Source organism: Paractinoplanes lichenicola (genome assembly GCF_016785085.1).
Lineage (GTDB): Bacteria > Actinomycetota > Actinomycetes > Mycobacteriales > Micromonosporaceae > Actinoplanes > Actinoplanes lichenicola.
Window position 1 is genome coordinate 226,031 of the sequence record NZ_JAENHO010000009.1, and the last position, 53,529, is coordinate 279,559.

At 71.7% G+C, this 53,529-nt stretch carries 63 protein-coding genes (2 of these 63 only partly in view); 38 read left to right on the forward strand and 25 right to left on the reverse strand.

What is annotated here, in order from left to right; genetic code table 11:
- From JKJ07_RS30750 to JKJ07_RS30765, 4 genes are all read left to right on the forward strand, one after another.
- A protein-coding gene (locus tag JKJ07_RS30750; RefSeq protein WP_202995363.1) for a M48 family metallopeptidase crosses the window boundary here: on the forward strand, positions 1-495 show its 3' portion. It extends 729 nt beyond the left edge of the window; only the last 495 of its 1,224 coding nucleotides appear in the window; its start codon lies beyond the left edge, outside the window; it ends in the stop codon at positions 493-495.
- A gap of 84 nt (positions 496-579) precedes the next feature.
- Positions 580-2,070 carry a DHA2 family efflux MFS transporter permease subunit gene (locus JKJ07_RS30755; RefSeq protein ID WP_202995364.1) on the forward strand — a complete coding sequence of 497 codons (1,491 nt, stop codon included), beginning with the start codon at positions 580-582 and terminating at the stop codon, positions 2,068-2,070.
- A 140-nt stretch (positions 2,071-2,210) separates the two neighbouring features.
- Complete coding sequence (locus JKJ07_RS30760) at positions 2,211-2,822, forward strand: HEAT repeat domain-containing protein (protein ID WP_202995365.1); 612 nt, start codon at positions 2,211-2,213, stop codon at positions 2,820-2,822.
- A gap of 346 nt (positions 2,823-3,168) precedes the next feature.
- A complete protein-coding gene (locus tag JKJ07_RS30765; protein ID WP_202995366.1) occupies positions 3,169-4,581 on the forward strand; it encodes an amino acid permease in 1,413 nt (470 codons plus the stop codon).
- On the opposite strand, the gene JKJ07_RS30770 is transcribed toward JKJ07_RS30765, so the two are convergent.
- From JKJ07_RS30770 to JKJ07_RS30780, 3 genes are all read right to left on the reverse strand, one after another.
- Positions 4,578-4,745 carry a hypothetical protein gene (locus tag JKJ07_RS30770; RefSeq protein WP_202995367.1) on the reverse strand — a complete coding sequence of 56 codons (168 nt, stop codon included), beginning with the start codon at positions 4,743-4,745 and terminating at the stop codon, positions 4,578-4,580. The two genes, JKJ07_RS30765 and JKJ07_RS30770, sit on opposite strands and share 4 nt — an antisense overlap.
- 33 nt (positions 4,746-4,778) lie before the next feature.
- The gene (locus tag JKJ07_RS51285; RefSeq protein WP_202995368.1) at positions 4,779-4,979 is read right to left on the reverse strand and encodes an aminoglycoside phosphotransferase family protein; all 201 of its coding nucleotides are present in this window, start codon (positions 4,977-4,979) and stop codon (positions 4,779-4,781) included.
- A gap of 590 nt (positions 4,980-5,569) precedes the next feature.
- The gene (locus tag JKJ07_RS30780) at positions 5,570-6,265 is read right to left on the reverse strand and encodes a hypothetical protein (RefSeq protein WP_202995369.1); all 696 of its coding nucleotides are present in this window, start codon (positions 6,263-6,265) and stop codon (positions 5,570-5,572) included.
- Between the two features lie 125 nt (positions 6,266-6,390).
- On the opposite strand from JKJ07_RS30780, the gene JKJ07_RS30785 reads away from it, so the two are divergent.
- From JKJ07_RS30785 to JKJ07_RS51905, 5 genes are read left to right on the forward strand one after another with little or no spacing between them, the layout of a single operon-like run.
- The gene (locus JKJ07_RS30785; protein WP_202995370.1) at positions 6,391-7,716 is read left to right on the forward strand and encodes a ferredoxin reductase family protein; all 1,326 of its coding nucleotides are present in this window, start codon (positions 6,391-6,393) and stop codon (positions 7,714-7,716) included.
- 14 nt (positions 7,717-7,730) lie between these two features.
- Positions 7,731-8,162 (forward strand): FMN-binding protein, encoded by a 432-nt coding sequence (locus JKJ07_RS30790; RefSeq protein ID WP_202995371.1) that lies wholly within the window; start codon positions 7,731-7,733, stop codon positions 8,160-8,162.
- A gap of 14 nt (positions 8,163-8,176) precedes the next feature.
- Positions 8,177-8,851 carry a response regulator transcription factor gene (locus tag JKJ07_RS30795; RefSeq protein ID WP_202995372.1) on the forward strand — a complete coding sequence of 225 codons (675 nt, stop codon included), beginning with the start codon at positions 8,177-8,179 and terminating at the stop codon, positions 8,849-8,851.
- Positions 8,848-10,203, forward strand: coding sequence for a HAMP domain-containing sensor histidine kinase (locus tag JKJ07_RS30800; RefSeq protein ID WP_307834486.1), 1,356 nt, complete (start codon positions 8,848-8,850; stop codon positions 10,201-10,203). The genes JKJ07_RS30795 and JKJ07_RS30800 overlap by 4 nt, the downstream gene beginning before the upstream one ends.
- A gap of 21 nt (positions 10,204-10,224) precedes the next feature.
- Entirely contained in the window at positions 10,225-11,751 is a 1,527-nt protein-coding gene (locus tag JKJ07_RS51905; protein ID WP_202995373.1) for a GGDEF domain-containing protein, read from the forward strand.
- On the opposite strand, the gene JKJ07_RS30810 is transcribed toward JKJ07_RS51905, so the two are convergent.
- Positions 11,736-12,383 carry an alpha/beta fold hydrolase gene (locus JKJ07_RS30810; RefSeq protein ID WP_202995374.1) on the reverse strand — a complete coding sequence of 216 codons (648 nt, stop codon included), beginning with the start codon at positions 12,381-12,383 and terminating at the stop codon, positions 11,736-11,738. The two genes, JKJ07_RS51905 and JKJ07_RS30810, sit on opposite strands and share 16 nt — an antisense overlap.
- A gap of 35 nt (positions 12,384-12,418) precedes the next feature.
- On the opposite strand from JKJ07_RS30810, the gene JKJ07_RS30815 reads away from it, so the two are divergent.
- Positions 12,419-12,766, forward strand: a complete 348-nt coding sequence (locus tag JKJ07_RS30815) for a hypothetical protein (protein ID WP_202995375.1) — start codon at positions 12,419-12,421, stop codon at positions 12,764-12,766.
- Here JKJ07_RS30815 and JKJ07_RS30820 read toward each other — a convergent pair.
- Positions 12,763-13,479 (reverse strand): GAF and ANTAR domain-containing protein, encoded by a 717-nt coding sequence (locus tag JKJ07_RS30820; RefSeq protein ID WP_202995376.1) that lies wholly within the window; start codon positions 13,477-13,479, stop codon positions 12,763-12,765. The genes JKJ07_RS30815 and JKJ07_RS30820 overlap by 4 nt on opposite strands.
- Positions 13,476-15,440, reverse strand: coding sequence for a SpoIIE family protein phosphatase (locus JKJ07_RS30825; RefSeq protein WP_202995377.1), 1,965 nt, complete (start codon positions 15,438-15,440; stop codon positions 13,476-13,478). Before JKJ07_RS30825 ends, JKJ07_RS30820 begins: the two co-directional genes overlap by 4 nt.
- Positions 15,441-15,586: 146 nt before the next feature.
- Between JKJ07_RS30825 and JKJ07_RS30830 the strand changes: the two genes are divergently transcribed.
- Positions 15,587-15,739, forward strand: a complete 153-nt coding sequence (locus JKJ07_RS30830) for a hypothetical protein (RefSeq protein WP_202995378.1) — start codon at positions 15,587-15,589, stop codon at positions 15,737-15,739.
- A gap of 20 nt (positions 15,740-15,759) precedes the next feature.
- A complete protein-coding gene (locus JKJ07_RS30835; protein ID WP_369077007.1) occupies positions 15,760-16,230 on the forward strand; it encodes an STAS domain-containing protein in 471 nt (156 codons plus the stop codon).
- 1 nt (position 16,231) lies between these two features.
- Here the strand turns inward: JKJ07_RS30835 and JKJ07_RS30840 are convergent, their stop codons facing one another.
- The 4 genes from JKJ07_RS30840 to JKJ07_RS30855 all read right to left on the reverse strand — a co-directional run bounded on the left by JKJ07_RS30840 (position 16,232) and on the right by JKJ07_RS30855 (position 19,595).
- Positions 16,232-16,819, reverse strand: coding sequence for a GNAT family N-acetyltransferase (locus JKJ07_RS30840; RefSeq protein WP_202995379.1), 588 nt, complete (start codon positions 16,817-16,819; stop codon positions 16,232-16,234).
- Positions 16,820-16,952: 133 nt separating this feature from the next.
- On the reverse strand, positions 16,953-18,056 hold the full coding sequence (locus JKJ07_RS30845) for an epoxide hydrolase family protein (RefSeq protein WP_202995380.1): 1,104 nt from the start codon (positions 18,054-18,056) through the stop codon (positions 16,953-16,955).
- Positions 18,057-18,099: 43 nt separating this feature from the next.
- Entirely contained in the window at positions 18,100-18,969 is an 870-nt protein-coding gene (locus JKJ07_RS51910) for a DUF1932 domain-containing protein (protein WP_202995381.1), read from the reverse strand.
- On the reverse strand, positions 18,966-19,595 hold the full coding sequence (locus JKJ07_RS30855) for a GntR family transcriptional regulator (RefSeq protein ID WP_202995382.1): 630 nt from the start codon (positions 19,593-19,595) through the stop codon (positions 18,966-18,968). Before JKJ07_RS30855 ends, JKJ07_RS51910 begins: the two co-directional genes overlap by 4 nt.
- Positions 19,596-19,708: 113 nt before the next feature.
- Here JKJ07_RS30855 and JKJ07_RS30860 point away from each other — a divergent pair, with 113 nt between their 5' ends.
- The 5 genes from JKJ07_RS30860 (at position 19,709) to JKJ07_RS30880 (ending at position 24,296) form a co-directional block, all read left to right on the forward strand.
- Positions 19,709-20,428, forward strand: a complete 720-nt coding sequence (locus JKJ07_RS30860; protein WP_202995383.1) for a PIG-L deacetylase family protein — start codon at positions 19,709-19,711, stop codon at positions 20,426-20,428.
- Between the two features lie 289 nt (positions 20,429-20,717).
- Positions 20,718-21,395, forward strand: coding sequence for a 4-carboxy-4-hydroxy-2-oxoadipate aldolase/oxaloacetate decarboxylase (locus tag JKJ07_RS30865; protein WP_202995384.1), 678 nt, complete (start codon positions 20,718-20,720; stop codon positions 21,393-21,395).
- Positions 21,396-21,403: 8 nt separating this feature from the next.
- The gene (locus JKJ07_RS30870) at positions 21,404-22,624 is read left to right on the forward strand and encodes a PrpF domain-containing protein (RefSeq protein ID WP_202995385.1); all 1,221 of its coding nucleotides are present in this window, start codon (positions 21,404-21,406) and stop codon (positions 22,622-22,624) included.
- Positions 22,621-23,541: a VOC family protein gene (locus tag JKJ07_RS30875; protein WP_202995386.1), complete on the forward strand. Its 921-nt coding sequence runs from the start codon at positions 22,621-22,623 to the stop codon at positions 23,539-23,541. The genes JKJ07_RS30870 and JKJ07_RS30875 overlap by 4 nt, the downstream gene beginning before the upstream one ends.
- Positions 23,538-24,296, forward strand: a complete 759-nt coding sequence (locus tag JKJ07_RS30880) for an alpha/beta hydrolase (protein WP_202995387.1) — start codon at positions 23,538-23,540, stop codon at positions 24,294-24,296. Before JKJ07_RS30875 ends, JKJ07_RS30880 begins: the two co-directional genes overlap by 4 nt.
- A 10-nt stretch (positions 24,297-24,306) precedes the next feature.
- Here the strand turns inward: JKJ07_RS30880 and JKJ07_RS30885 are convergent, their stop codons facing one another.
- Entirely contained in the window at positions 24,307-25,074 is a 768-nt protein-coding gene (locus JKJ07_RS30885) for a hypothetical protein (RefSeq protein ID WP_202995388.1), read from the reverse strand.
- 489 nt (positions 25,075-25,563) lie between these two features.
- Here JKJ07_RS30885 and JKJ07_RS30890 point away from each other — a divergent pair, with 489 nt between their 5' ends.
- Complete coding sequence (locus JKJ07_RS30890; protein ID WP_202995389.1) at positions 25,564-26,010, forward strand: MarR family winged helix-turn-helix transcriptional regulator; 447 nt, start codon at positions 25,564-25,566, stop codon at positions 26,008-26,010.
- Between the two features lie 26 nt (positions 26,011-26,036).
- On the opposite strand, the gene JKJ07_RS30895 is transcribed toward JKJ07_RS30890, so the two are convergent.
- Complete coding sequence (locus JKJ07_RS30895) at positions 26,037-27,182, reverse strand: cellulose binding domain-containing protein (RefSeq protein ID WP_307834500.1); 1,146 nt, start codon at positions 27,180-27,182, stop codon at positions 26,037-26,039.
- Between JKJ07_RS30895 and JKJ07_RS51915 the strand changes: the two genes are divergently transcribed.
- Together JKJ07_RS51915 and JKJ07_RS30900 are read left to right on the forward strand one after the other, a co-directional pair.
- Positions 27,178-27,462: a hypothetical protein gene (locus tag JKJ07_RS51915; protein ID WP_307834502.1), complete on the forward strand. Its 285-nt coding sequence runs from the start codon at positions 27,178-27,180 to the stop codon at positions 27,460-27,462. The genes JKJ07_RS30895 and JKJ07_RS51915 overlap by 5 nt on opposite strands.
- 229 nt (positions 27,463-27,691) lie before the next feature.
- Positions 27,692-28,612 (forward strand): S66 peptidase family protein, encoded by a 921-nt coding sequence (locus JKJ07_RS30900; protein ID WP_202995390.1) that lies wholly within the window; start codon positions 27,692-27,694, stop codon positions 28,610-28,612.
- Between the two features lie 4 nt (positions 28,613-28,616).
- On the opposite strand, the gene JKJ07_RS30905 is transcribed toward JKJ07_RS30900, so the two are convergent.
- Genes JKJ07_RS30905 through JKJ07_RS30920 form a run of 4 tightly spaced genes read right to left on the reverse strand, consistent with a single transcriptional unit; the run spans position 28,617 to position 31,834 of the window.
- Positions 28,617-28,979, reverse strand: coding sequence for a VOC family protein (locus JKJ07_RS30905; RefSeq protein ID WP_202995391.1), 363 nt, complete (start codon positions 28,977-28,979; stop codon positions 28,617-28,619).
- A complete protein-coding gene (locus JKJ07_RS30910; RefSeq protein ID WP_202995392.1) occupies positions 28,972-29,796 on the reverse strand; it encodes an ABC transporter ATP-binding protein in 825 nt (274 codons plus the stop codon). The genes JKJ07_RS30905 and JKJ07_RS30910 overlap by 8 nt, the downstream gene beginning before the upstream one ends.
- A complete protein-coding gene (locus JKJ07_RS30915; RefSeq protein WP_202995393.1) occupies positions 29,793-30,848 on the reverse strand; it encodes a FecCD family ABC transporter permease in 1,056 nt (351 codons plus the stop codon). The genes JKJ07_RS30910 and JKJ07_RS30915 overlap by 4 nt, the downstream gene beginning before the upstream one ends.
- Positions 30,845-31,834: a FecCD family ABC transporter permease gene (locus JKJ07_RS30920; protein ID WP_202995394.1), complete on the reverse strand. Its 990-nt coding sequence runs from the start codon at positions 31,832-31,834 to the stop codon at positions 30,845-30,847. The genes JKJ07_RS30915 and JKJ07_RS30920 overlap by 4 nt, the downstream gene beginning before the upstream one ends.
- Positions 31,835-31,904: 70 nt before the next feature.
- Here JKJ07_RS30920 and JKJ07_RS50290 point away from each other — a divergent pair, with 70 nt between their 5' ends.
- Genes JKJ07_RS50290 through JKJ07_RS30935 form a run of 4 tightly spaced genes read left to right on the forward strand, consistent with a single transcriptional unit; the run spans position 31,905 to position 35,298 of the window.
- Entirely contained in the window at positions 31,905-32,210 is a 306-nt protein-coding gene (locus JKJ07_RS50290) for an ABC transporter substrate-binding protein (RefSeq protein ID WP_236030168.1), read from the forward strand.
- Positions 32,171-32,890: an ABC transporter substrate-binding protein gene (locus tag JKJ07_RS50295; protein WP_307834488.1), complete on the forward strand. Its 720-nt coding sequence runs from the start codon at positions 32,171-32,173 to the stop codon at positions 32,888-32,890. The genes JKJ07_RS50290 and JKJ07_RS50295 overlap by 40 nt, the downstream gene beginning before the upstream one ends.
- Positions 32,891-32,910: 20 nt before the next feature.
- Positions 32,911-34,833, forward strand: coding sequence for a hybrid sensor histidine kinase/response regulator (locus tag JKJ07_RS30930; protein WP_202995395.1), 1,923 nt, complete (start codon positions 32,911-32,913; stop codon positions 34,831-34,833).
- A 9-nt stretch (positions 34,834-34,842) separates the two neighbouring features.
- A complete protein-coding gene (locus JKJ07_RS30935; protein WP_202995396.1) occupies positions 34,843-35,298 on the forward strand; it encodes an NUDIX hydrolase in 456 nt (151 codons plus the stop codon).
- On the opposite strand, the gene JKJ07_RS30940 is transcribed toward JKJ07_RS30935, so the two are convergent.
- From JKJ07_RS30940 to JKJ07_RS30950, 3 genes are read right to left on the reverse strand one after another with little or no spacing between them, the layout of a single operon-like run.
- A complete protein-coding gene (locus JKJ07_RS30940) occupies positions 35,203-35,541 on the reverse strand; it encodes a hypothetical protein (RefSeq protein WP_202995397.1) in 339 nt (112 codons plus the stop codon). The genes JKJ07_RS30935 and JKJ07_RS30940 overlap by 96 nt on opposite strands.
- Positions 35,538-35,777 carry a hypothetical protein gene (locus tag JKJ07_RS30945; protein WP_202995398.1) on the reverse strand — a complete coding sequence of 80 codons (240 nt, stop codon included), beginning with the start codon at positions 35,775-35,777 and terminating at the stop codon, positions 35,538-35,540. The genes JKJ07_RS30940 and JKJ07_RS30945 overlap by 4 nt, the downstream gene beginning before the upstream one ends.
- Positions 35,770-36,027 carry a hypothetical protein gene (locus tag JKJ07_RS30950; protein WP_202995399.1) on the reverse strand — a complete coding sequence of 86 codons (258 nt, stop codon included), beginning with the start codon at positions 36,025-36,027 and terminating at the stop codon, positions 35,770-35,772. The genes JKJ07_RS30945 and JKJ07_RS30950 overlap by 8 nt, the downstream gene beginning before the upstream one ends.
- Positions 36,028-36,399: 372 nt before the next feature.
- Between JKJ07_RS30950 and lhgD the strand changes: the two genes are divergently transcribed.
- On the forward strand, positions 36,400-37,578 hold the full coding sequence (lhgD, locus tag JKJ07_RS30955) for an L-2-hydroxyglutarate dehydrogenase (RefSeq protein ID WP_202995400.1): 1,179 nt from the start codon (positions 36,400-36,402) through the stop codon (positions 37,576-37,578).
- Here lhgD and JKJ07_RS30960 read toward each other — a convergent pair.
- Positions 37,552-38,169 (reverse strand): hypothetical protein, encoded by a 618-nt coding sequence (locus JKJ07_RS30960; RefSeq protein WP_202995401.1) that lies wholly within the window; start codon positions 38,167-38,169, stop codon positions 37,552-37,554. The two genes, lhgD and JKJ07_RS30960, sit on opposite strands and share 27 nt — an antisense overlap.
- Positions 38,170-38,194: 25 nt before the next feature.
- Between JKJ07_RS30960 and JKJ07_RS30965 the strand changes: the two genes are divergently transcribed.
- Genes JKJ07_RS30965 through JKJ07_RS30980 form a run of 4 tightly spaced genes read left to right on the forward strand, consistent with a single transcriptional unit; the run spans position 38,195 to position 41,592 of the window.
- Positions 38,195-38,872: a HEAT repeat domain-containing protein gene (locus JKJ07_RS30965; RefSeq protein WP_202995402.1), complete on the forward strand. Its 678-nt coding sequence runs from the start codon at positions 38,195-38,197 to the stop codon at positions 38,870-38,872.
- A gap of 36 nt (positions 38,873-38,908) precedes the next feature.
- The gene (locus tag JKJ07_RS30970; protein ID WP_202995403.1) at positions 38,909-39,742 is read left to right on the forward strand and encodes an SAM-dependent methyltransferase; all 834 of its coding nucleotides are present in this window, start codon (positions 38,909-38,911) and stop codon (positions 39,740-39,742) included.
- Positions 39,739-41,337, forward strand: coding sequence for a putative bifunctional diguanylate cyclase/phosphodiesterase (locus tag JKJ07_RS30975; RefSeq protein WP_202995404.1), 1,599 nt, complete (start codon positions 39,739-39,741; stop codon positions 41,335-41,337). Before JKJ07_RS30970 ends, JKJ07_RS30975 begins: the two co-directional genes overlap by 4 nt.
- A gap of 15 nt (positions 41,338-41,352) precedes the next feature.
- Positions 41,353-41,592, forward strand: a complete 240-nt coding sequence (locus JKJ07_RS30980; RefSeq protein WP_202995405.1) for a CU044_2847 family protein — start codon at positions 41,353-41,355, stop codon at positions 41,590-41,592.
- Here JKJ07_RS30980 and JKJ07_RS30985 read toward each other — a convergent pair whose 3' ends face one another.
- A complete protein-coding gene (locus tag JKJ07_RS30985) occupies positions 41,593-42,501 on the reverse strand; it encodes an AbfB domain-containing protein (RefSeq protein ID WP_202995406.1) in 909 nt (302 codons plus the stop codon).
- Between the two features lie 205 nt (positions 42,502-42,706).
- Between JKJ07_RS30985 and JKJ07_RS30990 the strand changes: the two genes are divergently transcribed.
- The 7 genes from JKJ07_RS30990 (at position 42,707) to JKJ07_RS31020 (ending at position 47,704) form a co-directional block, all read left to right on the forward strand.
- Positions 42,707-43,762 (forward strand): hypothetical protein, encoded by a 1,056-nt coding sequence (locus tag JKJ07_RS30990; RefSeq protein WP_202995407.1) that lies wholly within the window; start codon positions 42,707-42,709, stop codon positions 43,760-43,762.
- Positions 43,763-43,842: 80 nt separating this feature from the next.
- The gene (locus JKJ07_RS30995) at positions 43,843-44,589 is read left to right on the forward strand and encodes a YbaB/EbfC family nucleoid-associated protein (RefSeq protein ID WP_202995408.1); all 747 of its coding nucleotides are present in this window, start codon (positions 43,843-43,845) and stop codon (positions 44,587-44,589) included.
- A gap of 32 nt (positions 44,590-44,621) precedes the next feature.
- On the forward strand, positions 44,622-44,939 hold the full coding sequence (locus JKJ07_RS31000; RefSeq protein WP_202995409.1) for a type VII secretion target: 318 nt from the start codon (positions 44,622-44,624) through the stop codon (positions 44,937-44,939).
- Positions 44,932-45,654: a WXG100 family type VII secretion target gene (locus JKJ07_RS31005; RefSeq protein WP_202995410.1), complete on the forward strand. Its 723-nt coding sequence runs from the start codon at positions 44,932-44,934 to the stop codon at positions 45,652-45,654. Before JKJ07_RS31000 ends, JKJ07_RS31005 begins: the two co-directional genes overlap by 8 nt.
- Before the next feature lie 8 nt (positions 45,655-45,662).
- Entirely contained in the window at positions 45,663-46,019 is a 357-nt protein-coding gene (locus tag JKJ07_RS31010; RefSeq protein WP_202995411.1) for a hypothetical protein, read from the forward strand.
- Positions 46,012-46,671, forward strand: a complete 660-nt coding sequence (locus JKJ07_RS31015; protein WP_202995412.1) for a hypothetical protein — start codon at positions 46,012-46,014, stop codon at positions 46,669-46,671. The genes JKJ07_RS31010 and JKJ07_RS31015 overlap by 8 nt, the downstream gene beginning before the upstream one ends.
- A gap of 34 nt (positions 46,672-46,705) precedes the next feature.
- Positions 46,706-47,704 carry an aldo/keto reductase gene (locus tag JKJ07_RS31020; RefSeq protein WP_202995413.1) on the forward strand — a complete coding sequence of 333 codons (999 nt, stop codon included), beginning with the start codon at positions 46,706-46,708 and terminating at the stop codon, positions 47,702-47,704.
- Positions 47,705-47,743: 39 nt separating this feature from the next.
- Here the strand turns inward: JKJ07_RS31020 and JKJ07_RS31025 are convergent, their stop codons facing one another.
- Positions 47,744-48,844, reverse strand: a complete 1,101-nt coding sequence (locus JKJ07_RS31025; RefSeq protein ID WP_307834489.1) for an alpha/beta fold hydrolase — start codon at positions 48,842-48,844, stop codon at positions 47,744-47,746.
- A 119-nt stretch (positions 48,845-48,963) separates the two neighbouring features.
- Here JKJ07_RS31025 and JKJ07_RS31030 point away from each other — a divergent pair, with 119 nt between their 5' ends.
- On the forward strand, positions 48,964-49,926 hold the full coding sequence (locus JKJ07_RS31030; protein ID WP_202995414.1) for a LysR family transcriptional regulator: 963 nt from the start codon (positions 48,964-48,966) through the stop codon (positions 49,924-49,926).
- A 113-nt stretch (positions 49,927-50,039) separates the two neighbouring features.
- Here JKJ07_RS31030 and JKJ07_RS31035 read toward each other — a convergent pair whose 3' ends face one another.
- Positions 50,040-50,915, reverse strand: coding sequence for an RpnC/YadD family protein (locus JKJ07_RS31035; protein WP_202995415.1), 876 nt, complete (start codon positions 50,913-50,915; stop codon positions 50,040-50,042).
- Between the two features lie 131 nt (positions 50,916-51,046).
- Between JKJ07_RS31035 and JKJ07_RS31040 the strand changes: the two genes are divergently transcribed.
- Complete coding sequence (locus tag JKJ07_RS31040) at positions 51,047-52,105, forward strand: NAD(P)-binding domain-containing protein (RefSeq protein ID WP_202995416.1); 1,059 nt, start codon at positions 51,047-51,049, stop codon at positions 52,103-52,105.
- Positions 52,106-52,117: 12 nt separating this feature from the next.
- On the opposite strand, the gene JKJ07_RS31045 is transcribed toward JKJ07_RS31040, so the two are convergent.
- On the reverse strand, positions 52,118-52,354 hold the full coding sequence (locus tag JKJ07_RS31045) for a hypothetical protein (protein ID WP_202995417.1): 237 nt from the start codon (positions 52,352-52,354) through the stop codon (positions 52,118-52,120).
- A 250-nt stretch (positions 52,355-52,604) separates the two neighbouring features.
- Positions 52,605-53,529: the 3' portion of a Kelch repeat-containing protein gene (locus tag JKJ07_RS31050; protein WP_202995418.1), read on the reverse strand. The gene runs 224 nt beyond the window's last position; 925 of the gene's 1,149 nt are visible here — the last part of the coding sequence; its start codon lies beyond the right edge, outside the window; its stop codon occupies positions 52,605-52,607.

A 53,529-nucleotide genomic window follows, 5' to 3' on the forward strand; every position in this document is an offset into this window, starting at 1 on the left:
GTGATCGGCATGCTGACCCGGGGTGTCGGGTGGATTCTCTCCCGTACGGCGATGGCGCTGCACCTGCTGCTCGTGTGGACCAGCCAGCGCGACTCGCAGCGCGCCGAATACCTCGCCGACGAGCTGGGCGCCCGTGCCGGTGGCACCCCGGCCGCCGTACGCCTGGCCGACCACCTGCTGATCGAGGCCGCGCTCGACACCGTCGTCCGCCGGGAGGCCCGCGCCGGGAACGGGCCGGCCGCGTGGCGGGCCGCCGCCGTGGTGGCGCGGGACAACCAGGCGGCGAACATCCCGGCGCTGCGCAAGCTGAGCAAGCACACCGAGGTGTCGCTGTTCGCCTCGCACCCGCCGTCGGGGCTGCGGGCCGAGATGCTCGAACGGCGGCCGCCGCAGAACGCCGCGGTGACGCTGACCGAGCCCGAGGCGGAGCGGATCGACGGCGAGCTCGCGGCGTACCAGGAGCGGGTCCGGCGTGACCTGGTTGCCGATCGGTAGCTTCCGTCGATAGGTGGCTTATGAACGCCCGGCCCTCTGCCGATGCGGGTAACGACTCGAAACCGCGCACGTGGAAGGTTACGGATGACCACCGACACCCAGGCCCGCCCGGAACAGCCGCCGGCCGCGCCACCAGTCTCGACCGGGCGCTGGTGGGCCCTGGTCGTGCTGGCGATGGCCCAGCTCATGGTCGTGCTCGACGCGACCATCGTGAACATCGCGCTGCCCACGGCCCAGGCCGACCTCGCGTTCTCCGACGCCTCCCGGCAGTGGGTCGTCACCGCGTACGCGCTCGCCTTCGGCTCCCTGCTGCTGCTCGGCGGGCGCCTGTCGGACTTCTTCGGCCGCAAGCGCATGTTCCTCATCGGCCTGGTCGGCTTCGCGCTGGCCTCGGCGCTGGGCGGCGCCGCCGACGGGCTCGAGATGCTGATCATCGCGCGTGCGCTGCAGGGCGCCTTCGGCGCGGCGCTGGCCCCGGCCGCCCTGTCGCTGCTGTCGACCACGTTCACCGAGCCCGCCGAGCGTGGCAAGGCGTTCGGCATCTTCGGCGCCATCTCGGGTGCGGGCGGCGCGGTCGGCCTGCTGCTGGGCGGCGTGCTCACCGAGTACGCCTCGTGGCGCTGGTGCCTGTTCGTCAACCTGGTCATCGCCGCGATCGCCGTCGCCGGCGCGCTGCTCAAGCTGACCGACGAGCCCGTCACGTCCCGGGCCCGGATCGACGTCCCCGGCGTGATCACCTCGGTGCTCGGCCTGGTCGGGCTGGTCTTCGGCCTCGGCAAGGTGGAGACCGACGGCTGGTCCTCGGCCACGGCACTGGTCCCGATGATCGGCGGCGTAGTGCTGCTGGTCGCCTTCGTGGTGATCGAGCTGCGCGTCACCAACCCGCTGCTGCCCCTGCGCGTGGTGCTCGACCGTAACCGCGGCGGCTCCTACGCGGCGATCAGCATCTCCGGCATGGGCATGTTCGGCATCTTCCTGTTCCTGACCTACTACCTGGTCGGCAACCTCGGCTTCACGCCCGTGCAGACCGGCCTGGCCTTCCTGCCGATGCTCGGCTCGATCATGCTCTCGGCCACCACGGCCGGCTCGATCCTCACGCCCAAGATCGGCCCGCGTCCGCTGGTGCCGCTGGGCGCCCTGATCGCGGCGGGCGGCATGGCCTTCCTGACGCGGCTCGACCTCGATTCCACGTACGCCTCCGGCGTGCTGCCCGGCCTGCTGGTGATCGGCCTCGGCCTCGGGCTCGTCTTCGCGCCCACGCAGAACGCCGCCACCAGCGGCGTCGAGCACCGCGACGCGGGTGTGGCCTCGGCAATGATCAACACCGTGCAGCAGATCGGTGGCTCGATCGGCACGGCCCTGCTGAGCTCGTTCGCCGCCACCGCGGCCACGAACTACGCCGCCTCGCACCCCAAGTCGGCCACCTTGCTGGCCGAGGCCTCGCTGGCCAGCTATCACACCGTGTTCTGGTGGTCGTGCGGATTGTTCCTGACCTGCGCGGTCGTCTCGGCGCTGCTGTTCCGCACCGGCCCGCTGGCCGTCGACCCGGACGCGCCGAAGGCCATGGCCCACTGAGCCCTCGTTCCGGGGCATTACCGGCCGAGGCCGCCGCGATCATGAAACCTGATCGCGGCGGCCTCACATTTGTTCCGGATGGGCATCGTTCGGGTGGCGATGTGACCACTCTCAGCTAGCCGTGGTAATAATGTCCGTCGATGGACGGGGATGCGGAGTGGCGGCAATGGCGGCGCGAGATGTTCGGCGACCCCTATGTGGTGTGGCACGAGGGCCCGCAGTTCGCGGCCCTGCTCGAGGCCGCCCGGCGCGAGCCGAGACGGGTCGAGCGCATGCTCCGGGCCGGCCTGGCCGCCGGTGACACCGTAGCGGCCCAGTCGTTCACCGGCCTGGCCGCCGCCGGGCTCGCCCCGGCCGACGCCGTGAGCATCCTGCGCACCGGGCTCATCCGGGCCACCGACGAGTTCCGCATCCGGGTGGCCGAGGCGCTGCACGCCCTGACCGGCGACCCGGGCTGGGCCACGCCGATCGCCGAGGTGCTGACCGAGGCCACATCCGAGCTCGTACGGCTTGACGCCGCCATCGCCCTGGCGAGCTTCCCGCCCAACTCGAGCCTGATACAAACGCTCGCGACGGCGGTAGTCGACCCGGAATACCTGGTCCGCTATCACGCGGCCAACACCCTGCTCCGCTGGTCGGGCGACCCCCGCCAGGTGGACGGCGTCCCCACCCTGCTCGAAAAGATCACCGACCGGGCCGAGGGCGCGTGGCGAGCCGCGGCCGACGAGCTGACCGCCCGCCTCTGCCGCTGACCACCACCCGCCGCTGGCCACCGCCCGCCTGTGCCGCCGGCCACCCCTGCCTCTGCCGCTGGCCACCGCCTGCCTCTGCCGCCGCCCGCTGCCCGCCTTTGGCGCCGGCCACCCCGTACGGGTGAATCGCCGTTGATTTTCGCCCGCTCGGTCGTTGGGCGGTCGTGGACGATGAGGAGCACTCGATCGGGCCGGGCACGACGATCGCGTTGATCGCGGGCTTCATCGTGTTCTACGGCCTGTTCATCGCGGTGGCGCTTGCCCGCGCCTGAAATACATCTACGTCTGTAGATGCGCGCAACGCCTTCCCGTGGTACTCCGAGAGGAGCCGATCGAGGAGGCCGCCATGTCTGTGTCACCGCAGCGGTTCGGGCGAGGGGCGGGGATCTTCCGCCGCAAGCCGATCGACGACGTGTCCGACGAGCGGGACACCGACCTGCATCGGTCGCTCGGGCTGTGGCAACTGACCGCGATCGGGGTCGGCGGCATCATCGGCGCCGGGATCTTCGCGCTGGCCGGGGCGGTGGCCAACGAGACGGCCGGGCCCGCGGTGCTGTTCTCGTTCCTGATCGCGGGCATCGCCAGCGCCGCGGCCGCGCTCAGCTACGCCGAGTTCGCCGGCATGATCCCCAAGGCCGGGTCGGCGTACACGTACGGCTATGTCGTGCTGGGCGAAGTGGTGGCGTGGTTCATCGGGTGGGACCTGCTGCTGGAATACACGGCGATCGTCTCCGTGGTGGCCATCGGCATCAGCGGCTACTTCTCGTTCCTCATGGCGGAGCTCGGGCTCGACCTGCCGGCCTGGATGCTCGGCGCTCCCGGCACCGGCGACGGGCACGTCGTCGACCTCTTCGCCGTGCTGTTGTGCCTGCTCATCGCGTACCTGCTCAACCGCGGGATCCGGGCCGCGGCCCGCGCCGAGACCGCCGTGGTGATCCTCAAGGTGCTGGTGGTCCTGCTCGTCGTCGGGGTCGGCGTCTTCCACATCAACCGGTCGAACTACGACCCGTTCTTCCCGTTCGGCTGGAGCGGCGCGATCACCGGCGCGGCCACCGTGTTCTTCGCCGTCTTCGGCTACGACGCGATGAGCACCGCGGCCGAGGAGTCCAAGGACGCCCGCCGCCACCTGCCCAAGGCCATCATCTACTCGCTGATCATCTCGATGGTGCTGTACGTGCTGGCCACGCTGGTGCTGACCGGCATGCAGAACTACCAGGACATCGACCCCGAGAGCGGCTTCTCGTCGGCGTTCGCCGCGGTCGGCCTGTCCGGCCTGGCCGACGTCATCGCGGTCGGCGCCATCATCGGCATCCTGACCGTGATGTTCACCTTCATGCTGGGCGTGACCCGGGTCTGGTATTCGATGAGCCGCGACGGCCTGCTGCCCGCCTGGTTCGGCAAGCTGCACCCGACCCGCAAGGTGCCGAGCCGCGTCACCTGGATCGCCGGCATCGTGTCCGCGATCATCGCCGGCTTCCTGCCCATCCGCGAGGCGGCCGAGCTCACGAACATCGGCATCCTGCTGGCCTTCGTCGTGGTCTGCGTGGCCGTCATCGTGCTGCGCTACCGCCGCCCCGACATCCCGCGCTCGTTCCGCCTGCCCGGCATGCCGGTCATCCCGGTTGTCGGCATCGTCTTCTCGATCTGGCTCATCACGTTCCTCGACCCGGTCACCTGGCTGCGCTTCGCCATCTGGTTCCTGCTCGGTTTGATCCTGTACGCCTTCTACGGCCGCCACCACAGCAAGCTGAACCGCTAGAGCTCGCCCCTCAGCTGCTCGGCCACGCCCCAGAAGTCGGGTTCCAGCGCGCAGCGGGCGGCCAGGTATCGCCGGACGCGGCGGGTGTCGAGGTCGAGCAGTGCGGCCATCCGGTTGGCGAAGCCTGCGGCGTCCGCGGCGAGGCGGGCGGGGAAGTTGAGCATGTGCTGGACGGGGTCGTAGCAGGGATCTCCCACCTACGGCTTGGGGTCGACGACCAGCCACGGCTCGCGCTCGGCCCGCAGCACGTTGCCGGGGTGCAGGTCGGTGCAGAGCAGCACCTGCCGGGGCGCGCTGCGGGGCAGTTCGCGCCACACGTCGAGGGCGGCGCGGGCCAGACCCGGGTCGGGAGCCGGCCCACCTTGAGCACGCGGCCGTCGCGTACGGGGGCCACCCACTACGCCGTGCCGCCCGGCTGGAACGGCCGCTCGACCTCGACCTGCCAGTGGTCGGCGAGTCGGCCACGATCCCCGGCAGCGCGGCGGCCCAGGCGGCGAACGGCGGGTAGTTGCCGGTGTCGCGCAGGTTCTCCGGCATCCCGAAGTGCGATGACGTCACCGCGTCACGGTGGGCCGTAGCTGACAGGGGGCTGAGGGCGGTTGGGCGGGCGGTCGGGGCGTGTTCCAGACTGGTGGTCCGCGCCCGGGACGTCGGCGGCGCGGGTGGGGGAGGACCGGCATGCGCGGGCTTGGGGAGTGGTCGTTCTTCTGGCGGCGGAGTCAATGTTCCGCGGCTACCGGAGCTTCGGCAGCGCGTCCTGCGGCCGGCGGTGGCTGCCGCAGAACCCGGCCGAGCGACACGGCACCGATCCGGTTGCGCCGTTCGGCGTCGAGGCCGGGCGGGGTGCGCTCGCCACGGACTCGGTCCTGAGGCGCGCCTGGCCACGGACCCCGCTTCAACCGCGCCTCGCCATGGACCTGGCCCTAGCCGCCTAGCTACGGGTCCGGGACCCAACCGCGCCCAGCTGCGCGCCGTCGCAGAGGTCGCTCTAGCTGCGCTTGGCTGCGGCGAGTCGCTCGCGCCACAGCGTTAGTTCGGCTGCTGCCTCCTGGCGGTCTGCCTCGGAGCTGGTCGGGTCGGCGAATGCGCGCCGGTATTCTTGCTCGGCCTTGGCCAGGTACGCCTTGGCCTCGAGGATGCGCAGGTAGCGGTGCCCGGCGTGCGGGTTTCCGGCCTTGAGGTCGGCCAGGTGCTGCGCGGCCGCCTCGATCTCGAAGCGCGCAATCAGCAGGTCGGCCGTGGTGGCTCCGGCGGCCCGCAAACGGCGGTACTCCTTCTCGGCCCGGGTGACCTCGGCCTGGGCGCGGACGAGCTCACCGGGTGAAGCCACGTACGACGGTGTGGTCCGAGCGGGCCGTGATGCCGGCACGGCGACCGGTGCGACCGAGCGGGTCGCGCGGGCCGGCGAAGAAGGCGACGAAGGCGAAGACGACGGCGGGGGCGACGATGAAGGTGTCGAAGACGGGGAGGACGGAATCGGCTCGGCGGGCCGTGCGGCCACGATGGTGACGCCGTCGGCCGGGGAGCTGATCACCGCTGCGCCCACGGTCGCGGCCAGGACGGCCGCTGCGGCCGCCGCGGCGACGGTGTGGGTGCGTTGCCAGCCCCGGGCCGGTGGTTCGGCGACCGGCTCCTCGCGGCGGGGCGGCGGCGTGGTGACGTACGGCGGTAACCAGTCTGTCACGTTCACCCGTCCGTTCCTGTGGGAGATGCTGCCGGGCATTCTCAGTCGGCATCGAGTGGCGGTTTCTTAGCGAGCTCTTAGACTCATTTACTTGAGCCTTCATCTAACACGGCCATCGTGGGCTCATGAGGATCATGACCAAAGGCGACGTCGTCGCGGTGGCAGCCGGGGCGAGTCTGCTCGTTGTGACCGCGCTCTGGGTGTCGAACGGCGGCCTGCAGGATCTGACCGGTGGCGGCGCGCTCTCCGCCACCGGTCGCCTCCTCGGCCTCTGGGCCTCCGACCTGCTGCTCATCCAGGTGCTGCTGATGGCCCGGATCCCGCTGGTCGAGCGCGCGTTCGGCCAGGACCGGCTGGCCCGCTGGCACCGCTGGAGCGGTTTCGCGTCGTTCTGGCTGATGGTGGCCCACATCGTGCTGATCACGCTCGGCTACGCCGCGACCGCCCGTAACAACCCGTTCCGGCAGCTCTGGGACATGATCTGGAACTTCCCGGGCATGTTGCTGGCCGCGAGCGGCTTCCTGGCGCTGGTCATGGTGGTGGTGACCTCGATCCGGGCGGCCCGGCGCAAGCTCCGTTACGAGTCGTGGCACCTGCTGCACCTGTACGCGTACCTGGGCGCCTTCCTGGCCCTGCCGCACCAGCTGTGGTCGGGCAGCGACTTCGTGGGCTCGCCGCCGGCCACGGCCTACTGGTGGGGACTGTGGGGGCTCGCGGTCGCGGCCATCATCGCGTACCGGGTGGTTGTGCCTCTGCTCCGGAACCGGCGGCACCGGCTCGTCGTGGACCGGGTCGTGCCCGAGGCCAACGGCGTCACCAGCGTCTACTTCAACGGCAACGACCTGCACAAACTCCCCGTACGGGCGGGGCAGTTCTTCCACTGGCGGTTCCTCGACGGGCCCGGCTGGACGCGCTCGAACCCGTTCTCGCTGTCGGCGGCGCCGGCCGAGCAGATCCGGATCACGGTCAAGGACTCGGGCGACGGCAGCGGGCGCGTGGCCACCCTCAAGCGCGGCACCCGGGTGCTCGTCGAGGGCCCGTTCGGCAAGCTGACCGGCGAGGACTACGCGGGCGGGCCGGTCGTGCTGATGGCCTGCGGCATCGGCATCACCCCGCTGCTCTCGCTGCTGGGCGAGCTGCCCTACGCGCCGGGGGAGGCGACCCTGCTCTACCGCGTACGGGACGACGCCTCGACCGCCTTCAAGCAGGAGCTCGACTGGTACGCCGCCGAGCGGGGCGTCCGCGTGGTCTACCTGACCGGCCCCCGGGCCCGCAGCCGCTCGTGGCTGCCCGGCGGCCGCACCGACGAGCTGGCCGACCTCGCGCCGGACATCGCCGCCGCCCGCGTCTACATCTGCGGCCCCGAGGAATGGGCCGCGCAGGCCCGAGAGGCCGTCCGCGCCGCCGGGGTGCCGGCCGCGCGGGTGCACACCGAACTGTTCAACTGGTAACGAGAGGCCGACCGATGCGACGTATCACCCTCTGGGCGTTCTCCACCGTGGCCGCCCTCGTGCTGCTCTTCAGCTATCGCACCAGCACCAACTCCCCGGTCTCGACGCCCGAGGCCGTGGCCACCGCGGGCCCGGCGCCCAGCGGCTCCCCGAACGCCGAGGGCGACGGCGGCACGTTCGACGGCTCGTCGGTGCCGACCAACTGGGGACCCGTGCAGGTCCGCATCACCGTGGCCGATGGCAAGATCACTCAGGTGGAGGCGCCGGTCTCCCCGGCCGACGACCCGGCCGACGCCGGCGTCACCAAGGGCGCCCTGCCGTCGCTGTACGAGCAGACCCTGGCCGAGCAGAGCGCCGACATCGACTCGGTGTCGGGCGCGACGTTCACCAGCGCCGCGTACAAGGAGTCGCTGCAGGCCGCCCTGGACAGCGCGCAACTCGGATAGCGAGCGGAGGCACGATGCGGGTCCTGGTCGTCGACGACGACGCGGCGGTGCGCGATTCGCTCGCGCGCACGCTGCGCTTCGAGGGCTATCAGGCCGACACCGCGGCCGACGGGATGCAGGCCCTCGACCAGGTGCGTACGGCGGCGCCGGACCTGATGATCCTCGACGTCAGCATGCCCGTGCTCGACGGCCTGCAGACCTGCCGCCTGCTGCGGGCCGAGGGCGTGGCGCTGCCCGTGCTCATGCTGACCGCCCGCGACAGCGTCGGCGACCGGGTGGCCGGGCTCGACGCGGGCGCCGACGACTACCTGGTCAAGCCGTTCGCCCTGCAAGAGCTGCTGGCCCGGGTGCGGGCGATGCTGCGGCGCTCGGCTCTGACCGCGACCGCCTCGCCGCTTCTCTCGTACGCCGATCTGCGCCTCGATCCGGCGACGCGTGAGGTGTGGCGGGGCGAGCAACCCCTCAAGCTCACCCGTACGGAGTTCGGCATCCTCGAGATCTTCATGCGGCACCCGAAGCAGGTGCTGAGCCGGGCCGCGCTGTTCGAGCAGGTGTGGGGCTACGACTTCGGCGAGGGGTCGAACAGCATCCACGTCTATCTGGGTTATCTGCGCCGCAAGCTGGGGGAGCCGCGGCTGCTGCACACCGTACGCGGGGTGGGGTTCGTGTTGCGGGAAGACCCACTGTGAAGACCTTGCACACCCGGCTGGCCGTGATGGTCGCGGCGGCCGTGGCGGCGGCGGTGATCGTGATGGCCGGGGCCGCCCTGCTCACGGTGGCCGCCCTGCAGGCTCATCAGGTGCAGGCGACGCTCTCGGCCGACGCCCGGGTCATCGCCGCTCAGCCCGACCAGTGGCAGGCCACACCGACGTACGCGAAAAAGGCTTTCGGGCCGCGCTGGCAGTTTCTCGACCCCGCGGGCTCGGTCACAGCCAGCCCGACGGACCTGCTGCCGGTGACCGCCGAGGCCCGCGAGGTCGCCGCCCGCACGAGCCCGCCCCGCCAGCAGGAGGTGACGATCGACGGCAAGGTCCACCAGATGCTGACCGTGCCGCTCGACGCCGGCGGGGCGGTGCAGGTCGCGATCAACCAGGAGCGCACCCGGCAGACCCTGACGATGCTGGCCGGGCTGCTCGCGGTGGTCTGCGTCGTCGGCGTCGCGGGCGCGGCTTGGCTGGGCCGGGTGGTCGCGCGGGCCGGCCTGACCCCGGTCGACCGGCTCACCGCCTCGGTCGAGCAGGTGGCCGTGACGATGGACCTGAGCCGCCCGATCGAGGTCACCGGGGCCGACGAGATCGCCCGGCTGGGCCGCTCGGTCAACACGATGATGGCCGCCATCGACACCTCCCGCCGGGCCCAGCGCACCCTCGTCGAGGACGCCGGGCACGAGCTGCGGACGCCGCTGACCAGCATCCGGACCAACGTCGAGCTGCTGCTGCAGGTGGAGCGACGGCCGTCCGAGGCGCACCGGCTGCCCCCGCAGGAACGCGCGGCCCTGCTGGCCGATCTCGACGCCCAGGTGCGCGAGCTCACCACGCTCACCACCGAGCTCGTCGAGCTGGCCCGGGAGGACGCGACCCGGGAGGCGCCCGAGCCGCTCGACCTGGCCGACGTGATCTCGGCCGCCGTGTCGCGTGTGCGCACCCGCGCGTCGGGTGTCACGTTCGCCACCGACCTGACGCCGGCCCCGGTCACCGGACGGCCCGGCGAGCTCGAGCGGATGGTCGTCAACGTGCTCGACAACGCGGCCAAGTGGAGCCCGTCCGGCGGCACGGTGGCCGTACGGCTGCGGGCCGACGGGCCGCACTGGTGGGAGCTGACCGTGACCGACGAGGGCCCCGGGATCGCCACCGAGGACCTGCCGCACGTGTTCGACCGCTTCTATCGCGCCCCGGCCGCCCGCGCGCTGCCCGGCTCCGGTCTGGGGCTGGCCATCGTCGCCCAGACGGCCCACCACCACGGCGGCACCGCGTCCGCGGCGGCCCGGTCCCCGCACGGCACTGTGGTGACGATCCGGCTCCCTAATCCTCAGCCCGCATGATCGTCGGTCGATAGCGACGGAGTGAAGCAGCACCGCTCGGGTCTCGTCGCGCTCCGCCGCGATCCCGTCATCATCGGGGCTGCCCTGTGGGCGCTGGCCGGGTGCGTGGCGCTGTTCGCCCTCGCCGGGCAGGCCAACCGGCAGGTCCAGGTGTTCTGGCTGCTGCAGGCGCCGATGGACCTGCTGATGGCGTACACGTCCTGGCGTGTCTTCCGGCTCGCCGCGGGCGCCGCCCGCCGGTTCTGGGCCGTGCTGGCCGTCGCCGCCGGGCTGTGGACCGTCGGTGACACCGCCCAGGCCGTGATCGCCCTGCGCGGCCACGACCAGTGGTCGACGGTCGGTGGCACGGTGCAGAGCGCCCTGTTCGCGCTGGGCGTGATCGCGCTCATCGTCGTCATGCTGATCCACCCGATGCCCGGCCGGACCCGGCGCGAGATGGTGGCCTTCTGGCTCGACGCGACCACCGTGCTCATCGGCGGCGCCGTCGTGGCCTGGTGCTTCACCGTCGGCCCGGACCCGCAGGGCGACGTGGTCAGCATCCTGGCCACCGGCGCGGTCATCCTCACCTCCGGGTTCGCCGCGGTGAAGCTGGTGCTCAGCGGCAACGCCCCCATGCACCGGGTGGCCGCCACCCCGATGGTCGTCTCGGCCGCCGTCAACACGTTCGGGTTCTTCCTGGCCCCGGGGGCGGACGGGCCGATGCCGGCGTACGTCTACGTCGTCCGCTTCCTGCCCTCCATGCTGCTGCTGATCGGCCCGCGGCTGCAGGAGATCGTGGTGCGCGAGACCAACGCCGCGGTCTTCGGTTCCCGCCGTCGCAAGCCCTACAGCCTTCTCCCGTACGGGTCCATCGCGGTCGCTTTCACCTCGGTGCTCGTCATCCTGCCGGCCGGCCCCGACGCCCGCCTGTGGGGTGCGATCACCGGGCTGGGGCTGATCTTCGCGCTGGTCGTGTGCCGCCAGATCGCCACGTTCCACGACAACACCCGCCTCATCGACCAGCTCGACGCCACCCTGGCCGAGCTGCGCGAACACGAGGAGCAGCTGCGCCGGCAGGCGCAGACCGACGGCCTCACCGGCCTGGCCAACCGCACCCATTTCTACGACGAGGTCGCGCGCTCGCTGACCCGGCCCGGGCTCACCTCGGTGCTGATCATCGACCTGGACGGGTTCAAGGCGGTCAACGACACCCTGGGCCACGCGGCCGGCGACGCCCTGCTGATCGGGGTGGGCGACAAGCTGCGCGGCTCGGTGCGCCCCGGCGACCTGGTCGCGCGGCTCGGCGGCGACGAGTTCGCGGTGCTGCTGCACGACTGCGCCGGCGGCGACGCGGTGCCCACGGCCGAGCGGTTCCTGCGCGAGCTGGCCGCCCCGGTGCCGTTCGAGGACACGGCGGTCAGCGCGAACGCGAGCATCGGCATCGCCTGCGCCGCCCCCGGCGACGACGTGAGCACCCTGCTGCGCGGGGCCGACCTGGCCATGTACGCCGCCAAGCACGACGGCAAGGGCCGCTGGCGCCTCGGCCTGTCCGCTCAGCCGGTCACGTAGGACTCGAGCAGGGCGGCCAGTTCCCGCGGGCGGCTCAGCGCGGGGGTGTGGCCGCCGTCGAGCTCGTCCGGGGTGATGCCGAGGCGTTCCCGGGCGACTCGGCGCAGGTAGGGCGGCGGGAAGATGCGGTCGTCGCGGCAGATGATCACCCTGGTCGGCACGTCGGGCCACTTCGTGAGGGGTGAGGGCTCGCCCAGCCGGGCCTCGGACTGGGGCTTGCCGCGCTCGACGGCCTCGGCGGCCAGCGCGGACGGGACGTCCTGATAGAACACGTCGATCGTGTCGCCGGTCGTCTCGTGGTCGTAGCCGGTGGCGGCCCAGTAGTCGGTGACTGCCTCGCCGGGGGCCGGGATCATGGGCGCGACCAGCACCAGCAGCTCGGCCGGGACCCGATGGCAGACGATCGGCGCGGTGAAGCCGCCCAGCGACTGCCCGACGACGACCAGTCCCTCCGTACGGTCGCCGATCGCCCGCACGACGGCGTCGGCGTACTCGGGCAGGCCGGCCGCGTCGTCGTCACACGGCAGATCGGGCGCGATGGTCTCGTGACCGCGCCCGCGCAGCTCGGCCTCGACCAGATGCCAATACCACCCGACATCCCCGGCACCGTGAATCAGAACGAACGTGGCCATGCTCTTATAGTGCCCCGGTCTCTTATAGTGCCCCGGTGGCGACCTACATCCGCTGGTTCATGCCCGGGCACGGCCACTGGTGCTACGACGAGCTCGACGATTCGCAGTGGTCCCAGCGCCACGTCGAGCAGCGCGACCGCGACGACGTCTTCTTCGCGGCGGCGTCGCTGGCCGAGACCCTGCACGCCCGCGACACCGGTGGCTGGCGGGCCGTCGCCGCCTACGAATACACGTACGGGATCAGCCCGGAGGCACCGCTCGACTTCACCCCTTCGGACGCATCGGAACTGCGGATCACCTCGCTTTCCGCGGCCGGCTTCGAGCGGATCTGGTCGGAGGCTCGGGCGGCGCGGGAGGCCGACTGGGGAGTGCGGCCGCTCTAACCGGGCTTGCGGGGCAGGGTTCCGGTCTGGGTGACGTCCTCGGCGACCGCGTTGAGCTTGCGGTTGAGCTGCTGGCTGGTGGTCCGCAGCAGGTCGAAGGCCTGGTCGGCGGTGACCTTGTGGACGTTCATGAGGATGCCGACGGCGGCGCCGATCTGCCGGCTGGTGGTGAGCGCCCCGCTGAGCTGGGCGGCCTTCTCGGCGCTGTCAGCGTGCAGGAGCAGCACCCGGGCGTGCGCGGCGAACAGCGAGGCCAGGGTGATCGCCTCCGCGGTGAAGGCGGCCGGCTGGTCGGTGTAGAGGTTGAGGGCGGTGCGGTCGGGCCCGTCGCTGAGATGGAACGACAACACCCCGCGTACGGCGGTGGCCGCCCGGGTGGCCTCCCGGAACCGCGGCCAGCGCTCCTCCTCGTCGAGATCGGGGCTGTGCACCGGCTGGTCGTCCGCGGCCGCGGTCAGGCACGGGCCCTCGCCGAGGTCGTACTGGATCTGATCCACCTTCTGGGCGACCTCGCCGGTCACGGCCAGGGTGCGCGGGTGCCGTTGTTCCCGCCAGAGGGTGACGGCGGACCAGCGACAGCCCGGCACGGCGGTGACCGCGAGGTCGACCAGCCGCCGCAGCGCCGCACCGCGCTCGCCACCCGCGTTCAGATACTGGTTGAGCGCGACGAAATCGCGGGCGAGGTCGGCCGGGTGCGCGCGACTGTTCGTCATCGGCCCGCCCCGGCCGGCTGCCAGGGCAGCCCGACGAGGTCCAGCACGTCGGCGGCATTGCTGCCCGGCACGGCGCGCAGCGTGAGCGGGTGGCCGTGGGCGGCGTTCCGGTCGCGGGCCTGGAACAGGACCCGGACGGCGGCGCTGGCGAGCAGTTCGACCTCCGACAGGTCGACCTCGAGCGGGAACACCCCACCGCGCCCGGCCACGTCGAGCTGGTCGGCGAATTCGTCGGCGGTCGCGATGTCCAGCGGGCCGGACACCCGCAGCACCCGGGGCGGCCCCTCCTCGAGACGGGCGGCGAACTCGGTCGCCGGGCGCCGGGCCGGTATCCGTGGCGTGTCCGCGGCGACGACCGCGGGCCGGGTCAGCCGGTGCCGGATCGTCACCGTCGTGCCGTGCTCGCCGGGGCCGCTGGGGTGGCTCACCCGCAGATCGTCGAGCCGGGCCCCGGCCAGCCACAGGCCGCGCCCGCTGGTGGCCGGCGGGTCGCCCGGTTCCGCCCAGACGCCGTCGTCGGCGACCTCCAGGCGCAGCACCCCGCCGGTTTCGAGGTCGGCCCGGAGGCGGACCGGGCCCGGCCGGAACCGCGGATAGGCGTGCTCGATCGCGTTGGCCATCAGCTCGGACACGGCCAGATCGATCGCGTGCTCGTCCCCGCCGGCCGGTCCGATCGGCCACAACCAGGCGCGGACGGTGTCGCGCAGCTCGGCCAGCCGGCCCGGCGCGGCGGCCAGGTCGACGGCGAGCGGCGCGATCGGTGCGGAGCGGCGCTGCGCGGCCAGGACGGTGACGTCGTCGTCGTAGCCGCGCCTGGTGATCAGCTCCAGGCCCTGCTCACAGGCACGCTCGGGCGCCGACTCGGGCGCGCCCAGAGGCAGCAGCCGGTTGGCCACCGCGTCCCCGATCACCGTGGCCAGCTCGCGCATCGCGTCCTGGGTGCTCTGCCCCGGCCGCTCGATCAAGCCGTCGGTGTAGAGCAGCAGCACCTCGTCGGGGGCCAGGGTCGCCTCGGCGATCACCGGTTGTGACCCGGTGCCCAGCGGGCCGCCGCCGGACGGGGGCAGGAACCGGGTCGCTCCCGCCACCGTGGCGGCCAGGGGCGGCGGATGCCCGCAGGTGGTGTAGCGCAGCCGTCCCGAAGCCGGGTCGAGCACCGCCACGCACACCGTGGCCGCTCGCATCGACGTGGACCGGCTTGCCACATCGTTCGCCCAGTCCAGGGCCTGTTCGAGGTCGCCCGTGCGGGTCAGCACCGCGTTGAGGACGCTGCGCAGCTGACTCATCGCCGCGGAGGCGGCCACCCCGTGGCCCACGATGTCGCCGACCACCAGCGCCACCGACCCGTCGGCCAGCGGGACGGCGTCGAACCAGTCCCCGCCGGCGGCCTGGTCGCGCGAGGCCACCAGATAGCGGGCGGCCAGCATCGCGTCCGGCAGCACCGGCAGCGAGGCCGACAGCAACTCCCGCTGCACCTCCAGCACCACGTCGCGGGCCGCCTGATAGCGCCGCTCGGCCTCGGCCGCCTTGGCCTGCGCCTCCTGCCGCTCCCGCACCTGCGCAGAGACGTCGTTGGCGTACAACGTGACGCCGGTGATCTCGCCGTCGGGACCGTGCAGCGGGCCCAGCACCATGTCGAGGTGGACGTCGATCAGCTGACCCGAGTCGTTCTGGTCGAACTGGAACCGCCACACCCGGACCGCCTGGACCTCGCCGGACTCCCGTACGCGGTCGAAGAGCTCGAAGATCTGCTGGGTCAGCGTCTCGGGGAACAACTCCGGCATCTTGCGCCCGACGACGTCCCGGCCGCCCATGAAGGCCCGATACGCCGCGTTCGCCGCCTCGAAGCGGTAGCCCGGGGGCAGGCCGAGCGCGCCGAGCACGACCGGCGCCTGCTCGTACGCCTCCCGCACCGTCTCGGCCGGGCCGGCCGGATGAACCGGTTCGTCGTTGTCGGTCACCGCTCCATCTTGGCGCGTGCCGGCCCCGGGTGCACCCGCCGACCCGGACGTGCACCACCGGGTGAACCCGGCGTAGAGTTCGCGGGGAGGAGTTGCGCCGTTCAACCCAGAGGGGACGCGCTCCTGGTCGCCGCCGGAGCGGTCCCATGCCGTACGAGCAGACTTCCGAAGTCGCCCCGGACTACCTGCGCATCCATCCTGTCGAGGCCGACGCGGGCCGGCTGATCCGGCTCCACCTTCGCGGCGAGCTCGACAATCGGACCGCGCCCAGCTGGCCGGGGTCTTCACGCGAACGCTGACGACACCCGTGGTCGCCCACGTGGAGCTCAACCTGACCGAGCTGCGCTTCGTCGACGCGGCGGGCGTGCGCTGCCTGCTGGCGTGCGGGCGCGAGGCGGACTCGGCGGGCGTCGCCATGACGCTCAGGAGCCCCATGCCCACCGTCGCCCACGTGCTGACGGTTCTCGACCTGTCCGACCGCTTCGCGCCGGCCGGCGAGCCCGCCGATCGCCCGGCGCCGGCGGTCTTTCACCGCGATGAGTCCTCGGCGGTCTTTCACGGCGACGAGTCCTCGGCGGTCTTTCACGGCGACGAGTCCCCGGCGGTCTTTCACCGCGATGAGTCCTCGGCGGTCTTTCACCGCGACGAGTCCCCGGCGGTCTTTCACGGCGACGAGTCCGAGGACTGGCGGCAACGGACGGCCCGGATCCGGCGGGAAGCCCAGGACACCCGTCGGCGCGCGCGTCTGGCCGTCAGCCGCAGCCGGATGATCCGTCCGGCCGAGGACTGAGCTACGGTTCGTCGTCGCCGCGGATGCGGGCGTGCAGGTGCATGTCGTGGCGGCCGTCGGCGTGCACGGCCTCGCTGCGCTTGGTGCCCTCGAACTGGAAGCCGGCCTTGGTGGCGACGCGGCAGGAGGCGTCGTTGCGGGTGGAGTGGCTCAGGTGCAGGCGATGGAAGCCGGCCTCACCCAGGGCCCACGCGCTGACCGCGGTGAGGGCGCGCGGGGCGACACCGGCGCCGCGGGCCGCCGGGAGCACCCAGTACGCGCAGACCGCGTTGCCGTCGTCGAGGTCGAACCGGCCCAGCGCCGTCCGGCCGAGCACCTCGCCGTCGCGGGTCACCGCCCAGCTGGCGCCCCGCTCCTGCGCCCAGGCCTGCCGATACTGCGCGAACCAGGTGCGGACCTGCTCCTCGTCGGCGGGCTGACGGGTGTGCCAGCGCTGGATGGCCGGATCCCGGTAGGCGCCGAGGAAGACCGGCGCGTCGGTGTCCGCCCACGGGCGCAGGACGAGGTCGTCAATGGTCAGTTCGGGCTGCGGGTGAGCGGCGAGGCTGCCGGGAACGATGGTCGGCGGCGTGGTGAAATACGAGGTCACGGGTTTTCTCCATGCACCACGGCCGGAGCCCGCGGCACGGGCCTGGTGGGCCGGCCGGCTCGCGAGGAGACAGCGGTTCCGCCCTGGTGCGGTTGTGGACTCGACGTGGCGTACGGGTTCATCGATTTTGGCTTCACCGATAGGGACGGAAGAAGTCGCGCAGTTCGCGGGCGTAGGCCTCGGGTTGCTCGAACGGGGCGAAATGGCCGCCGCTCGAGGCCTCGGTGACGCGGACGGTGTTGGCGACGCGGTCGAGCCAGGCGCGAGGTGGTTGCAAGAGATCGCCGGGGAAGAGGGTGAAGCCGGAGGGGACCTCGACGCGCCGTTCGAGCTGGGCGGGAGCGATCGCGGCGTTCGCCTGATACATGCGGATCGAGGAGCCGATCGTGCCGGTGAGCCAATAGATCGTGATGTTGGTGAGCAGCTCGTCGCGGGTGAAGCTGAACGCGGGGCCGCTCCACGCCTGCATCTTCTCGACGATCCAGGCGGCGAGGCCCGCGGGCGAGTCGTTGAGGCCGACGGCGGCCGTCTGCGGCTTGGTGCGGTGCATCATCCCGTACGCCCCCTCGCGCGCGCCCCACTCGGCGGCGCGCTGCAGGAAGTCGCGTTCGGCCGGGGTGAGCGAGGCCGGGTCGCCGGTGAAGACGGGGATGCCGGCGTCCATGCGATGCACGGCGGCGACCCGCTGGGGATGATCGAGCGCCAGGTAGCGGCTGACGTGGCTGCCGAGATCGCCGCCCGCGGCCCCGAACCGGCGGTGGCCCAGGTCGGTCATCAGGGCCGCCCACAGGTTGGCCACGTCGATCACGTTGAGCGGCTGGGCCGGGCGCTCGGAATAGCCGTAGCCGGGCATGTCGGGGACCACGACGTCGAACGCGTCGGCCGGGTCGCCGCCGTGCGCGCCGGGGTCGGTGAGCAGCGGGATCACCTTGAGATAGCGCCAGAACGAGTCGGGCCAGCCGTGACAGAGCAGCAGCGGGAACGGCGCCGGGCCCCGGCCGCGGGCGTGGATCGCGTGGATGCCGTTGCGCCACTCGTGCGGGAACTCGTTGAGCGCGGCCTCCTGCTGACGCCAGTCGAAACCGTCGGCCCAATACGCCACCAGGTCGCGCAGAAAGTCGACGTCGATGCCGGATTTCCCGTCCACGCCCTCGGGGGTGTCGGGCCAGCGGGTGGCCCGCAGCCGGGCACGCAGATCGTCGAGCGCGTCGGCATCGGCCGGGACCAACTTCGGCATGGGCCCGACCTTAGCCGTCCGAAGCGAACCGTACTGTCCCGATTCACTCCATCGATGAGTTTCGGTTTTCACCCGTCGGCCGGTCTCGCAGGTCGGCCAGCCAGTCGCGGCTCGCCCGGGCTACTCGGGCCGGGATGCCCAGCTCGTCGAGCAGGTCGGCGGCGGCAGACATCTCGTCGTGCCGGCGGGCGGCGTGGGTGTGCGAGCCGGTGACGATGCGCTCCAGGGTGGAGTCGTCGCCGCGGGCGAACTCGTCACGGATGTTGGCGGCCAGCCAGTCCTCGAGGCCGGCGGCACGGGCGGCGGCCAGGGCCTCGAGCACGGCGGCGGACATCCCCTTGTAGAACACGCTGCGCAGGAGCTTGCGGGTGGCGGCGGCGCCGACCGGGCCGTCGATCACCTCGACCTTCGCTCCGAGTGGCTTCAGGACCGCTGCGAAATCGGTCGCCCGGTCGCCGCCGGCGGTCATCGGCGTGCGCAGGCCGCGGCCGGGGACGGGGGCCATCAGCGCGACGTCGACCACCTCGACCCGGCCGGCGGCGGCGTCGCGCAAGGCCTGCTTGAGGGCGGGGGCCGAGGTGTTGAGGTCGGCCCAGAGGATGCCGGGGCGACAGGCGGGCAGGGCTTGGCGCAGGGCGGCCAGGGCCTCGTGCGCGGTGGTCAAACTGAGGACCACGTCGGCGTCACGGCAGGCGTCGGCGTCGCTGGTTCTCCTGCCCACACCGGCGGGCGGGTCGACCCGGGGGTCGAAACCGTGGACCGTCGCGCCGGTGGCGGCCAGATCGGCGGCGATGTGGCTGCCCGCCTCACCGAGGCCGAGCACGGCGAATACGACGCCCTTTTCCGCCCGCTCCGGGCCGTCCTTTTCGGCCCGCTCGGGGCTGTCCTTCTCGGCCCGCTCCGGGTTTTTCACGACGGGCCGCCCAGTTGTTCGATCGAGCGTAAGGCCTCGATGACGCTGGCGATGTGGTCGCGCATGGCGGTCTCGGCCGCCTTCGGGTCGCGGTCGCGGATCGCGGCGATGACCCGCTCGTGCTGCGGCAGCGAGATCTGCGGCCGGCCGGGCAGCAGCGACAGCGTGAACTGGTGACGCACGAGCTGGCCGCGCAGCGTCTCGACGATGCGGTCGGCCGTGCCGTGACCGGCGATCTGCCGGACGAAACCATGCAGGCGCTGATTGAGGTCGCTGTAGCGGCGGTGCTCCTGCGTCTCGACCGCGCGCCGCATCAGCAGGCCGATCTCGTCGAGCTCGCCGGCCTGCTCGTCGGTGACCCGCTCGGCGGCCCGCGCGGCGATCAGGCCCTCGACCACCATGCGCACCTCGGTGATCTCGACGGCCTCCTCGAGCGACACCTTGCGCACGTGGGCGCCGCGGTTGCGCTCCACCTGCACCAGGCCCTCGCTCGCCAGGTCTTGCAGAGCGGCCCGCACGGTGAACCGGCTCGCGGAGAACCGGGTCATCAGCTGGGCCTCGACGAGCCGCTCGCCGGGCAGGAACTCGCCGCGCAGGATCGCGTCACGGAGCTGTGGGGTCGTCATGGCGGCCCCATTCTCAGTTCGTGGCGACAGGATTGTCAACGATTGTCATCGCTCTATATGAGGCCTAGGGTGGCGGTGCTGACAGGATTGTCAACAATCCACCGGGAGGATCGATGTCTCTCCTCGTGCTGACCGCCCACCCCGGCGACTTCGTCTGGCGAGCCGCCGGCGCCATCGCCCTGGCCGCCGCGCGCGGCGAACGCCCCGTGATCGGCTGCCTGAGCTTCGGCGAACGCGGCGAGTCGGCCTCGCTGTGGCGTCAGGGCCTGAAACTCGACGAGATCAAGGCCCAGCGGCGGGCCGAGGCCGAGCGGGCCGCCTCGGTGCTGGGGGCCGAGCTGCGCTGCTACGACGCCGGCGACTATCCGCTGACCGAGACTCCCGCGCTGACCCAGTCCTTGATCGACCTCTACCGCGAGGTGCAGCCGACGGTGGTGCTGACCCATGCGGCCGCCGACCCGTACAACCACGACCACGCCACCGCCCACGCCATCGCGCTGCGGTCCCGGGTGCTGGCCCAGGCGCCTGGGGTGGAGGGTCCGGGCGAGGTGATCGGGGCGCCCCCGGTGTTCTGCTTCGAGCCCCACCAGCCCGAACAGTGCGGTTTCGTGCCCGACGTGCTGCTCGACATCACCGAGGTATGGAACCGCAAACGCGAGGCGATGCAGGTGCTGGCCGCCCAGAAACACCTGTGGACCTACTACACGGAACTGAGCGCCCGCCGCGGCCTGCAGGCGGCCCGGAACTCGGGCCCCAACCTGGGCCTGCCCAACGACACCCGGGCCGAGGCCTATCAACGGGTGTTCCCGCAGGTCACGCAGGTGCTGTCGTGAGGCTCGATCTTCCGGAGCACGCAGGCGCTCTCGTGAAACCTGTTCTTCCGATGCGGTCGGGTGCTGTCGTGCGGCGTGTTCTTTCTATGCCTGCGGGTGCTGTCGTGCGGCGTGTTCTTTCTATGCCTGCGGGTGCTGTCGTGCGGCGTGTTCTTTCTATGCCTGCGGGTGCTGTCGTGCGGCGTGTTCTTTCTATGCCTGCGGGTGCTGTCGTGCGGCCTGTTCTTTCGATGCGCTCGGGTGCTGTCGTGACCCGGGCGCGGTGGATGGGTGTCGGGCGGGGGCGGCCGTGAGCCGGCATGTGGTTGTGCGGCGGGTGGATCGGGTGGCGGCCGAGGTGCTCGCCGGGCTGGCGGCGGCCGGGGTGTCGACTGTGCACGAGGCCGACGGGCGGCGGGGCGCGCTCGATCCGGCGCTGCGGCCCATCCAGGCGGGGGCGCGCATCGCGGGCTCGGCCGTCACGGTGTCGTGCCATCCCGGGGACAACCTGATGATCCACGCCGCCGTCGAAGTGTGCGCGCCGGGCGATCTGCTCGTCGTGACGACCACCTCGCCGTCGACCGACGGGATGCTGGGGGAGTTGCTGGCCACCTCGCTGGCCGCGCGCGGGGTGATCGGGGTGGTGCTCGACGCCGGCGTACGGGATGTGGCCGACCTGCGGCGGATGGGCTTCCCGGTGTGGGCCCGCGCGGTGAGCCCGCAAGGAACGGTGAAGGCCAGCCCCGGCTCGGTCAACGTCCCGATCGTCTGCGGCGGCCAACTGGTCTCACCCGGCGACCCGGTGGTAGCCGACGACGACGGGATTGTCGTAGTGCCCTCGGCGCGGGCCACGACTGTGCTGTCCTCCGCACAGAAACGCACCGCCGCCGAAGAGGCCAAACGCACCCGGCTGGCGGCCGGGGAGCTAGGCCTGGACATGTACGACCTACGCCCACTGCTGACACGGCTCGGAGTGGAGTACCAGTGATCCCAGTGATGCTGATGCGCGGCGGCACGTCGAAGGGCGCCTACTTCCTGGCCTCCGACCTGCCCGAAGACCCCACCGAACGCGACGCTCTGCTCCTGCGAGTGATGGGCTCCCCAGACCCCCGCCAAATAAACGGAATCGGCGGCGGACACCCCCTCACCAGCAAGGTCGCCGTAATCAGCCCGTCCTCGCCCGCTGCCACCTCATCCACACCATCGTCGTCCACACCTATGCCGTCCATAGGTCCGTCGTCCACAGCGCCGTCATCCACAGCGCCGTCGTCCACATCCGCGGCTTCCACAGCGCCGTTTTCCACAGGCGCTCCATCCACAGGACCGCTATCCACAGCACCGTCGTCCACGGCTGGGTTCTCCGCAGATGTGGATTACTTGTTTCTGCAGGTGCATGTGGATGAGCCGCGGGTGAGTGCCGGGCAGCCGTGCGGGAACATCCTGGCGGGGGTGGGCCCGTTCGCGGTGGAGCGGGGGCTGGTGCCGACCACGGATCCGGTCACCGAGGTGCGGGTGCGGATGGTCAACACCGGTGCCCTGGCTGTGGTGTCGGTGCCGACGGAGCACGGACGGCCGGTTTACACAGGCTCGACGGTGATCAGCGGAGTGCCCGGACGCGGTGCGCGAATAGTCACGGAGTTCCGCGACACGGCGGGTTCGCTGGCCTCCGCACTGCTACCGACCGGCAATATCGTCGACTCCCTGCCCGACGGCCCCCGCACCCAGACCACCACTCTGATCGACAACGGAATGCCCGTCGTCTTGATGGCGGCTGCGGACTTCGGGCTGACCGGTTACGAGTCTCCCGCCGAACTCGAGTCCCGGCCCGATCTGTCGAAACACATAGAGCGTCTGCGCCTCGTGGCCGGCGACCTGATGGGCCTGGGCGACGTCAGCGCGATGACCGTCCCGAAGATGTGCCTGACCGCGCCGCCCCGCGACGGTGGTGACGTCTGCACCCGCATGTTCATCCCGCATCGCGTCCACACCGGCATCGGCATCCTGGCCGCGGTCACGGTCGCCACAGCCGTCGCCATGCGGGAGAGCACGGCCGTGGCCATGCGAGGGAGTGGCGCGGGTCGGACCGTCAGGATCGAGCATCCGACTGGCTATCTCGACGTCGTCGTGGATCTGGGGGCGGGGCGGTCGGCTGTTGTGAGTACGGCTCGGCCGTTGCTGGACGGACACGTCTACCCCTATGAGGAGCTGCCCGCATGAGCCGCGACATCGCGCACCTCGCTGCTGTTGAGCTGTTCACGCCCGTACTGGAAGAGTCTGTGAAGTTTTTCGTCGAGCTCATGGCTTTCGAGGAGGTCGGGAGGGTCGGCGACTGCGTGTTTCTGCACGCTTGGGACGACTATGAGGCGTACACAGTGAAGCTGACCGCTCGGCCGCTGGCGGGCATTGGGCGTACGTGGTTGCGGGCTTCGTCGCCAAAGGCGTTGGCGGCCTGCGCGGCGCGGGTGGAGGCGGCTGGGCTCAGCGACGGCTGGGATGACAAGGTGTTGCAGTTTCATGATCCTGACGGGCACCCCTTCGGCGTGTATTGGGAGACCGAACGTTACGTCCCGTCGCCGGCCATGCGGCCCTCGCTGAAGAACCAGGCCTCCCGCTTCCCGGGCCGGGGCGCGAACATCCGCCGGCTCGACCACGTCAACTTCCTCGGCCGCGACCTCCCGCCGAACGAGGACTTCCTGGTCACCGTGCTCGGGGCGCGGCCCAGCGAGCAGATCATGCTCGACGACGGGACGAAGGCGGCCATCTGGTACACGGTGAGCGACAAGTCGTACGACCTCGTCTACACCCGTGACTGGACCGGGTCGCGCGGCCGCCTGCACCACGTGGCGTTCGCGGCCGACACGCGCGAGGACATTTTGCGCGCCGCCGACGTCTTCCTCGAGGCCGGTATCCACATCGAGACCGGTCCACACAAACACGCGATTCAGCAAACCTTCTTCCTGTACGTCTGGGAGCCCGGCGGCAACCGCATCGAGCTCTGCAACGCCGGCGCGCGGCTGCTGCTCGCCCCCGATCATCAAATGGTCACGTGGACCGAGGCGGAACGGGCGAAGGGACAGGCATGGGGCCTCAAGACGATCGACACGTTCCACACGCACGGGACCCCGCCGGTGTGACCCACGCCTACCGGACCGTCCCCGGCTTCCGTCCGTTGCTGCTCGACCTGCACGATTCCGCACCGGGCGCGCCCCTGATCGTCTTCGTGCACGGCGGCGCTTTCCTGGGCGGAAGCCGCGCGACCCTGCCGGCCGTGCTCGACGGCTTGTTCCAGCTGCTGCCCGCGGCCGGCTTCGCGGTGGCGTCGATCGACTACCGCCTGAGCGGCGAGGAGGTGTGGCCCGGCTGCGTCGAGGACGTGGAAGCCGCCGTACGGTGGTTACTCGCCCGCACCCCGAATGCCCGGATCGTGCTGTGGGGCGAGTCGGCCGGCGGCTACCTCGCAGTGACGGCCGGCTTGCGATTGTCGGCGCAAGGCTTTCCCGTACGGGCAATGGTCGACTGGTACGGCCCCGTCGACTTCTTGACGATGGCCGAGCAGGGCGCGCCCTGGACCGACGACGCCGATTCGCCCGAGTCCCGCCTGCTGGGCGCCCCGGTCCAGACCGTTCCCGCGCTGGCCCGCCTGACCAATCCGTGCCGTCTGGTCACCTTGTCGAGCCCGCCGCTGCTGGTGATGCACGGCACGGCGGACGAGCTGATCCCGTACTCCCAGTCGGTGCAGTTGGCCGCCGCGTACGAGAAAGCCGGCGCCGCCTGCACTGTCCACCCTGTGGACAAGGCGGGCCACGGCTTCACAGGTCGATCCCAGCGCGAGGTGCTGGACCCCGTGCTCGACTTTCTCCACTCCGTCCTACGACGGCATGCCGGTTGACTCGTCCCGGTCAGGCAATTGTTTCGCCGGCGAGAAAGGCCACGGCCTGCTGGTGCTGGCGGGCGGCGCCGATCGCCTCCGTCCAGCGGGAGATCTCACGGGCCAGGGCGATCGCCCCCGCCTCGTCGCCCTCGTCGCGAGCCAGGACGGCGAGCAACATCTGCTGGGCCAGGGTGCCGCCGACCTTCCCGGCGCCCGCGCCCAGGGCGGTTGCTCTTTCCCAACGCTCGCGGGCCCGTGCGAGGTTGCCGCCGTCGCGGTCGTGGTCGCCGAGATGCCGCAGCGCCTCCCACGTCAACAGGTCGTCGCCCGCTTCGCCGGCCTCGAGCGCGACCGCATAGTGGGCCGGCGCCGCCGAGCGGTCGCCGACCAGGTTGTCGAGGACCAACCCGTGGAACATGTGGGCCCACCCGGCGCGAACCTGGTCGGATGCCCCCTCGGCCAGCTCCCCGGCCCGGCGGCAGAGCTCCTCGAGAACGGCCGGGTCTTTGCCGTCCGGCCCGAACCCGCCCCCGAACAGCTGCTCGAAATAGTCGGCCCGCAGATCAAGAAAATCCACTTCCCACGTACGGCCGCAGGCCCGCTCAGCCGCCTTGATCCGTTCCCGCACCGGACCGAGTCCCTTCCGCAGCGCCAGTTCCAAGGCGACTTCGGCCGCCGCCAGCGCGATCCGCGGGTCGTCCGGAGGACTCGCATCCAGAAGCCGAAGCGCCGTCTCACCCCGCCCGGCGCGCGCGAGTTCCAGCGCCGCCGTAGCCGTCACATCCAAATCTGTCATGGCCCGGACGGTAGTTATCCGAAAAACTATCCACAAGAAAACTACTTTGGTGGGGAGCGTTGAGAGTGGACGGTGCGGAGAAGCCAAGGCGGGTCGTGGAGAGCGGAATCGCGTGGGTGTCGGGCTGAGTGGGCTGGTTGTGGACGGCGGACCGGTGTGGGTGAGCCGGGGCGGGTTGTGTGTGGGGGGCGGGTGTCGCGGGTGAGTAGGGGCGGGTTGTGGAGAGCGGGACCGTGTGGGTGTCGCGGGTGAGTGGGCGGGTTGTGGGTGGAACGGGGCGGGCTGTGGAGGGCGGAGCTGCAAGGGTGTCGCAAGGGAGTGGGGGCGGGTTGTGGAGGGCGGAGCTGAGCGGGTGTTGCGGGTGAGTGGGGGGCTGTGGAGGGCGGAACCGCCCAGGTGTCGCGGGTGAGTGGGGCGGGTGTGGACGGGGGAGACGCGCGGGATGCGGCGGATCGGCATGTCGCTGCGTGGGGTGATGAACTGCCGTGGATGGATCCGGTGCAGGAGGCGATCATCGTTCGGCTGGCGGTGTTGGGGCGGCATTTGGCTCAGGCTCGGCGGGCGGTGCTCGCGGCGGGCGGGTTGGAACACGGTCAGTTCAAGATTTTGCTGGCTCTGCGTCGAGGTGGCGCGCCCTATGTGGCGAGCCCGTCCGAGTTGGCCGACCGGCTGGGTTTGACCCGTGGCGCGCTGTCGGCCCGCCTGGGCCCGCTGGAGGCGGCCGGCCTCATCGAGCGGGGCGGGGAGGATGGCGACCGCCGCCGCGTACGGGTGCTTTTGACGGCCGCCGGTGATGACGCCTTCGAGCGGCACGCTGCGAGCGAGAACCAAGGTGAGTCGGCCTTGCTGGCCACGCTGGATCCGGACGAGCGGGAGACCCTGGCCGACCTGTTGCGCAAGCTCGTCCTGCAAGCCGATCAGCGGGACGACGCGTAGAGGTGGGGCGCCGGCGATCGCCACCGTCACGCCGGCCACGGCGACCAGCAGGACCGCGGGGTCGCCGAGCAACCGGCCAGACCGTCGAGCACCGGCCGCACCTCGTCACACCCCTCGAACTCGATGCGCGGCCCGAGAAGGTGGAGAACAGCGGCTTGCGCGGCTGGTGGACTGGGGTGAGTCGTCGAGCGCGCGGCTGGTGGACTGGGGTGAGTCGTCAAGCGCGCGGCTGGTGGACTGGGGTGAGTCGTCGAGCGCGCGGCTGGCGGATCGGGACGAGCCGGACGAGCGCGCCGGGTCAGTCGCAGGGGGGTGCCGTTCAGGGCGAAGGTTGTGGGCGCCGCGTTGCTCGTGGTCCAGCGGCCCAGGATGCCGACCGTCACCGAGCCCGAGGCGGGGATCCGAGCGTTCCAGCGGGCGTCGGTCAGGGTCACGGTCGCGCCGGCCTGGGTGAACGAGGCGTTCCAGCTTGACGTGACCTGCTGGTCGCCGGGCAGAGCCACGGTGAGGGACCAGCCGTTCACTGGCGTGGTGGCCTTGTTCGCGATGGTCACCTCGGCCACGAAGCCGCCGCGCCATTCGGCCGTCGTCTTGTAGGTGACCTGGCACGTGCGGGCCGGTGGGGGCGGGGTCGTGGTGACCGGCGGGGTGACCTGATTGGAGGCGATCGACAGGTTGCCGGCGGCGTCCTTAGCCCGTACGTAGTAGGAACGCAGTCCTGTGCCGCTGGTGGGCTGAGGGGCCGTGAGCGACGTGCCGGTGGTTGTGCCGACCAGGGTCGAGGTGAACCAGCCGTCGAAGAAGTAGACGTTGTAGCCGGTCACGGCCACGTCGTCGGTGGCCGGATCCCAGGCCAGGGTGGGGCCGGTCGGCGTGGCCGCGGTGATCCGCAAGTTGGCCGGCGCGGACGGCGGGGTGGTGTCGCCGGTGGTCGAGGCCGGAGTGATCACGTCGATCGGGGCGGGGGAGATCGACGTCCGGTTTTCGGTGTCGCGGGCCAATATCCAGAAGCGGTATTGCGTCGCCGGACGAATATTCGACGTGATCGTGACCGAGGTGACGTTGCCGGCCGGGTGGTGATAATAGATGTCGTTGAACACTTGGGTGTAATTGACGTCGTAAGCGGCGACCGGGCTTGAACCGGGCGTCGAGGCCGTCCACGACAGAGTGATCGACGTCGGCGTGACACCGGTGACCCTGAAGTTCGACGGGGTGCTCGGTCCCTGGCCCGAGGGCGTGGGTGTGGGTGTGGGCGGCGCCGGCGTAGTGGGTGGCGGGGTAGGAACGGTGGGAACCGGCGTCGGTCCGGTTGTGGTCGTCGGTATTGCCGTGGGCGGCGGATCCGCCATTGCCGCGCTGCCGATTCCGGTCAAAAGCGCCATCGCGCCCAACGACATCACAGCGAACGAACGAATGCGGCTCCCCATGCCCCGACCGTCCAATATGCATTGACGATTGTCAACGGCTACTGATCGGCCGCCACGGTTTGTGCCGAATGGTGAGAACAGCGTGCACGCCGGACCAGCCGGAAAGTGGGTGGCGCTGGGCCCGGCGGGGTGGGTGGCGCTGAGCGGAGCGGCGGAGTGAGAGGCTCTGCGAAGTAGGGGTGGCGGCGGTTCGGTGATGCTGTTGCGCTCGTCGGTGGGCTGAAGGGGGCACGGGTGCGAAGTAGGCTGCGGCCATGATCAGAGCGGGGCGGCTGAAAGCCGGGGACCTGGTCGCGTTGGTGTCGCCCTCGGGGGCCAGCGAAGCCGGCCGCGTGGCGAGCACCGTGTCGGCGTTGGAGGGGTGGGGGCTGCGGGTCCGGCTGGGGGAGCATGCGGGAGGGCGGCATCTGTTCTTCGCCGGCACCGATGAGGAGCGGCTGGGCGACCTCAACACGGCACTGAGGGATCCCGAGGTGCGGGGCGTGTTCTGTCTGCGGGGCGGTTACGGCATGCAGCGGATCGTCGATCGGGTCGATTTCGGGGCTGTGCGGGACGATCCCAAGGTGGTGATCGGGTTTTCCGACATCACGGCGCTGCATGTGGCGCTCTGGCGGGAGGTCGGGCTGGCCACCGTGCACGGGCCTACGGCGGGGCAGTTCGAGCGGGGGCCGGCGTCGCTCACTGTGCGGGCCGCCCGGCACGCGGTCACCTCGGGCGAGCCGGTGACCGTGGTGGCGGACGGCGGGGAGCCTACCTCCGGCGTACGGGTGGAAGGGGTGGCCGAAGGGGACCTGCTCGGCGGGAACCTGGCCATGCTGGCCACGACCGTCGGCACCCGGCATGCGCTCGAGACCGACGGCGCGATCCTGCTGCTCGAGGACGTGGACGAGGAGCCGTACCGGGTCGACCGCATGCTCGTGCACCTGCGGCGGGCGGGGTGGTTCGACGGGCTGCGGGGTGTCGCGCTGGGACAGTTCACGAACTGCGTCGACCGGAACCCGAACTATCCGCCCGTCGTCGAGGTGCTGCGGGAACAGCTGACCACGCTCGGCGTACCGGTGCTGGGTGGTCTGCCGATCGGGCACGGCGACGAGCAGGTGGCGGTCGGCCTCGGCGTCCGCGCGCGGCTGGACACCGAGGCCGGCACGCTCGTGGTCGACCCCGCCGTGAAATGACCGGCTACTTCTCGGCCCACACCCCCAGCTCGTTGCCGCTCGGGTCGGCGAAGTGGAAGCGGCGGCCGCCGGGGAACTCGTACGGCCCCTCGATGACCCGGCCGCCGGCCGCGCGCACGGCCTCGACCGACGCGTCGAGGTCGGCGGAGAACAGCAGGACCAGCGGGCCGCCCACGCCCACCGGCTCGCCGCGACGCAGACCGCCGGACTCGCCGTCGCCGCGGCGGATGCCCGCGTAGTCGGGGCCGTAGTCGTTGAACTGCCAGCCGAACGCCTCCGAGTAGAAGCGTTTGGCCGCGTCGAGATCGCCAACCGTGATCTCGACGTAGTCGATCGTGTGGTGGTGATGTGTCGTCTGCTCAGCCATGCCCGGGAGTCTGCCCCGGGGGTACGACATTATTGCGTGGCAACGGCACGACCAGCGGCGTTCCGGTCGCCGGGTCGGGAATCACGAGGGCCGCCAGCCCGAACACGTCGGCCAGCAGCTCGACCGTGAAGACCTCGGCCGGCGGGCCCTGGGCGACGATCCGGCCGTCCCGCATGGCCACCACGCGATCGGCGTAGCGGGCGGCCAGGTTGAGGTCGTGCAGCACCATGACGATCGTGCGGCCGCGCTCGCGGTGCAGGCGGGACACCAGGTCGAGCACGTCGATCTGGTGGGTCAGGTCCAGATAGGTCGTGGGCTCGTCGAGCAGCATGATCTCGGTGCCCTGGGCCACGGCCATCGAGATCCAGGCCCGCTGGCGCTGACCGCCGGAGAGCGTGTCGACCGGGCGGGCGGCCAGGTCGCGCAGGCCGGTCCACTCCAGCGCCTCGGCGACGACCTGCTGGTCGGCCGGGGACCACTGGCGGAACCAGTTCTGATGCGGGTGCCGGCCGCGCATCACCAGGTCGGCCACGGTCAGGCCGTCGGGCGCGACCGGGCTCTGCGGCAGCAGGCCGATCACCCGGGCCACCTCGCGGGTCGGGATCCGGTCGATCCGGCGGCCGTCGAGCAGCACCTCGCCCGCGCGCGGCGGGTGCAGGCGACCCAGCGCGCGCAGCATCGTGGACTTGCCGCAGCCGTTCGGGCCGACGACCGCGGTCACGGCGCCGTCCGGCACGTCGAGATCGAGGCCGTCGACCACCACGTCGTCGCCGTAGGCCAGCCGCAGACCGCGGGCGCGCAAGCGGGAGCCGGTCATGCGGAGACCCTCCGGTTCGTACGGATGAGGAGCCAGAGCAGGTAGGGCGCGCCGACCATGGCCGTGACCAGGCCGACCGGCAGTTCTCGCTCGGGCAGGGCGAGCCGGGCCGCCAGGTCGGCCACGATCACCAGCAGCGCGCCCAGGATCGCCGAGACGACCAGCGGGGGCCGGGAGCCGCCGCACAGGCGCAGCGCGACCTGCGGGACGACGAACGCCACGAACTCGATCGGACCCGCCGCGGCCACGGCTGCGGCGGCCAGGGCCACGGCGGTGAGCACGACGGCCAGGCGAGCGGTCTGCAGGCGTACGCCCAAGGATTGTGCGACGTCGTCGTCGAACTGCAGGGCCTGCAGCGTGAACGTGGTCGCCACGGCCAGCGGCAGGAGCACGGCCAGGCCCAGCGCGAGCGGCCGCACCTGGTCCCACTCGGCGCCCGCGACCGAGCCGTTGAGCCAGATCGTGGCCCGCGTCGCGTCGACGACCTCGGCCCGTACGAGAAACCAGGAGACGCCGGCCGTCACCACCTCACCCACGCCGATGCCGACCAGCACCAGGCGGAACCCGTCGACGCCGCGCCGCCAGGCCAGCACGTAGACCAGCGCCGCGGTGATCAGCGCGCCGGCCAGGGCGGCTATCGGCACCAGGCCGGCTGCGGCGCCCCCGCCGAGGACGATGACGGCGACCGCGCCGAGCGACGCGCCGTGGGTCACGCCGAGCACGTCCGGGCTGGCCAGCGGGTTGCGGGCGAAGGTCTGGGTCAGCGCGCCGGAGACGGCCAGGGCCGCGCCGACCAGCAGCGCGGTCAGGATGCGGGGCAGGCGCAGGTCGAGCACGATCAGCCGCTGGGCCGCGGTGCCCCCGCCGAGCAGCGTGTCGAGCACCTCGCCGGGCGCGATGGTGAAGGAACCGTGGCCGATGCCGAGGACTGTCACGATCACGGTCAGCACCAGCCCGGCCGCGCCGACCAGCATCGAGCGGAGGGAGACCGTACCGGAGAAGCGGCCGGCGTGGACGGCGCGGCGGTCCGGCGGGGACAGCACCGGGGTCATAGCTTCACCACGCCGCGGCGGCTGCGGACCAGATAGATGAAGAACGGCGCCCCGGCCGCGGCCAGCACGATGCCGGTCTGCAGCTCGCCGGGGCTGACCACGATGCGGCCGAGCACGTCGGCCAGCAGCAGGAGCGTGGCCCCGGCCAGCGCCGAGGCGGGGATCAGCCAGCGGTGGTCGGGCCCGACCAACGAGCGCGCGATGTGCGGCACCATCAGGCCCAGGAAGCCGATCGGTCCGCACGCCGCGGTGGCCGCCCCGGCCAGCAGCACGATCGCGGCCACCCCGACCGCGCGGGCCGCGAACACCCGCTGGCCCAGCGCGCGGGCCACGTCCTCGCCCAGGCCGAGCGCGTTCAGGGCGGGCGCGTTGGCCAGCGCCAGCAGCAGGCCGGCCGCGATGAACGGCGCGACCTGGGCCGCCACCTCGGCGTCGCGGCCGGACAGCGAGCCGACGATCCAGAACCGGAACACGTTGAGGCTGGCCTGGTCGGCCAGCAGGATCGACTGGGTGAACGAGCCGAGCAACGCGCTGATCGCCATGCCGGCCAGGGCCAGCGTGACCGGGGTGGGCCCGCCGCGACGGCCGGCGGCGATGCCGAACACCGCGACGCTGGCGGCCAGCGCCCCGGCGAAGGCGAACCAGATGTAGCCGGTGAGCCCGCCCGCGCCGAGCTGGATGCCGATGACGACGGCGAACGAGGCCCCGGCCGAGATGCCGAGCAGCCCCGGGTCGGCGAGCGGGTTGCGCGTGTGGCCCTGCATCAACGCGCCCGCGGCGCCCAGCGCGAGTCCGATCAAGAGCCCGAGGACCGTACGGGGAAGGCGAAGCTCACGGACGATCGCGGTGGCCTGCGCCGTCGGGTCGGGATCGATCACCGCCTGCCACACGCCGCCCGGATGCAGCCACTGCGCCCCGATCGCGAGCGACAGGACGACGGAGAGCGCCGTCGCGGCGCCGAGGCCGAGCAGGACCAGCGGTCGCATCGGCCACCCTTTCCAAAACCCCTGACGTCGCTTAGCTTAGCCTCACCTAATTCCAAGCGTGAGGTCAGACATGTCTTTCTCCATCCGAGCCGCCCTGATCGCAGGAGTCCTGCTGCTCAGCGGCTGTGGCGGCGCCGACGAACCGGAGCCCACGGGCGCCGGCGCGCCGGGCGCCACCTATCCCGTCACGCTGACTCACAAGCTGGGCACGGCCGAGATCAAGGCGGCCCCGCAGCGGATCGTCGCGCTCTCGGACGCCGACCTCGACGCCCTGCTCGTGCTCGGCGTGCAGCCGGTCGGCGTCGCCGAGTCGTCGGGCGAGGGCGGCATCACGGCGTGGGCCAAGCCGCTGCTGACCAGCAGCCCGACGTGCTGACGGCCGGCGACACCGGGTTCGACGTGGAGAAGGTGGCCGCGCTGGCCCCGGACCTGATCCTGGCCGGGGGCGATTACTACATCAAGGACGACTACGCCAAGCTCAGCAAGCTCGCGCCGACCACCGCGTACGAGACCACGGGCGCCTTCGAGGACCCCTGGCAGACCACGCTCAAGCAGGTGGCCAAGGCCGTCGGGCAGTCCGCCAAGGCCGACCAGGTGATCGCGGACGTCGAGGGCAAGGTGGCCAAGGTGAAGACCGGCCACCCGCAGCTGGCCGGCAAGCAGTTCACGCTGAGCCAGATGTGGGAGGCCGGCTCGATCGGCGTGCTGCGTTCCGACAAGGACGCAGGCGTCAAGATGCTCAACGACTTCGGCATGACGCTGGCCCCGGCCGTGGCCGCCCTCGAGGGCGACGACTTCGCCGTGCAGCTCAGCCTGGAGAAGGTGGCGGTGCTCGACTCCGGCGTCACGCTCGTCTACTACGCCGACAAGTCGCTGCAGCCCAGCCTGGAGGGCAACACGCTCTTCAAGAACCTGGGCTCGGTCGGGCGCGGCGCCTACAAGGCCCTGAGCGATGCTCAATTCTCGGCGCTGCGCACCCCGACGCCGCTGTCGGTGCAATACCTGATCGACAACGTCGTCCCGACGATCTCGGAGGCCGCCGAATCCGGCGCCTGAAAACCGCGCAACCGGCTCAGATGACCCGGACGGCGGCCGATAGGACGATCGTGCCGGAACAGCTCTACATCCTGGGCAACCTGGTGATCATGGTCGCGTACGCGTCCATCATGACGGCGATCCTCGTGCCGGTGACCCGGGCTAAACAGTTGTGGAGCAACAAGCTCGCCGTGACCACCGCGATGATCTTCTTCAGCTGCGCGGTGGGACACGGCCTGCACGCCTTCATGGCCATCCGCGCCCAGCAGGAGGACGGACACTCCCACCTGCAAGCCGGCTTCGAGTGGCCGTCGGCCGCGTGGGACATGTTCACCGCGCTGGTCGGCGTCTACTACTGGACGCTGCGCCGCAGCTACAAGGTGCTGCTCGGCGGCGGCTCGATCTTCACGTCGCCGGGCGAGCAGCACCGGCTCGAGGAGGCCGGTGCGCGCGAGCTGGCCGCCCGCAACGCCGCCGAGAAGCACCGGGCCACCCTGGCCGCCGTGGTCGAGCACACCGACGACGCGATCATCGGGGTGAACCTGGACGGCCGGGTCACCGCCTGGAACCGCGGCGCCGAGCGGCTGTTCGGCTACAACGCGGGCGCGGCGATCGGCCAGCCCATGTCGATCTTTTCGGGCGAGACCGGCGCGGCCGACCAGATGGCGATGATCGCCCGCGTCCGCCACGGCGAGCGCAACCTGCACTACGAGGCCCGCCGCGTGCACCGCAACGGCTCACCCCTCGAGTTGTCGATCAACATGGCCGCGATCCGCGACTCGGCCGGCGTCGTCACCGGCGTCTCGGTCACCGCCCGCGAGATCAGCGCCCAGAAGGCGGCGGCCGACCAGCGCCGCGCCGACGAGGACCGGGCCCACCAGAGCCAGCGCATGGAGAGCCTGGGCAAGCTGGCCGGCGGGCTGGCCCACGACTTCAACAACATCCTCGGCGTGATCGTCAACTACACCGAGTTCGCGATCGAGGAGACCGAGGACAAGCCCGCCGTACGCGAGGACCTGCAGCACGTCCGATCGGCGGCCGACCGGGCGCAGGACCTGACCCGGCAGCTGCAGACGTTCACCCGCGGCGCCGGCGGCCGGCCCGTCGACCTCGACCTCAACGCGGCCCTCGAAGAGGCCCGGGCCCGGCTGGAGCCACTGGTCGGCGAGACCATCACGATCGTCGCCCGGCCCGCCCCGGGCCCGCTGACCGTGCGCGCCGACCCCGGCCAGCTCCAGCAGGTGCTCGTGCAGCTGGCCACGAACGCTCGCGACGCCATGCCCGACGGCGGCACCCTGGTGCTCGAGGCCACCGCCGCCGGTGACCAGGCCCGCCTGCTCGTCTCCGACACCGGCACCGGCATGACCCCCGACGTGGTCGAGCGCGTCTTCGAGCCGTTCTTCACGACCAAGGCCGGCAAGGGCGCCGGGATGGGACTGGCCGCCGTCTACGGCATGGCGACCGAGGCCGGCGGCACGATCGCCGTCTACTCCGAGCCGGGGGTGGGCACCACGTTCCGCGTCAACCTGCCCCTGGTGACCGGGGCTGTCGAAAAGGTGGAGCCGGGTGCGCTGCCGCCGTCCGGTGACGGCCGGACGATCCTGGTCGTCGAGCACGAGCCGGCCCTGATGCGCGCGGCGACCCGGATCCTGTCGGTGGCCGGCTATCAGGTGCTCGCCGCCGCGACCGGCCCCGAGGCGCTCGTGGTGGTCGGCGACCGTACGGTGGACGCCCTGATCACCGACGTCGTGATGCCCGACATGACCGGCCCGCGCCTGGCCGAGCTGCTGCACGAGCGGGTGCCCGGCCTGCCGGTGATCTTCATGTCCGGCTACAGCAGCGGCATGCTCGACGTGACCGGCCAGCTCGACCCGGCGGCCCCCTTCGTCGAGAAGCCGTTCACCGCCCACGACCTGCTCACGACCGTCCACCGCGCCCTGCACCGGACACCGTCGGCGGTCTAGGGTCGGCGGGTGAGTTTTCGCCTGGCCGCGTACGCCGTCTGCCTCGACCACGACCGGGTGCTGCTGGCCCACTACCGGGGCGCACACTGGACGCTGCCGGGCGGCAAGGTGGAACACGGCGAGGACCCGTACGACACGGTGATCCGCGAGGTGCACGAGGAGACCGGCTGCGACGGCGAGGTCGGGCGGCTGCTGGGCGTCGACTCCCGCGTGATCCCGGCGGCCGAGGCCCTGGCCGGGGCGCCGCACCAAAATGTGGGCGTGTTTTATCTCGTACGGATCACCGGCGGCACCCTGCGGCCCGAGGCGAACGGCGAGACGGCTGCCTCGGTCTGGACCCCGCTGCCCGCGGTGGCCGGGCTGCCCCGCTCAGGTCTCGTCGACGTCGGGCTGTCCCTGGCCCGTGATCGGCCGTTGACCGGCCACGTCGCGCCGGTCGCCGTCGGTGGCCTCGTGCGGCACTGACCGTCGTTTCGCGGCCTGGGTCATCGCCTCGGACATGCGGCGATTCCCTTCCTCGTGCACATCGATCTGCCGGTGCGCCGCGGCGGCGATCTCCTCCCAGGACAGCGGCGACCGCGAATACAGCAGGAGGGCCCAGACGATCTGATCCATGTCCTCGGGATTGAGCGGCAGATCCCACCGCTGCACAAACGGCAGGAACGCGGCCGAGGCGTTCATCAGCTCGTCCTGACTGGGTTCGGTCATCGAGCCTCCTCACGTCGCCGGAAGCGGTCCCCGTCCGCGTCGTGGTCGAGCAGACCCGCGGTGGTGAGGGCGAGCAGGGCCTGGCGCAGCCCGTCGCCGAGCGGGTTGCCGGTCCAGAACAGCCACTTGTGCTCGGCGAACGCCCCTGGCGGCAGCGCTCCCAGCGTCACCGCGAGTTCATAGGCGGCCTGATCGGAGTCGTGCCAGTCCGCCATGCGGCTCAGAAAGTCAGGCAAGGCGCTCGCTCCCCGCAGGGTCGGCGGGGCGGGACCGGTACGGATGGCGGGCCTGCTCCTCGTGCTCGTCGATCTGGCGTTCCACGGCGGCGGGTATCTCCTCCATGGGCAGCAGCGACCGCGAATGCACCAGGACGGCGTAGGCCAGTTCGGCGACGTTCTCGGGATTGAGCGGAAGGCCCCACCGCCGTACGAACGGGATAAGAGCCGCCGAGGCCCGCATCATCTCGTCGTCGCTGGGTTCACCCATGGAGTGCCCCTCCCATGTAGCCCGCGTTCCCGCACAGCCCCGCCCTTCCAGAGGGCCACCGCCACTTCTGATTCTCCTCCGTAAAGATGATCTTGTGGGGGTGGCCTGTTCGTCATGTCCCGGAGCATGTGTCAGCGTTTGTTGATCATCTTGTTGGGGCGAGGGTGATGTAGTTGCGGTCGGGGTTGAGGTGGAAGTGGCCGTGGGGTTGCAGACGGTGACCCGGTTCGGTCACTGATAGTGGTGCCGTCGCGGCTGACGCCGCCGCGGTAGAGGGTGGCCTGTGGACAACCCTGCAACGTGGACAACTCCTGGTGATCTTGGGGGACGGCCTAGGGTTCGAGACCACAGCACAGGCGAGGAGGCGACGACATGACGGACGAGGTGATCGGAGTCATCGGAGCCGGGATCGTCGGGCTGGCTGTGGCTAGGGAGGTGACGAAGCGGCGGCCGGGGAGCAAGGTCGTCGTGTTCGAGAAGGAGGATCGGGTCGCGGGGCATCAGACCGGGCATAACTCCGGGGTGGTGCATGCGGGCCTCTACTACCCGCCGGGCAGTCTCAAGGCGCGGCTCTGCACCCGGGGACGGGCCATGCTGCGGGAGTACTGCGAGGACAGGCACATCCCGTACGAGGAATGTGGGAAGTTGGTCGTCGCGGTCGAGCCGGGGGAGACGGCGCGGCTGGAGGCGCTGGCCGAGCGGGCGGGCCGCAACCTCGTGCCGGGGCTGCGACGGGTCGGCGGCAGCGAGCTCCGGGAGATCGAGCCGCACGCCGCCGGGCTGGCCGGGCTTCATTCGCCGCGAACCGCGATCACCGACTTCCCGGCGATCGCGCGGGCCTTCGCCGGCGATGTCGTCGAGGCGGGTGGCGAGGTCAGGCTGAGCTCTCCCGTCGCAACCATTGCGCCGGGCCCGAGCGTCGACGGCCTGCGGGTCGACCACCTGATCATCTGCGCCGGGCTGCAGGGGGACCGGCTGGCCGAGCGGGCGGGGGACCGGAGCGAACCGAGGATCGTGCCGTTCCGAGGGGAGTACATGCGGGTGCTCCCGGCCAAGGAGCAGCTGGTGCGCGGCATGATCTATCCGGTGCCGGACCCGCGGTACCCGTTCCTCGGCGTGCACTTCACCCGGCGGGTCGGCGGGGGGCTCGAGGTCGGGCCCAACGCCGTGCTGGCCGTGGCCCGCGAGGGCGCCGTGTCGATGGCCGACATGATGAGCATCGCGAGCTGGCCCGGCGCCTGGCGGATGGCCGCGAGGCACTGGCGAACGGGCGTGCACGAGCTGCACGGCTCGGTGTCGAAGCGGGCCTACATGCGGCGGGCCCAGCGTTATGTGCCGCAGATCGGGGCGGCCGACGTGGTTCGGGGCGGGTTCGGCGTACGGGCGCAGGCTCTTGATCGTGACGGGAGCCTGGTCGACGACTTTCGCATCCACCGGCTCGGGCCGATCACCGCCGTACGGAATGCGCCTTCACCGGCGGCGACGTCGAGCATGGCCATCGCCGAGTTCGTGGTGGACGCGGCCCTAGGCGGTCGAGGCCCAGATGCGTAGCGGGCCGATCGAGCGGAACCCGGCCTGGTGGGCCAGGACCAGGTCGTCGCCGCTCTCGTATCCGACCATGGGCAGGCCGCCGCCCGTGGCGGTCGCGGCGGACCAGATCAGCGGCAGGTCGCCGGGGTCGGTGGCGAAGACGTTGGACAGGCCGAGGACGCCACCGGTGCGGTTCAGGACGAAGCCGCCGCGCAGCCGGTCACCCTCGTGGACGGCCAGGACCCGTACGGCCGGGTCGTCGAGCAGGGCCGCCGGAAAGGAGCGCGGGTCGGCCGCGGCGGTGACGTGGACGCCGGTCGGGGGTGAAGCGGAGGCGGGGCGGCAGATCCACTCGGCCGCGAACAACTCGGTGAAGCCGTGCGGCGCCAGATCGAGCGTGGCGAAGCTGTCCTTGACCGACGCGGCCGGCAGCACGTCGTCGGCGGTCGCGGTGGGGCGCAACGTGATCGCCTCGGGGTAGAACTGCGGCGTCGGCCCCGAGCTGCGCCACGCCCGCGGCGCGAACGTGTAGCCGATCCCGTGCGCGCGGCACACCGCCGACACCCAGTCCGCGTTGTTGCGCACGGCGGCGTTGAGGAGGGCGACGGTCACGCCCGCAGTCTGGCACGATCCCCGCATGTTCGACGAGCAGCGCGATCGAGCCCTCGGGGCCGGCGGCGGGGAACTACTCGAGATCATCGAGGCCCTGGCCGAGCACGAGCCCGTCCGCGACGTCTACCTGTGGGCGGTCCGGCAGATCGAAGACCCCTCCCTTCCCGTACGCCTTTTCGCCGTTCAGGTGCTGGAACGGCTCGCCTTCAACCGCCCGAAGTTCAGCGCCGAGGCCGCCGAAGCGATCCGCCCCCGACTGACGGCCGAGGACGACCCGGAGGTGCTGGAGAGCCTCGTGAGCGCGTACGCGGAGTTTCGGCACCCCCACGAGGTCGGCGAGTTGCGGCAGCTCATGGCGCACCCCGACGACCTCGTACGGGCCCAGGTGGCCTGGCGGCTCGACGCGATCGAACCGCTGCTCGTGCTGGCCTACGACGCGGTCGGCGAGGTGCGCGGCAACGCCCTGGCCAACCTGTTCCGCCGCACCGAGCCCGGCACGACGGCGGTCCAGCAGGCGTACGCCGACCACCGCGACGACGACAACGAGGACGCCCGGATCGAGTCGCTGGCCGGCCTGGCCCGCGACGGCGACGAGGACGCGCTGGCCGTGTTGCACGCCATAGCGGCCGTCCAGCAGGGCTTCACCGCACAATCGCGCATCGATGAGATCGACTTCAGACGATCTCTCCACTTTGGGCACTAGGCTGTCGGAGGACCGGAGCCGGGCGTGGGAGAGCAGATGACCGAGTCGTACGGGTGGGTGCCCGAGGGTGTGGACATCTCGGTGCCTGACGCGTCACGCGTCTACGACTACGCGCTGGGCGGCGTGCACAACTTCGCCGTCGACCGCGAGTTCTGGCACCGCGCCGAAAAGATGTTCCCCACCGCGCGCCTGGTCGCCCGGGCCAACCGGGCCTTCCTGGGCCGGGCGGTGCGCCACCTGTCCGAGCTGGGCGTGCGCCAGTTCCTCGACATCGGCTCGGGCATCCCCACGCTGGGCAACGTGCACGAGGTCGCGCAGGAGGCCGACCCCGAGGCCCGGGTCATGTATGTCGACATCGACCCGATCGCCGTGCAGCAGAGCCGCAGCCTGCTCACCGGCAACCCGTACGCCCGGGTGATCGAGGCCGACCTGCGCAAGCCCGACGGCATCCTCTACCACCCCGAGGTGCTCGACCTGTTCGACTTCTCCGAGCCGGTCGCCGTCCTCACCGTCGCCGTGCTGCATTTCGTGCCCGACGGGGACGACCCGGTGGGGCTGCTGCACCGGCTCGGCGAGCCGCTCGTCTCCAGCAGCTATCTGGTGATCTCGCATCTCGGCCCCGACGCCACCCCCGAGGGCCGCGAGGCGCAGGAGCAGGCCCGCCGGCTGTACGAGAAGACGCCGACCCCGGTCGTGATCCGCACCCGCGAGCAGGTCGCCGCGCTGCTCGACGACAGCTTCGAGCTGGTCGAGCCGGGCGTGGTCAGCGCGACCGAGTGGCGGCCCGACCCCGACGAGTCCGGCGACCCGCCCCAGCCGACCGCCCTGGTGGCCCTGGCCCGGAAAAGGAATCGAGACGCCGGGCGATGACGCTCGACGAGCTCACCGACGCCTGGCTGCGCGGGGTCGCGGCCGCGGGTTTCGTCCCCGGGGTGCGCGCCCGCGCCCGCGCCGCCCTGCGTGATCTGCTCGAGGAGTTCGTCGCGGCGGTCCGGGCCGAGCCGTTCGACCCCGCCCCGGGGCATCGGATCGGCGCCGAGCTGGTCGACCTGCGCATGTCGGCGCCCCCGGTGCTCGGCACGACCGTCCACCTGCTGGGCGGTCACCTGCCGGCGATCGTGGGGGCCGGCGACCGCGTCCTCGACCTGCTCGACAGCCTGGTCACCGGTTTCGTCGCGGCCCAGCGTGACGCCGCTGTGCGCGCGGCCGAAGAGATGAACCGCTCGGAGAAGATCCACTGGCGGGCCGTCCAGCTCGACCTGCAGCGCCGCCTGCAGCAGGCCGTCCTGCACCACCCCGACACCGGCCTGCCCAACGAGCAGCATCTGCGCAAGACCCTGGCCGAGCTCGACGGCGACGGGCGGCTCGGCCTGCTGCTGCTCAGCCTCGACCGGTACGACGAGCTGGCCGACACCCTGGGCCACGACAAGGGCGCCCGCCTGCTGGCCGCGGTCGCGCGCCGGCTGCGTCCGCTGGGCGTGCTGGCCCACCTGGCCGACGACCAGTTCGCCGTGCTGGTCACCGGCACCGCCGGCCCCGACGACCTGATCAAGGTGGCCGACCAGGCGAGCCGGGTGCTCGCGCCAGCGTTCCCCATCGACGGCCACAGCCTGCACGTGCACGCCTGCATCGGCCTGGTCGAGCGCCCGGTCGCGGGCAGCGATCCCGGCCGCTGGCTGCACGACGCCCGGCTCGCCCTGCGCTGGGCCCGGCACGACCGCCGGGGCCCCGAGCTTTTCGATCCCGGCCGCGCGGCCGAGGAACGCCGCCGTCACCGCCTGGCCGCCGAGATGCCGGCCGCCCTCGACCGTGGCGAGTTCGTCCTGCACTATCAGCCCCTGGTGCGGTTGGCCGACGGCGTGACGATCGGCGTCGAGGCCTTGGCCCGCTGGAATCGGCCCGGCGCGCCCGGCCCGCAGCAGTTCATCCAGGTGGCCGAGCGCACCGGCCTGATCCACCGGCTGGGCCGGGCCCTGCTCGAACAGGCCTGCCGCGAGGGCGCCGCCCGCAGCGGCGACCTGCTGATCAGCGTCAACCTGTCCCCGGTCCAGCTGGCCGACCCCGGGCTGGTGGCCACGGTGGCCGACATCCTGCACCGTACGGGTCTGCCCGCGGCCCGGCTCCAGCTGGAGATCACCGAGACGGCCGAGGCGCTGCCGTATCGCGCGGCGCTGATCGCGCTGGGCGACCTCGGCGTGCGGCTGGCCCTCGACGACTTCGGCACCGGCTACTCCAGCCTGGCCGTGCTCACCGGGCTGCCGTTCACCGAGGCCAAGCTGGCCGCCGAGTTTCTCGCGGGCGCCGGGCACGGCGGGGTGCTGCGCCATATCGTCGAGGCCTGCCACGCGATGGGCATGACAGTCACCGCCGAGGGTATCGAGACCGCCGAGCAGGAGCAGATCCTGCGCGATCTCGGCTGCGACCACGGCCAGGGCTATCACCTGGGCCGCCCGGCGCCGCTGTGAACTGGGAGGGGGAGTTTGCCCCTCGAGGACGCCCTGCACGGGGTGCGCAGCATCGCCCTCAAGGCGCTCGACTCGTTCCGGGCCGGTGACAACGGCGCCGACACCGTCGAGGTGGAGTTCGGCGTCAAGTTCAAGGCCGAGGCCGAGTCGGCGGTCTTCGCCCGCACGGCCGCCGAGGGCCACCTGGTCGTCCGGCTGTCGTGGTCGGGCAGCGGCCACGCCGTGGGCCGGCCCTACCTCGACGAGCCGGAGTAGTTACAGCGGCTCGCTGACGACGAAGGCCGTGGCCTGCGCGGCGGCGACCCGCTCGATGCGCACGCCGCTGCTGCGGGCGACCAGGAAGTAGTCCGGGTAGTTCTTCGACTGCAGCACGAGGGCGCGGCCGCCGCGCACCGGGCGGGGGCAGAAGGTCGCGTCGTTCTGGTAGAGGTCCGAGCTGTCCCAACGGTCGAGGTGGAGCTCGTAGTTGCGGTGCCGCAGGAAGTAGCCGTCGAGGCCGGCCGACTCCAGGGAGACGCAGCTTGCGGAGGCGAGGCCACGGCGGACGGTGAACCGGGAATCCTGCCGGGCGCCGCGGGAGCTGCGGGCGTCGACGTCGTCGAGCAGGGCCGCGAAGTCGCGGTGGCGCAGCCGATAGGCCGGGTTGTCGGCCAGCGCCAGCCCCACCGTACGGTCGGGAACCAGCTGGGCCGGCGTCGGCGCGGTGGTGGCCGGGCGGGTGGTCGGCGCCTTGGTGGCGGGGCGAGTCGTCGTCGTGCGGGCCGCCTCGGTCGCCCGGGCCCGGGTCGGGGTACGGGTCACCGAGCCGGGGCCCGCGCTGCTGGTGACGGGCGCGGGCAGGATGTCGATCGGGGCCGACGGCGTGAACGGCGGGAGCACCACCCGCTGGGCCAGCGAGGCATCGTCGTCACCGCCGCCCAGGGCGAGCGCGGTCAGCCCCGCGACCGCGATCACCGCGCCCGTGGCCAGGGCGGCGACGGCCCGGCGACCCAGGCCGCCGCTGGTGTGCCGGCGGATCGGGCCGGTCCACAATGCCGCGGACAGGGCGGCGGCCGCGCCGCGCCGGCGGGGTGGGACGGGAGGACGGAGGGGGCCGTTGGTGTCGCGATAAGGCGGTACCCAGCCACCGATCCGCAGACCCTCCGGCTTATCCTCGTCGGGCATGTGAATTTCCGATCCGCGCGCGTCCGGCTAAGGCTCTCTTAAGCTGTCGGAAAGGCATTCTTACGGCGAAAGCCGCCAATGGCAAGCGTTCGGGCTCTTCCACAAGACGTCCACGAGAATCGAACTCTCCTCAGGTCCGGCCCGTACCACCCGGTGAACAGGCGCCCGGATCAGCGGGCCGCCACGGCAGCACCGAGGAGGCGCGATGGACGGCCCGGCCCGCCCTCCGCAGACCGACGACGTCGATTTGCCCCCGACGGGGGAATACGCCCTGGTCCCCGACACCGGGGAGTACGACAACAGCACATACGCGGGGTCGGCCGAGCAGCCCCGCGTGTCGCTACCGAAGATCTCCGACTACTGGCCCGATGAAAAGAAGCCGGAGCCGGAGCCGGGGCCGCAGCCGCAGCAGAAGCCGGAGCCGCCACGCCGCCGCCTGCGTCTCCTCGCAGTGGCGGTCAGCGTCCTGCTCTTCCTGGGCATCAGCGCCGTCGTGCTGACCCGCCTGATCGGCGACGACCCCGAGACCAAGCCGACCGGCGCGTCCGATCCCGAGATCATCGTCGAGGGCACCCCCAACCCGCCCGTCGCCATCGAGCCGGCCCCGGCACCCACCTCGGCCCCGGCCACGAGTGCGCCGCCCTCCGCGGCGTCCCCGCCACCGCCCGCGGGTCCGGCGTTCGCGGCCGGCACGTTCGTGCTCGCCTCCGGCCTCACCGAGCTCAACGTCTCGCTGGGCCGCCCGCCCCGCAACGGCATCGCCAAGGTGAACTCGCCCGACGGCAGCGGCGTGGTGCCCGACGCCAAGCTCGACGGCACCGAGCTGCGGCTCACCGCCGAGCGCAAGGGCGACAAGGGCACGGGCGACGTCACCGTGCTGCTCGACGAGCGGATCACCTGGACGATCCGGATGGAGGGCGGCGTCCGGCGCGGCAATTTCGACATGGTGAACGGCTCGGTGCGCGACTTCTACTTCGAGGGCGGCGCCAACCGGCTCGAGCTCGCGCTGCCCCGCCAGGAGCGGACGATCGAGATCCGGATGGCCGGCGGGGTCCGCGAGTGGCGGATCGGCACCGAGGGCGAGTTCCCGGTGAAGGTCAAGGTGCGCAAGGGCGCCGGCGAGATCTCGCTCAACGGCGACCGCGACGAGGGCGTCGACCGGGGCGAGGTGGTGCGCTCGCGCGGCAAGGACGAGAAGTCCGGCGGCCTGGCGATCGAGGCGGTCTCCGGCATCGGCTCCCTGAAGGTGTCGCCTTTGTGACCGGAAAGCGGCTTTTCTCCGGGCGGGGTTGCGGGGCGTGAGCGCGCTTTGGGAGTCTCGCCAGCGAAGGGGAGGTTCCCATGTCGGACGATCGCCTCGACCACCTGCGCGAGCTGGCCGAGCAGGGGGAGGCGCTGGCGCGCCAGGCCCGTACGGCCGAGGAGCGCGCGAGCGGCGCGACGGCCACCGACGCGGCCGGTGCCGTCACGATCACCCTGGACGGTGACGGCCGGGTCAGCGGGGTCGCGGTCGCGTCGGGCTGGCGGCGGCTGCTCGGCTCGGAGGCCCTGAGCCAGGCGGTGATCGAGGCCGTGCAGGCGGCCACCGTGCGCCGGGTCGAGGCCTGGGGCGACGCCTACGCCGATCAGACCCCCGCCGAGTCGCCGGTGATCGACCGCGACGACTTCGCCCGGCGCCTGCAGGCCGCGGCTGACGGCGGCGGCCCGATGTCGCCGGAGGACAGCCAGGCCGCGCTGCGCGAGCTGCTGTCGCTCGTCGAGTCGATCGACCAGGGCCTCGACCAGGTCTCGGCCGAGGTCGGCGGGGCGCTCGCGGCGACCTTCACCGGCCGCAGCCCCGACCGCAAGGTGCAGGTCACGGTGACCGGCGGCGGCGACGTGGCCGACGTGACCTACGACCGGGCCTGGCTGCTGCAGGCCCACGAGATCAACATCGCCCGGCAGACGGCGGCGGCCTTCCGCGCGGCGTACGAGGAGGCGGGCCGGCACGGCGTGCAGGAGCTGATCGGCCGCAGCAAGCTCGGCGAGGCGCAGGCGCTGCTGCAGGACCCGCTCGGCCTGGCGCGACGGTTGCGGCTCACCGATTAACTGGTTGTCACCGAACGACGGGGGAGGGGCGGATGACGCTCAAGGCGGCCATCCAGGCGTTACACACCGACGCGGCCACGTGGGACGAGACGTCGCAGGTGCTCAGCCGCGCGGCCGAGGAGGCGAGCGCGCTGACCCTGGCCGAGAGCCAGCTGTCCTGGGCGAGCCGCCCGACCGGCCTGCTCGACACGTACGCGGAGATCCAGGCCAAGGCGGCCGCGCTGCTCAAGCAGGGCACCCAGGTGCACGCCGACCTGAGCCGCACGCTCGACGACGTCGCGGTGGCGTACGAGCGCAACGACGAGGAGGCCGCCCGGCGGCTCGGGGGAGTGTGGGACGTCCGTGACTAGCACCGCCGAGGAGCAGGGCCTGCTCGACAAGATCATGTCCCTGCTCGACAAGATCGAGCAGAAGACGAACGACCTGCAACATGCGATCAACTCGAAGCTCAAATACCTGCCCGGCTTCCTGCAGGACAAGGTCGTCTCCGGGTGGAACAAGTTCTGCGACTTCATGAAGCAGGCCTGGGACGGGCTGCGCGAGATCATCGCGAACATGGGCTCACCCAGCGCCCTGGCCACCACGGCCAACGCGTGGAGCAACGAGGTGGGCGGCCCGGTCAGCGGCCGGGTGCAGTACGCCGAGGCCGGCCTGCTCGAGGTCGACACCAACTGGGACGGCGACGCCGCCGAGGCCTACCGGCAGACGCTGCCCCTGCAGAAGGCCGCGCTGGAGAAGATGAAGACCGCGCTCACCGACGGCATCGCGACCGCGCTGGGCGACATGGTCAAGGGCATCTACGTGTTCTGGGGCGCCCTGGTCGTCGCGCTGGCCGCGCTCGTCGCCGGGATCATCTCGGCGATCTCGTCGTCGGCCACCATCGTCGGCCTGCCCGCCGCGCCGTTCATCGCCGGCGGGGCGGCCGCGGTGGCCGTGGCCGCGTTCGCCGCCGGCGGCATCAACCTGAAGTCGACGGCCGCCGCCGCCAACAGCACCCTGCGGCAGAAGCTCAACGACAACAGCGGCTATCACGACGGGGCCTGGCCGCCCGCGGTCACCGGCTGAGCCGCGCGATGCCCGCGAACCGTTCGGCGCTGACCGGCCTGCTGGTCGTCGTGCTGCTCTGCGAGGCCGGCCTGGCCCTGATCGGCCTGCTGGCGAGCTCGACCCTGGCCGGCGACGACGGCATCGGCGGGCTGGTGCTGATGGGCGGGTCGGGCGCGGCCGGCGTCGTGCTGGTCCTCCTCTCGCTGCTGCGGCAGCCGGTGGCGTACGGGCTGGCCTGGCTCCGGCTTCTCGCGGTGCTCCTGTGGGGCGCCGTCCTGTTCGCGCGCGACGACCTGACCCCCGGCTTCGCCGCCGTGCTGGCCCTGCTCGACTCGCTGATCGGCATCGTCGTGGCCGGGGCGGTGCGCAAGCGTCATGGATGACCCGCTCGTCGCCGTCGTCGGCCTGTTCTGCGTCGTCGCGGTGGTGCTCTTCGTGCTCGCCCTGGTCATCGGGGTCCGGCGCCGCCGCCGGCGGGAGCAGCAGCTGCAGCAGTGGGCCGACGGCAACGGCTGGCAGCTGGTCAAGCAGCCCGCCGTCGACTGGGGACAGCACCTGCCCGGGCGCAACCCCCACGGGGTACGGGTCATGCTCGCCGGCCGGGTGCACGGGCGCCCGGTCATGGTGGGGGAGTACGAGGTCACCGACACGCAGGTCACCACGGGCGCGGACGGCAACCCGACGAGCACCTCACACACCCACCTGTACGTGGTGACCGTGGCCATCCTCGGCCGCATGCAGCCCCCGGTCAGCGTCTCGGCCCGCGGGCGGCTCTCGCGGGCCAAGGCCGGGCTGCTCGGGCCGGGCGACACCGCCAGCGGCGACCCGCAGTTCGACAAGGCCTTTCGCATCAGGGGCGCGCCCGGCCCGTGGTGCACCCCGGCGCTGCTGGCCGCGCACCTGGCCGGTCACGTACCGGTGCCCTGGACGGTCTCGGGGCAGCAGCTGATCACCTGGCGGGAGGGGTCGCTGCGCCCGCCCGAGCCGCTCGACCCCGTCCTGCGGCTCGCGCACCTGCTCGACAACGGCGCTTGACCTAGAGCGCACTCGAAGACCTAGCGTTCGCAGCATGCAGACGATCGAACTGGGCCGCACCGGCCAGCAGGTCAGCGCGCTGGCGCTCGGGGCCATGCAGATGGGCGGCGCCACCAGCGAACCCGACTCCGTGCACATCCTCGACCGCTACTTCGAGATCGGCGGCGCCTTCGTCGACACCGCGAACTGCTACGAGTGGTGGCGGCACCCCGGCACCTCCGGCGGCCAGAGCGAGGAGCTGCTGGGCCGCTGGATGCGCGACGGCAACAAGCGCGACCGGGTCTTCCTGGCCACCAAGGGCAGTGCGGTCCCCGTCTTCTCGCCCGATCTGTGGGACGCCGACGGCAACCCGAACTGGGAGCTGGCCCGGCGCACCTTCGAGGGCGCGGGCGCGGACACTCTGCGCGGCGCGCTCGACGGCAGCCTGCGCCGGCTCGGCACCGACCACGTCGACCTCTACTACGTGCACGTCGACGACCGGGCCACCCCGCTCGAGGAGACGCTGGAGGTGCTGCACTCCTTCGTGCAGCAGGGCAAGGTCCGCTACCTCGGCTGGTCCAACGTGCGCACCTGGCGGCTCGAACGCATCCGTCAGCTGTGCGAGCGCCACGGCTGGACGCTGCCCGTGGCCGTCCAGCAGCAGCACTCGTACCTGCGGCCCAACGCGGGCTCGGACTCCGCCGGGATCGTCGACTTCGAGCAGCTCGACTATCTGGCCGAGCACGACGACCAGACCCTCGTCGCGTACTCGCCGATCCTCAAGGGCATCTACGACAGCGCGGCCAAGCGGGACGGCCACTGGATGATGGCCAACTACACCGGCCCCGACGCCGAGGCCCGCCTGGCCGCCGTGGCCGAGGTGGCGGCCGAGGCCGGTGTCACCCCCAACCAGCTCGTCGTGGCCTGGCTGCTGCACCAGACCTCGCCCCGCGTGCTGCCGCTGATCGGGCCGCGCACCGTGCAGCAGTTCGAGGACTCGCTGCCCGCCCTCGACGTGAAGCTGACCGAGGATCAACTGGCCCGCCTGGCCTAACCCTCAACTGGAGGTCGAGGTTCAGGGTGAGGTTGAGGGTCAGTCCTCGAAGCGCTGGTCGAGCCACGCCGCGACCCGGTTGGTCGAGTCGACGACCGCCTGGTCGTGGTCGCGGCCGGGCAGCTTGTCGTAGCGGACCTTCGCCCCCTTGAGCTGCTCGACGAGGATGTCGGTGAGGGCCACGGGCACGATCTCGTCGTCGGTGCCCTGCACCACGAACGCGGGTGCGGCCAGCGGCGTCTGCGCCGGGTCGACGTATTCGGCCAGCTTGGCGACCCAGGCCTCGGGCAGCTTGTCGTTCTTGAGCAGCTTCAGCGGCGGGGCGTAGGCCGCGAGCACCTCGTTGAGGCAGCCCTTCTTGAGCACGTCACCCTTGTCGAGGGCGGCCTTGGTCAGCACGGCCTCCGGCTTGAACGACGGCTCGACGGCGTTGAGGCCGTACAGAGCCATCGCCATGAACCCCTGGCCGGCGGTGTTCGGGATCGCCTCGGCCAGCACCCGGGTCTGGCTGGTCGGCGCGATGCTCACCGTGCCCCGCAGCTGCAATTCCTTGTCGTACGCCCCGGCCAGCTGGTTGGCGAACAAGGTGCCCTGGCCGCCCTGCGAGTGGCCGTCCACCGCGTACTGGCGGGACAGGTCGTCGTCGAGGTTGCGGGCGGCCCGGACGCTGTCGATGATCGACCGGCCCTCGCTGTTGCCGATCAGGTAGGGGTGGGGGCCGGGCGTGCCGAGCCCGGGGTAGTCGGGCGCCGCGACCGTCCAGCCCCGCTCGAGCAGCGACGAGATCGCCACCCGCGCCTCGGGCCAGAAGACGTCGTCGTTGGCCGACGGCGCGCACTTGTCGGCGATCCCCGTCGTGCCGTGGGCCCACACGACCGTCTTGTTCTTCTTGTTCCGCAGCGGCGTGAGCACCATGCCCGAGGCAAACGTCCCATTCCCCCGTACGTCGGTGGTCGCGTATTTGATCTGCTTGGCCCGGGCCAGCTGCTTGAGACCCGCGGGCAGCTCGCGAGGCTGGGAGCTGAGGACGGCGCCCGGCTCGGGCGACGGGTTGCCCGCGGTGGCCAGCGCCTGCGGGGCGGCTGTATTGAGGATGACGCCGCCCAGGAGCGTGGCAGCGAGGATTCGATTGATCAGCACACGCACGTTGTAGCTGGGCAAAACGTACATTTCACGCGGCGCTCCGTGCCCGATCGGGTGATCATCGAGCCTGGATGATGCATCGCGCGGATTTAACCTGGTCGATCTATCGTCATCCGGTGGATCTGGAACTGCGCCACCTGCGCCTGATCCTGGCGATCGCCGACGCCGGCAGCGTCACCAAGGCCGCCGCCACCCTCGGCGTGGCCCAGCCCGCGCTCACCACCCAGCTCCGCCGGGTCGAACGCCTGCTCGGCGGCCCGCTGTTCGTCCGCGGCCGCCGCGGGGTGACGCCGACCGAGCTGGGCGACCTTGTGTTGTCGCGGGCCCGGCTGCTGTTGCCGGCCGTCAGCGACCTGCACGCCTCGGCGCTGCGCACCGTGGGCGACACCGCCCGCTTCCGGGTCGGGGCGACGAACGGCCCGATCGTCGGCGGCCTGGTCCAGCGGCTCTCCGACGCCTACCCCGGCCGCCCGGTGAGCGTGCACGCGACGTGGTCGGAGAACGAGATCGTCCGCCTGGTGCAATCCGGCCGGCTCGACTACGCGCTGGTCGGGGCGTGCGCGACCGGCCGCCCCGGCAGTGACGAAGCGGTCGGATTGGAATGGCGTACGGTCTCGGTCGACCCGGTCTGGGTGCTGCTCGACGCCCGCCACCCGCTGGCCGGTGGTCTTGACGTGGGCCTGGCCGACCTGGCCGGCGAACGCTGGGTGAGCGCCCCCGGCGACGGCTGCTTCAACGAGTGCTTCGCCGCCGCCTGCGCCCGCTCCGGCTTCACGCCCCTCTTCCCGTACGAGATGGACGCCGGCGCCGTCTTCGACGTGGTGACATCGGGCCGCGCCGTAGCCCTGTGCCAGGCCACGGTCCGCGACGTGCCCGGCGCGGTGGCCGTCCCGCTGCGCGATTCACCGCTGAGCTGGCGCCACCTGATCGGCTGGGACCCGTCCGCCCCCGCCGCGGCCCTGGCCCCGGACGTGATCGCCCTGGCCGCCGCCTCCTACCGCGACATCGTCACCCGCAGACCCCGCTACGCCGGGTGGCTGGCCGCCCATCCCGCCTTCGGCCACAGCGTCCATCCGTGACGCGCCGCATTATGCAAGTCGGCTTCGTCGCCTAGCCCAAGAACGGAGTGCGGGTTAAAGACGACGCGTAGTGGCTAGGGCCGACGACCTTGCCCTACGCGCCGCCGCATTGCTCAGGAGCGCAGGTCCTCCAGTTTCGCGCCACCGACGATGCGGGCGATGTTCCCGTCGTGGTCGCTGCCGCTCAGACGTTGGGCGAGCTCGTCCAGGTCGTCAATGTCGCCGTATCCCGCATGCAGGGCCTTCCGCATGGTGCCAACGCGGCCGACGCGGGCTTCCTCCCGGGCCTTCTCGAGGCCCTTCTCAAGGCCCTTCTCGAGGATCTGGCGGCCCAACTCTGACTGCTCCAGAACGTTGCTCATGCCTCTCCTTTGCAAGACCTTCAGGACCTCGTTGGCCAGGGGGCGTCCCACGAGCATACTCAGCTCGACCTGGACCAGTTGTTCCTCGACCGCGTCGGTTGCTTCGATCCGATCGGCCACCCGTTCGACCAGATCGGGTGGCGGTTTCTTGGACCACAGCGCGAGCGGCGCCAGTGGCCCGTCCAGCAGCACGGCCGGGTCCAAGTCGTCGGGGACGTTGATCGACCGGTAGTCGAGCTGGGCCTGATCACGCCGGAACCGACCCGGGTAGCCCTTGCCCACCGGCCAGAGCACGACCTGGTGGATGCGGTGATCGTCGCTGCGATATTTGAGTGCTAGTGACGCCCAGTAGTAGACCATCCGTTCCTGGAAGTCCTCGGTGCGCTGGACCTGGAACTCGAAGTGGTAGACGTCCGTGGGCGCGCCGTCGTTGTGGTGGACCAGGAATGTCTTGTCGGTCTGGCGGCTGCGTTGCCGTGGTAACTCGGTCGGCCCCTCGAGAATCACATCCTCGCCGTTCAGTCTGACGCCGCAGAGCTGGCGTAGGGCGTCTCGTGGATGGGCCGCCACCAGCGCTTTGTATAGACCGTCGAAGTCGCGAGGCGCGGCCGTCTTGCTGTCGTTCATCGGTTCCCCCTTCCGATTCGAGGGACAGCATTTCGTGCGCACGACTAGTAGTCAAGAGACTTCTAGTCACCAGTCCAGAGGTGCGGCTCACAGTCGGAAATGTCCGGCCGGCGGTGGGTGTTCGGGAGGCTGTGAGCGAGAGATCAGCCACGGTGGTGGTGATCGGCGGAGGCCAGTCCGGCCTGTCCGCGGCCTACCACCTGGCGCGGCGGGGCTTCACCAGCGCCCTCGAGGGCGACGGCGACCGGACCTTCGTGGTGCTCGACGCCGAATCCGCGGCCGGTGGCGCGTGGCAGCACCGCTGGGAGTCGCTGCGGATGGGGACCGTGAACGGCATTTTCGACCTGCCCGGCCTGGCCCAGCCCCCGATCGACGAGGCCGAGCCCAGCCGTACGGCGGTGCCGCGCTACTTCGAGGCCTTCGAGCGCACCTTCGACCCGCCGATCCTGCGCCCGGTCGAGGTCACCGCCGTCCACGACAAGGACGGGCTGGTCGTCGAGTCGAGCGCCGGTCGGTGGAGGACGAGGGCGATCATCAACGCGACCGGCACCTGGACCAACCCTGTGCGGCCGCATTATCCGGGCCTGGAGACGTTCGCCGGCCTGCAGTTGCACACCCACGACTATGTGTCGGCCGAGCAGTTCGTCGGGCGGCGGGTCGCGGTCGTCGGCGGTGGTATCTCGGCGGTCCAGCAGCTGGAGGAGATCGACCGGGTCGCGACCACGTTCTGGTACACCCGCCGCGAGCCGGTCTGGCGCACCGACGGGTTCGAGCCCGAGGTGGCCGGGCGCGAGGTCATCACCCAGGTGACCGCGGATGTGGAGGCGGGCCGGCCCACGGGCAGCGTCGTCTCCTACACCGGCCTTCTCCGTACGCCGTTCGCCGCGACCGCCGACCGCAAGCGCCGGCCCATGTTCACCGCGATCGAGCCGTACGGCGTACGGGAAGCGGACGGCTCCTTCACGACGGTGAACGCGATCCTGTGGGCGACGGGGTTCAAGGCCGCCCTGTCGCATCTCGACCCGCTCGGCCTGCGCAACGAGCAGGGCGGCATCCGCATGATCGGCACCCAGGTCGCGGCCGACCCCCGCATCCACCTGATCGGCTTCGGCCCGTCCCAGTCCACGGTCGGCGCCAACCGGGCGGGCCGGGACGCCGTGGCCGCGATCGTCAGAGCCCTGCGCGGATAGCGGTCGAGCGCCTCACCGGCCGGCCGGCTTCAGGGCCGCGCTCCGGGTGCGGCTGCAGGGGGCGCAGAGCTTGGTCGCGCCGAGCCGCTCGGCCCGCACCCGCTCGGCGTCGCTCAGCCACACCCCGCAGTACGCGGTCGGGTCCGGCGACGCCGGATCGGGCCGGTGCGCGACCGCGTCGACCCGGCCCGGCAGCGTGGAGCCCGCCGGCTTGATCAGGGCCCACACCGTCGTCCTGCGCTTCGCCATGCTGCGAGCATCGGCCGCGTTCTCGTCGATCTGAGAACGCCTCGCTGACCAGCCGATGGCCAACCTGTTGATCAACGTGAACAACCCAGGCCCTGTTTCGTAGCTGGGGCGGGGCTGCGGCAGGGCCCAGATCCCGCCTGGCGGCGTCCCGCGAAAGCCCGGTTCCAACCCCGGGAGCCGAGCTTCCGCGGGCCACCACCAGACGAAATCTGGACCCGGCCTCGCTGCCACCCCAGCTACGAAGCAGGGCCTAGGGCGTCCAGATCCAGGTCTCGTCGAGGAGCGTGGCGTCGTCGTCGCCGGTCCAGCGGGCGCCGCCGAAGACCACCAGCCGGGTGCCGGCGGCCACGACCGTACGGCCGGTGGTGGTCTTGGTGGAGGGGTCGCCGGGGTGGTCCCACTTGCCCGTTGCGGTGTCGAGCACGGCGCCGGGCAGTGCGGGGTAGAGGGCGGTCGTGCCGGTGCGGGCGCCGCCGGTCCGGGTTTCGGCCTCCAGTGTCAGGCCGCCCGGCGGGTCGGGCAGCGGCGCCCAGGCGCCGGTGGCCGGGTCGACTATGCCGCCGTTCGGGTAGGGGCGGCCCCAGTTGCCCACCTGTCCGCCGTCGGCGCCGCCCAGGGTCGGGTTGACGAGTTTGCCGGCGGCGAGCAGCCAGGGGCCGGTGCGGAGCATCGGGGCGTCGGGCAGGCGGCGCCACTTGCCGGTGCTCAGGTCGAGGGCCGCCATCCGGGTCACGGCGGGGCCGTCCGCGCCCGGGTTGGGCACGAGTTCGTGGTCGAAGAGGGCCAGTTCGCGTCCGGTCCACGCCATCGAGCGTTCGAAGGCGGGCCCCAGCGGGTCGTCGGGCAGGGGCGTCCACTTGCCGGTCGCCGGGTCGAGCCGGAAGTCGTCGGTCGGCCCGGCCTCGTCACTTCCCCCGTATGCGACCAGGCTCTTCCCGGCGGCGACGAGCCCGTACCCGCGGGCCGGGTCGAACGGCACCGGCAGCGTGGTCCAGGCCTCCCGGTCGACGTGGTAGACGAGCAGCTCGCGCCGGGACTCGTACGGGAGCAGGAAAGCGGTGGAACCGATGACCACGCCCTGCGCCCCGAACGTCGACGCCGGGGGAGCTGCGAGCGTGCGCCACGTGTTCGTCGCCGGATCCAGGGCCGCGGCGTCGGTCAGCGGCGGGCCGGGC

Coding starts and splice junctions, on each gene's coding strand:
- JKJ07_RS31045 (WP_202995417.1), bottom strand. CDS start 52,354: ATGGCGAAGCGCAGGACGACGGTGTGGGCCCTGATCAAGCCGGCGGGC.
- JKJ07_RS30855 (WP_202995382.1), bottom strand. CDS start 19,595: ATGACGACCCCACAGCTCCGTGACGCGATCCTGCGCGGCGAGTTCCTG.
- JKJ07_RS30995 (WP_202995408.1), top strand. CDS start 43,843: ATGTCGGACGATCGCCTCGACCACCTGCGCGAGCTGGCCGAGCAGGGG.
- JKJ07_RS30975 (WP_202995404.1), top strand. CDS start 39,739: ATGACGCTCGACGAGCTCACCGACGCCTGGCTGCGCGGGGTCGCGGCC.
- JKJ07_RS31000 (WP_202995409.1), top strand. CDS start 44,622: ATGACGCTCAAGGCGGCCATCCAGGCGTTACACACCGACGCGGCCACG.
- JKJ07_RS30765 (WP_202995366.1), top strand. CDS start 3,169: ATGTCTGTGTCACCGCAGCGGTTCGGGCGAGGGGCGGGGATCTTCCGC.
- JKJ07_RS30760 (WP_202995365.1), top strand. CDS start 2,211: ATGGACGGGGATGCGGAGTGGCGGCAATGGCGGCGCGAGATGTTCGGC.
- JKJ07_RS30890 (WP_202995389.1), top strand. CDS start 25,564: ATGGATCCGGTGCAGGAGGCGATCATCGTTCGGCTGGCGGTGTTGGGG.
- JKJ07_RS30915 (WP_202995393.1), bottom strand. CDS start 30,848: ATGACCCCGGTGCTGTCCCCGCCGGACCGCCGCGCCGTCCACGCCGGC.
- JKJ07_RS30900 (WP_202995390.1), top strand. CDS start 27,692: ATGATCAGAGCGGGGCGGCTGAAAGCCGGGGACCTGGTCGCGTTGGTG.
- JKJ07_RS30990 (WP_202995407.1), top strand. CDS start 42,707: ATGGACGGCCCGGCCCGCCCTCCGCAGACCGACGACGTCGATTTGCCC.
- JKJ07_RS30875 (WP_202995386.1), top strand. CDS start 22,621: ATGAGCCGCGACATCGCGCACCTCGCTGCTGTTGAGCTGTTCACGCCC.
- JKJ07_RS30820 (WP_202995376.1), bottom strand. CDS start 13,479: ATGACGAACAGTCGCGCGCACCCGGCCGACCTCGCCCGCGATTTCGTC.
- JKJ07_RS30860 (WP_202995383.1), top strand. CDS start 19,709: ATGTCTCTCCTCGTGCTGACCGCCCACCCCGGCGACTTCGTCTGGCGA.
- JKJ07_RS30985 (WP_202995406.1), bottom strand. CDS start 42,501: ATGCCCGACGAGGATAAGCCGGAGGGTCTGCGGATCGGTGGCTGGGTA.
- JKJ07_RS30770 (WP_202995367.1), bottom strand. CDS start 4,745: ATGCTCAACTTCCCCGCCCGCCTCGCCGCGGACGCCGCAGGCTTCGCC.
- JKJ07_RS50290 (WP_236030168.1), top strand. CDS start 31,905: ATGTCTTTCTCCATCCGAGCCGCCCTGATCGCAGGAGTCCTGCTGCTC.
- JKJ07_RS30870 (WP_202995385.1), top strand. CDS start 21,404: ATGCTGATGCGCGGCGGCACGTCGAAGGGCGCCTACTTCCTGGCCTCC.
- JKJ07_RS30910 (WP_202995392.1), bottom strand. CDS start 29,796: ATGACCGGCTCCCGCTTGCGCGCCCGCGGTCTGCGGCTGGCCTACGGC.
- JKJ07_RS30810 (WP_202995374.1), bottom strand. CDS start 12,383: ATGGCCACGTTCGTTCTGATTCACGGTGCCGGGGATGTCGGGTGGTAT.
- JKJ07_RS30885 (WP_202995388.1), bottom strand. CDS start 25,074: ATGACAGATTTGGATGTGACGGCTACGGCGGCGCTGGAACTCGCGCGC.
- JKJ07_RS30830 (WP_202995378.1), top strand. CDS start 15,587: ATGCCGTACGAGCAGACTTCCGAAGTCGCCCCGGACTACCTGCGCATC.
- JKJ07_RS30795 (WP_202995372.1), top strand. CDS start 8,177: ATGCGGGTCCTGGTCGTCGACGACGACGCGGCGGTGCGCGATTCGCTC.
- JKJ07_RS30790 (WP_202995371.1), top strand. CDS start 7,731: ATGCGACGTATCACCCTCTGGGCGTTCTCCACCGTGGCCGCCCTCGTG.
- JKJ07_RS31020 (WP_202995413.1), top strand. CDS start 46,706: ATGCAGACGATCGAACTGGGCCGCACCGGCCAGCAGGTCAGCGCGCTG.
- JKJ07_RS30950 (WP_202995399.1), bottom strand. CDS start 36,027: ATGGGTGAACCCAGCGACGACGAGATGATGCGGGCCTCGGCGGCTCTT.
- JKJ07_RS30965 (WP_202995402.1), top strand. CDS start 38,195: ATGTTCGACGAGCAGCGCGATCGAGCCCTCGGGGCCGGCGGCGGGGAA.
- JKJ07_RS31015 (WP_202995412.1), top strand. CDS start 46,012: ATGGATGACCCGCTCGTCGCCGTCGTCGGCCTGTTCTGCGTCGTCGCG.
- JKJ07_RS30845 (WP_202995380.1), bottom strand. CDS start 18,056: ATGCCGAAGTTGGTCCCGGCCGATGCCGACGCGCTCGACGATCTGCGT.
- JKJ07_RS31035 (WP_202995415.1), bottom strand. CDS start 50,915: ATGAACGACAGCAAGACGGCCGCGCCTCGCGACTTCGACGGTCTATAC.
- JKJ07_RS31010 (WP_202995411.1), top strand. CDS start 45,663: ATGCCCGCGAACCGTTCGGCGCTGACCGGCCTGCTGGTCGTCGTGCTG.
- JKJ07_RS30930 (WP_202995395.1), top strand. CDS start 32,911: ATGACCCGGACGGCGGCCGATAGGACGATCGTGCCGGAACAGCTCTAC.
- JKJ07_RS30755 (WP_202995364.1), top strand. CDS start 580: ATGACCACCGACACCCAGGCCCGCCCGGAACAGCCGCCGGCCGCGCCA.
- JKJ07_RS30785 (WP_202995370.1), top strand. CDS start 6,391: ATGAGGATCATGACCAAAGGCGACGTCGTCGCGGTGGCAGCCGGGGCG.
- JKJ07_RS30920 (WP_202995394.1), bottom strand. CDS start 31,834: ATGCGACCGCTGGTCCTGCTCGGCCTCGGCGCCGCGACGGCGCTCTCC.
- JKJ07_RS30940 (WP_202995397.1), bottom strand. CDS start 35,541: ATGACCGAACCCAGTCAGGACGAGCTGATGAACGCCTCGGCCGCGTTC.
- JKJ07_RS30970 (WP_202995403.1), top strand. CDS start 38,909: ATGACCGAGTCGTACGGGTGGGTGCCCGAGGGTGTGGACATCTCGGTG.
- lhgD (WP_202995400.1), top strand. CDS start 36,400: ATGACGGACGAGGTGATCGGAGTCATCGGAGCCGGGATCGTCGGGCTG.
- JKJ07_RS30905 (WP_202995391.1), bottom strand. CDS start 28,979: ATGGCTGAGCAGACGACACATCACCACCACACGATCGACTACGTCGAG.